This window comes from Paenalicyclobacillus ferrooxydans, assembly GCF_001399675.1.
Classification (GTDB): domain Bacteria; phylum Bacillota; class Bacilli; order Alicyclobacillales; family Alicyclobacillaceae; genus Alicyclobacillus_B; species Alicyclobacillus_B ferrooxydans.
Genome location: NZ_LJCO01000054.1, coordinates 57,672 through 101,304, shown reverse-complemented (window position 1 = coordinate 101,304; position 43,633 = coordinate 57,672). Strand labels below are relative to the sequence as shown.

Genomic DNA, 43,633 nt, shown 5'->3' with positions numbered 1-43,633 from the left:
ACCGAGGACTGGTTAGCTTAGTCGAACGATATGACGGAATTCGTTCCACAACGTGAACCGCCGTATACCGAACGGTACGTACGGTGGTGTGGGAAGACGGGGGTTAGTCACCCCCTCTTACCCGATTACTTTAGAGGTTTACTGCGGTAGCCGGGTCAGACGTCCGCCCCCGTGGGTCCACGAACCCGTGCGCTAAACTGTCCGCCCCTACTTGCACAAGCATGATTGAGGCTGGTTGGGACATCGATCTCGTATCACAAGCGAAGCTATGGTACTGCAAGATGGATAGGGGTTTTCCGGCAAGTACATGTGAAGGGAGTAAATCAATGAATCCTGTAGTTGGTCTGGATGTTGCCAAGGGAGAAACAGAAGGTCAGGTATTCCTGGATAAAGGTAAACCGCATCGCAGGCACTTCAGCATCGTCCATACGACCGACGGTTTTGAGAAGTTCCGTGAAGTGTTGGAGGGCGTTGAAGCCCTGACAGGTGCGAAACCAACCGTGATCTTGGAATCAACCGGACACTATCATGTCCCGGTGGTACGGTTCCTTGAAGAACACAGCTACGTGTACATTGTGGTGAATCCGCTCATCTCACAGCAGGCGAAGAAGTCCAGTCTTCGAAAGGTGCGAATTGTATCTGATCAATCCGCTTTCTGTCGGCTACATCACGTCCACCAATTCCAAATGCGGTGATAATATGGTCGCCCTCTTGAGGACTTACATCCAGAACATTCTCGACAGAGTCCAAATTAACCCATGTATGTGCCGAGCCTGTGTCAATAATCACGGACTCAAGCGTTATGCTTTTCCCGTTGTGCGAAATCGTTAATGGAGATAACAGAATGCCATTGACGATGCTTAACTTCATGAGTGAATTCCCCGAACCATCGGTTTCATGACGACGTCCATTATGATCTTCTCGTTTGACGTATGGTAAATAAAGTTATTCTGTCTTGCAGCTTTAAGGGCTTGACGAGCTTCTTGCGAACTCTTGAGGGGACGGATAATAGCAACCTCGTCAACACACAGCTTTCCGTCCTCCATGTGAGACTGTAAATCGTTCCAGATATACAAACTGGTTTGGGTACAATTCACGAACTTCCGACCACAGCATACTCATCACCGTCCGCTCGTTTTGATTAGTTTGATTGTACCATCATGGATGATTTTCTGGGCTCGCATTTACGTCGCATAACTGCCCTTGAGTGACACAGGCTACAGGACGGGAAGACCGAATATTCATGCATCCCAACCGAAAAAGGCTACGCAAGCCTTGCACCCCAGATGTTTAAGACCAGTACCGACTTACAAGTCGATCCAAAATCGTAGTAGCACATTTCCGCTTTCTTCAATGTAGCTTGTATCCTGAATCCCACCATTGTTTCGTATTGTCTTTTCAGATCCTGCGTTATCCTTATTGCAAATGACTAGGACTTTTTCTATGCCCAACTCCCTTGCCTTTAGTAATGACAGGGCTAAAAGCTTTGTAGCGTACCCTTTCCGTCTCTCAGAAGGTCGAATGCCATACCCAATGTGACCGAAAGGTGTAAGACGATGACGGATATTTACTGACCCAACAACCTTTCCAGAGTCAGTTACCAACCAGTATGTTGAAGAAGGTACCGTCCCGTCGGGCAAATACTCTATCTGCTCGTTGTTTAACAAAGATTCGATCATTCTTTGGAAATCTGCAGGGTCTCTGGAAATCACCCATGGTGCCATACCTTCCAACTCTTCCCCACTATTTTCCCACTCCTCGTAAAAGGAGATATACTCATTTTGTAACTCAATAGACGGTTTGCATAGATGTACATTCTCTCCCATTGTTCAACCCCCAGGAAGTTTTTCCATAGCGAGTCAATACCCGAAAAATCATCACTATCTATAGAATACCAATATAAGTGGTTGAATCGTTATTGGAGATCAATGCCCTTTAGCGACAGTTCGGAGTCACCATCAGGAACGAATATTCATCCAACAGCAGGGGACGTAATTTATTCAGTTCTCACGCCACGAATGTCTAATAAAACGTTCTCCTTGACAGGTATATTCTGAATAAATGCGTGTACTTACTGATACAAGTATGTAAGCACACCATCAATTGATTTCAAATTTTCTGGGATTAAGTTGTTGAGTTCATTATATACGGTAGCTATCTTGTCGCTAGGTATATCACCGTTGACCTGGTTTTTGATTATAATTTGATAAATTTTTCGAACCAGATTCTCCGCTTGCTTTGGAGTAATTGTAACAACCGCTTTGTGCTTTGGACCTACTAAATACTTCATATTCTTACCGACTAGCGCCATAGCGACATATGACACAAATGATGCATCTTCCTGAATCTGTTGAGTTCCTCTTTCGTGATTGACTATGTTCGCCTGGAGATATAGATCCTGCAAAACACCAGCTGCATACGTCATATTTACGGAGGACTTCTGATATCCAGGGAAAGTGACCCCACCTCCGTCTGCAACATCTACATCTTGTATTAAACGATTGTATAGCATTTGAGTGTATTGATGCTCTCGATTTATTTCCTTGAAATAAGTCCCTTTAACCACCAACGAAATAACCAATCCAATACACACGACTGTAAAAACAACATTAAACAAACGTTTTCGAAGGATTGTGGTTCACTTCCTCTCCTACAAAACAGCTAAAGTTATAAACTTTACTCAATTCCTCAGTTCTTCTGCCCCAAAGCTCAACAAGCAGTGTTTGAACCGAAGTGTACAATCATACATCCCCTGGTATTCGCCTTGTTCGACAACTGTTACTTTGTCATCGAAATCAAACTTACAGGACAAAAATTCCATCTCCCTTTTGTAGACCCCTATGCATTGGAGCCTTCCTCCCGTATTCATCTGGAATAGGCTGAGTGTCATCAAAATCGATGAAATAAGAGACCGTGAGACAACGTCCAGCTCTTGATTTCGTCGAATTCACTATTACCACAGTTCTTCTCTGACAACTCTAAGAGCTGAATCCGTGGAACGAATCCCTGCTTGAGAGTAAGAATGACCCATCGTCTCTCAGGTCTACATTCAATGCCAGACAGTTTGCTGACTGACGTCTCCCATGCTCCGAACCTGACGATGTCCTGGCGAAAGGTCAAAGGTCTTATCCACCTGCGAGCCAAAATGAAGAACAGAATTACTATCATGAATGCTAGTAGCGACGACAGAGCAAAGAGGAGTGACAGGAATGCTGACGTCCCCTGAGCGACTACACTCAATGGACCTAGAATAATGCCAAGAATCGCAAACAGCACGATTTCTCGGCGGTAAAGACGTTTGGCGCTAAATGTCAGTTCCTCCACATAACCGTCCCCCGTTCCGTATGACATACTACTCGGTTCTAACGTCAGCCCGATTAAGTCAAACATCACTGACAATACCTTCGCATATACAGATGGAGTAGTGGTTACTTGCCAAACAAGATCCGGTCCAAGGTTTCCATAATTGTTACTACAATGATGGTCCACCCAATTGCCTTCTGCGTTCTGGTGTGCCATCCGAAAAAGTTCCGCCTGGACAGCAGAAAAATAAGACCAACAATAATTGCTAGTCCACTCAATATAAACGTAGAGTAAGACAGTTTACTCACCCTTATGCAGAGAGATAACTCATGACTCATACCATCATTATACATTTATTTCCGAAGACGTCATATTCCGCTAAACTGCCCGAGTGTGACATAACCCAAAAAATTCCTCAGCGCATATTTATGTATTGGTGGATACAAATCCCTCTTCGGGATAAGTCCTCGCTACCTGAAGAACTACAGGTATCTCAAGGTAGGAATCGTTCGTAAATCAGCCATGATAGGAGCCTTAGTAAAGGGGCAAGCAATCCCGCAACAACGAACACCCACGATTTTATGATAACAAGCAAAACGGTACATACTATGAGACCTATAATCATTATTGCAATCGTTGCTTGACTATTGATAGGGGTTGCACCTGCATTCCATCCTTTCTGGTTTTGAGCATGACAGTCAAGATGGTATGGCATGATGCCCTGTAACAGCGACAAAGTCGTCACCAACTCAGATTTACTTTCAATGACATCACCGCATCGTTGACATACGATTCTCCTCAATGCACCCTGCCTCCCGCTCGTCGCCGACCTAATGCCTGTTGGACATTGCTGCCCGATCAGTAAGACCGTCGCCGTCAAAAATGCATTTTCATACATAACCCGGTGTCTTCCATCACAGAAGTGGCAACGACAATCATGACCTTATTTCGTTACGTGTAACTGTAGCATCATAGATTTCCCATCTGCCGCAACCGGCACATTCCACGTTCCTGGTGTAGTATTCAACGGGACTTTCCAGCTCCAACTTACATTCCCGTTTTTATCGGCAATCTTTGGGCGAAGACTGCTATCGTGGCTCGGTCCTGAAGAGTAATCGACCTCGATGCTTGCTTTGGCACCAGGCTTTACCTGAATGGTCAACGAGGCTTCTTGCACAGGTGAAACATCAAGATGTGATGACACAACTGCCAACCCACGTATGGCTGGTTGCGTCGTAAATCTCCCTGTAGCGTATTCAATAGTGGGATTATTGGTGGGGGGAGAATCGGGACTGTTGCGGTCTGGCGTGTTAGATGCAGTTTTATTCGTTCCCTGAGCGCATCCTGTGAGCACCAACGTAAACAACAGCAACCCAGTTAGAAGTTTCTTCGCAAATTGCTTCCTCCCACATGAACAAATTGTGTGCCTCACGCATAGTCTTATCACCTAAATTATACCAGAACAAAGTAGTGGTATCGCTCTGGAGCTGCCCGAATGTTCAATAACGTCACAGTGCGAATTTGGATGTACATGCACAACGGTATATGGTTATTTGCCATCCATCATTGGTGATCCTACAACTCAATTGTCCCTAGTCGGACTATTATTACACGGCCTCAAGGTTCCCATCGGATAGAAATCTGTCCCCTCATATCGGCCAGTGGTAATGATTGCACTTCAACCTCGACTGCATTTCGTTCTGAATGCGACAATTCACGCCACAATTGCACTGTCAGGGCCTGACCTGACCGTCGCCACACTCCGACAATCTCTCCGTCTACTAGCAACCCGCCGGGCCAGACTCGCGGTGTCCAAAGCAGACGCTGATACTCAATATTGGGAACTAAGAGTTCGCGATCACGCCCCTGAAGCAACAAATATGAGTCACCGCTTGGCAGCAAGCGCGCGGGTGCAGTGGCACCCTCCGGTAAACGGAAGAATGTCTCATCACTAGTTAGTATCCACGCGTCTCCGATAGGTGACCGTACCGGTGTTAGGGCGGAGCGCAGAGTATCGAATGTAGCCACACTGCTTCGTAGACTTATCCCCGCCCATTGACTAAATGATTCAGCCGTAGTGGGACCATAGACGTGCAGATAGCGACGGGCGAGCTCAAGGCGAGCATCGTTCGCATTTATCTCGGGGGCCGGTACTGTCCATATGGTAGGTTGTTTTGCACCGTCCCAACCGATCAAGATCGTACCAGCAGTGGCAGCGTAACGGAGACTGTTAGGGTGCACACCAAGTGCTCTTCCTGCATCTCCGTACTTCATCCGCCCGCCAGCCAAGATACCTTTCAGACGACGCGCGAGATCCTCGGCCCTGTGTAGACCCTTATGATCCTCAGGTAGCCTCCCCAGCGAAAATACAGCCCGATCGCACTCAGCAACGACAAAGACACTGAACCTCGGTCCCCAGAGTTGCACAAGTGAAGGGTCTGATAACGTGGACGGTTCAGTTCCTTCGACACGGGCATGGATGGACAGGAGAGCTGCACGCGGCATGCTATCTTGGAGTCCCGCCCAGGCCGCATGCCGAAGCGAGTCCGGCCCCATCGAAAGTCGATCTTCAAGTGCGCTTGCGCGCCGCCTGAATGCTAGGATTTGCGATCGCGTTAACTCCAACCGCGTTTCGGCCATGTCATATCACCTCGCCTGAGTTTTTTCACCTGCATACAACTAAGAATAATAGAGTTCATATGGCATTTATCTGCCCCTATGTGACACAAGCATCAGTCGACTAGAACTGTATAATCATGCGAAGGTCGCAGCCACATTGTTATTTCTACTCAAGCCCACTATCGCTGAATAAGCACAAGCTTATGAATGCCAACGTTCTCGTGTAATACTGTACAGGTTATGGTCTTCCCATAGGCCATTGATTTTTAGATAAAACTCTGAAAACCCATCGTACCGAAATCCCACTTTATCAAGAACCCTAATTGAGCTTACATTTCGGGGCATTACCGCCGCTTGAACCCTATGTAATTCCGCAGTTCTGAACGCAAAACCAATTGCTAAGCGAACAGCCTCTGTGGTGAAACCTTGACCATTGGAGTGTTCATCCAAGAAATACCCCATTGTACAACTTTCCCAAGCTCCACGGACCACATTGCTCAGACTGACTCGTCCAATAAGTCGGTCTTCTTTATTCAGAAAAATCCCGAATACGTATCCAGAACCAGTTTCCCAATTGTGTTGCACTTTCTGCAAAATTCCTTGCTGTCCTTCTAACGTGTAATGTGAGTCTAAAGTAACGGGTTCAAAGGGCTTCAAGAAATGGCGATTTCGCACGCGTAAATCAAGCAGTGCCTCAAGATCATCCATTCCCAGCCTACGAATGTAAATCCGTTCCGAATCTTGTCTTATGATGCCCACCTCGCAAAATGCATCTGTAGAATAAGCCCGAGCCGACCCGCGCCCCCGTAGGGGGCAGTTTGACGCTCGGACTCTTCCCCGAACCGGACTTGCAACTTTCACCGCATCCGGCTCTCCATTCAAAGTAGTTGTATTTGTACGTATTAGGACGCCCCGTTTGGTTAGTTACGTTTGCGCTGCTGTCGCATTTGCCTGTAGCATGAAATGCACGAGGCGACAAGATTGTCTGGTATCAATTCCCCTTGAGATGAGCGTTCTCCTGCTGTTTTTGGAAGGTAATGGACATGAACATTTCCGCGTACCAGCTTGCATCCACACGTGCTACATCGGCTGCTTTGCCGTTGTACAACGTGTTGTCTGAAGTGCCCCCAGTTCTTGGACAGTCCATATAGCCTCTGAATAAATCTGGTCTGTTGTACCTTCATCGTTTCACGGAGCTTTCGGTTTCCATCTAGCCATTCTCGGTCCTCGACTACATAAGGATTCTTTTGTGAGCACTTGTCTGGATACTCTATTTTGTAGAGTCCAAACTTATCGAGCATATGCACATTGCCGTCGTCATCTCTAAACCCAAAGTTCTTCGCTGTGGACTTCCTGTGGTGCGGTAGATTCGCAGCTTCGTTGTATCGGTACTGGTATCGCCGAGCCACAACACCTGGTGGTTCTCGTGTTCTCCGTTTAAGCCTGTGAAACACAAGCCACCAGAGGTAGTAGTCGAGGGCAAGGAAGGTGTCCTTTGCGTTCCCTCGTCGGAAGTATTCGGCGAATCCTCGAATCTTTTTGTTTAGTAGTGCAATGGCGGCTGTGCCAGGTGCTATCTGTAGTGCCTTCGAATCCTTAGCTAATGTGTCTCTGAACCGTTGAATCGCTTTTCGACTTGGCTTGGCAAGAACTCGTGTCTTTCCTTGCCGCGTCCATCGTCGAATATTGAACCCAAGGAAGTCGAACCCCTCGTCCGCATGTGTGACGAGTGTCTTCTCTGCGGATAACTGGAGCTTGAGTTTCTCCTGCAGGAATTGTGCAACTTGAGCCTTCAGCAGCTCTGCATGCTCCTTACTTTTACAAAAAATCACCGCGTCGTCTGCATACCGGACAATGTAGCAGGGGATTTCCGACTTGCTCCGCTCGTATGGTGAAAGAAACTCGTACTTGCTCCCAATGAATTCATCCAGTTCATTCAGATAGATGTTTCCAAGGATTGGACTGACCACTCCGCCTTGCGGGGTGCCCAGTTCGATTTCCTCAAATTCTCCTTCGTAAATGAGTCCAGCCTTCAACATGTTGCGGATGACCCGTATGAGTCTGCGATCATAAATCGTCCGTCGCAGAATGCTGAGCAGGATTTCCTGGTCTACGTTGTCGAAGAATCCCTTAATGTCGAGTTCGACTATCCATTCATAGCGGTGTCTACCAATGAGAAAGCGGACTCTCTCAATGGCGTGGTGCGTACCGCGAAATGGGCGGAAACCGTAGCTGTGCGGGTGTTGCTTTCCTTCGTAGATTGGTTCCAAGATGCTGCGGACAACATCTTGGGCAACGCGGTCGACAATAGTGGGAATACCGAGCGCGCGCTTTTCCGTGGGCTTGTTGTACTTCGGGATAAATACTCTTCGTACCGGACTGGATATGTATGAGTGGAGTGCATGTTTGACTTCTTCCCGAAGTTGCTGCCTAGCTTCCTGCGTGGTGTAATCCTTCTTCGTCATGTTATCTACTCCGGGTGTGTGGGCACCTGAGTTACTGAGGACGTTCTCAATCGAATTGTTAATTCAGACATTCCATCTCAGCAGATAATGCAGTCTTGAAAAAGGTCGTTGCTCCAAAGACTTTCGTGCAAGGCGCGTTTGTGTTTCGAATCTCTTTCTCTCCTGAATAGAGGATTGAGTGATGGCAGTGGAAATCGCAATCACTCCCGTTATAGGGAGTCCTACTTTACTTGCGCGCACCCTACTTCAAACTGGAACCCTTCGCCATGTAACGGGCTTTCCCCATCGCCGACTACTACGGTTCCTCCGTCCCGACACATTCACGTCAACGTAGCTGTCCATCCCTGTTTGGACGAATGAGTCGGTTCCCATGTTCACTATGCACTGTCTCGCTGCCTTAGGTCGCCACTATACGCGGGGAAGATTCAGGGTGTTGCAACTCTATACATCCCTGACCACCGGCATGCCGGGTCGTGTCTCCAAACGCAAGGGAGTCACGCTCATTCCACCCACTCGTATCATCCGACGATTTCGAGTGTTGCAGTTGACCACGCTTCAGACATGGCTTTGCTTTCGCTGACCATAGCAGGTCGTTGTGGCTAGCCCCGCATCTTGGGAGGTCGGTCTCCCTCACGGGTACATTGTTGGATGGGCTTCAAACCCTGGGTCTGCTCAGACCTAACGCATGCCAGCCTAGCCTTGGCGAGATGAGGTACTCGCCAACCACCTGAGTTGGTGGCTTCAGTACATAGCGCCTCATGGCGCACTGAGTTATACTGCCCTTAAGCGATATTCCTTCGCCGTCTGCACAAATGAATATTCATACACGTTCCACCCACACCATGTACCATCGTTTTTGGTCTGTCTGGTTGTATTCGTTGTGAGCAAACACGTAGAATGTCGGTCCATGAAACGTGTTTAGTCGTGTCAGTTCATAAACCAAGGAACAAGCAATTTTCTCGTCTTCTGTACGATATCCCTCGTAAATATTGCCAATTTCGTTGTACACAACCGAGGACGCCCACTCCCACGACTCACGATGAGTCTCGAACTTCATGCCATCCTCGTGCCACCTGATATCCTTGGGATACCGTGGGCTCTGTCGCCTTGCCCAGTCTCTTGCACCTTTGAGTATTCGTGCACGGTCATCCGAGGTTACAGCATTCGACGGCTCAATAAGATCTGCTTTAATTATCTCTACTACATCATCTGCCAAATTAACATGAGCAGTTAATGTGCCAACACCTTTAAGCGTCTCGGTTACATGAATGACTTTATTCTGCTCATCACCCCAATGATACTTAACGATACTCCACCCCATCGAAGGCACCTAGTTCACCTCTTATTTCGCTATTCCTGTGATATAACGGTAGTGTCTGTTGGACTACATTGAACATGCACCCATTCCCTATCCGCCTTTACTTAAAAAAAGAGCCATGCCATTCGTTCAGCATCAGCTCCCTTGGTCACTCCGACTTTTTGTAGTTGTCTAACAGGAGTTTGTAAATGGCATCCAGTTTGGCGGATGTATTTTGCATCGAGTTACGCATTTGGAAAACCGCAACCATAAGTGCAATCCAACAGATAACTGTCAAAATTGGAACAAGAATGCCTAATGCCATGAACCCCGCATTCGCAACCTGCATGTCAAATGCCCCCATTCAAGCGTTGTTCATATTCCCAACAAGATCATTCACATCCTAATATTAGAACACCCCACTATGTCGCACTTCTGCCCATCAACTTCACAACCAACAAAGTGTATAAATGAATATTTATGTAATTTGACAAACAGCTTTCTTAGAGAAGTTTACGTTCCCAATATCTCATCAATAAAGCTAATACAACGTCCCATGTACTCAGCAGTACGTTTCACAAAAGCCTCTTCATGCCCTACTCCGGTGACTTCCCAATATTGGACCGTAGGAATGTTCTTTAGGCTTCTCCCATTCATCACATGAATCGACGAATCCACGTCGCCATGTATTACGAACAACGGTTTCTTGATTGGTCGTTTAAGTCGACCCGGAAGACAACCTGTGAACATTTTGAAAAAGAGTGGCAAAAACAAAAGAATAGGACTCGGTATACGATACAAATGCCGATACATGCTCTTAAAAGATTGGCTCGCATTAACAAATGCGCTATCCGTAATGGCGCATCTGATATTCTCGTCGTTTTTCGATAGAGCCAACAACGTGGCGTGTCCGCCTGCTGAAAAGCCCCACACGATAACAGGTACTCCAGTACGTTTTACAGACCAATCCGCAACATCGATCAAATCCTCGGATTCTCGTTGTCCTCCGCTATACGTTTTAGTTCCATTCACATACCTAGCGTCATATAGGACCACGTTCATTTGGTGATTGTGAAGGTCACGGGCTATCTCTAAGAATGGAACCCATCTTTCCTCCCTACATGACGTCCAGCCATGTACAAGAATCACGGTTGCATGGGCAGTATTCGCAGGTATAAACCATCCAAATAATCCACTCCCAACAACGACATCTTCGTATTCAAGCCCATATGCCGAAGGAGTCGTCGTAAGCGTCATATTGTCAGGGTGTAGTTTTTTTGGGTGAGCAGGATACCAAGCAAGTACGGCATTTAATACGACCCAGACTGCCAAAACAACCCCAAAAATTACGACGAAGAACAAATAGTATTCCTCTCCTTCCATGACCACGAATTTACGTGCAAGTGATAGATAACAGTCGGTCGGTATCGTGTGGATGCTGCCCAAACGCCCAATAACGGTTGCACGTTAAAAGTGAATATTCATACGACTATTGGCGAACTATCACCACGTGTCACCGAAAGAAGGTGCCCAGGCACCCAGGATCTGTCGTAGGAATACGATTTGTCCCGAATGATAACTATTGTGTCCTACTAACATACCAATCACTTCTGCACGAGACCGCCCCTGCCGTGCAGCCACAGTTGTATCCAAATCATCTATAAAACCCTCGACTGCATGTAAGCCTTTAAGGAACCTATTTACAGCGTTGAGCCACTCTCTTTCGCTCGTTGGGCTCACGTTATCCGTCCATGCATCCGCTGCGTGTTCTGGAGTTCTCGGAGTGTCATTTCTAAGCAACGCTAAAGAGAATTCTTGCCAATAAAATCATATGATTTACAATTTGCCAAATGGAATGCTGAATACCATTTGGGAGTTCCGCGACCAATCTCCAATTCAAATCTCCACAGACATTGGCAGGATTGACATGTGATCCTCGTCCATGCAATCCATTCAGCAGAGTTTGCCGAACATATTGCTCCGTTTCCAATAAGCGCCACTCCATTCACTTTATCTTTACTATACTATGGTATCTCTAAGACACACTACTGAACACTCCTGCCCCATAACTGAAGAGCGTTTCACAGGCACGGACGCATGTTTATGCAAGTGTCTGTCCGCACTGTGCTTGCAGGCTTGCACCCGTTAATTCAACGCGTTGGGCTGAAACTCCCTGTTCGCTTGCTCCGTCTAATGGTAAAAGGGAGTTGACGAGGAACGTAGCAATGCTGAATGAAGTGGCTAGGAAATTGGAGCAGAATCACTCTATCACAGCCACTGTCATCCCAGCGGGTTTGACTGAGCCGACAGCTCCCACAAGGATATTCGAACGCACTCGAGATCTCGGCATTCTTCGAGTCGCCCAACGACTGGTTGCTATCTCCCGTTGATACGAATCCAACACACGTTCCAGACTTTTTCGAAATGTATACGGAGCCACCGGTGCAGTAGGCAGTCTGATGCAACAGCCTCGTTCGAGCTCATGCGCCTGCGTGCATTGCATGTAGGGGCATGACCGTGACACTGTGTCACACCTATGATCTCTTCTATTTTGCCTTCGTGACATGCAGCTCCACAGCGGTTGCCAGGACACTTCCTTATAATGAGGGGCTGGCGAGGCGAGCAGACATTGGTAGACCTCACAAAGACGCCTTCCAATTCATCGTCAGACATACAAGGTGCATTCAAGGCACTTACTCCACTTCACGGGCGAACTCACTATCCTCAATCATCCAAATCGTCATCTTACCAACCGGTTCCGTTCTCGTGGGAAAGCAATCTACCTGCTTGTTGAGCCAACGACTACACTCTAACCTGCCCGCCAAATGGCCCTGCTGGACGTCATATTGGAAGAGGAACAATGTGGACGGCACAGTTCATCATCGCTACCCACTCACGTATCCTCCTGGGCTACCTAAATGTCGAGATCTTCAACTTTGACACGTCCCCCATATCTCACAGCAAGTATGAGGACACCGAACACTACATCATTACGAAACAATTCTTAGGCAACCGGGAGCGGATACTGAAGGAACTATTTCATGACCAAAGTCAGCAATATCAGCAATTGCAGCCAGTTTCCGACCGTTCGTAACGCAGTTCGGAATCGTTTAAATTCGTTATCTTTCAACTTCATGAGGGGGGCGTAGGTAACCCTACTGGGGTAATAGATACAGGAGTACACAGAAAAAGTGACACGTACTTCCTGCTATCACAAATAGATGCCACACAAAATGATGGTACTTAAACGCCCTCCACACATAGAATACTGCCCCCACCGTATAACAAATCCCCCCGGCTACCAGCAATACGATACCATGCATATGGAGATTTTGAGCGATCTGATGCCACCCCATGACGATCATCCAGCCCATTACGACGTAGAGAATAGTGGAGGTAAAGAGATACCGCTTCACGTAAAAGGCTTTGAATACTGTCCCAGCGATTGCCAGGCCCCATACAATTCCGAAAATGGTCCACCCCAACGCACCTCGAATCACGAAAAAAGTAAATGGGGTGTAAGAACCTGCTATGAAAAAATAGATCGACGTGTGATCAAAAATTTCGAAAAGGTCCTTCCCCCTTCCCTTTGGCAGGGCGTGAACCAATGCGGAAGACGTGTAAAGGATCACCATTGTTGAGCCAAAAACCGTGAAGCTGACCACATACCATGCAGTACCATGGCGTGTTGAAAAGACAATTAACAGGACCAGTGCCGCAATACTGAGTAGGGCCCCAATGCCATGTGTCACTGCATTTGCGATTTCTTCGCCTTTTGAAAACGTATGTGTCTGTGCCAAGAGAAGCCTCAGTCCCCATCTGAACAGCATTTTGTGTGCTATGTACTCAGAATAGACGATAGGCCGTCTACAACACAATGTCAGACATGCGGAAGATGGGCATCCGTTATCTGGACACCTCGGGATCCCTGTACACCTATGGAAAAACAGCGTCTTGTACAGGATGGCCGGGACCACTTGGATCTTGGGACTCACTTTTAGTGCAGCAGAAAGAGGCATAGTGACCGGCAGCTACGCCTGTTTCTGTTGCACACATTTACAAAACACTCCATCAGAGTTACCTCAGTACCGATCTCTGACGGCTTCACACGCGTCATGAGGGCTGCGTCGTGGGGCGAATCAGGATTTCGTTGACCGATGCCCTTTCTGGTTGATTAATTGCGTAGAAGATCGCCTCTGCGATGTCTTGCGATTGAAGTGCCTGTGCTGTTGCCCGAGATTTCAATGCATTCAAGGCATCCTCATCCGTTATCGTGGTAAGCAGTTCTGTCTCAACCATACCAGGAGAGATAATCGTCGCCCGAATATTGGAAGTCGGGGACAATTCCATACGGAGCCCCTCTGTAATGGCTCGAACGGCGAACTTTGTTCCGCTGTAAACTGCCCCAGCCATGCCGACACGATGTCCTGCCACAGAAGAGACGTTAATGATATGTCCGCCCTTTTTTTGTTCCATGATGGCTACGGCCGCGGCAATACCGTAAAGAACGCCTTTGATATTCACATCGATCATGCGATCCCACTCGTCCACCTTACGTTTGTTTAGGAAAGACAGGGGCATCAGTCCAGCATTATTGACCCAGACATCAATTGTGCCGTATGTTCGGACTGCAAAGTCCGCTAAGGCTTGGACATCCTCCATTGATGTAACGTCTGTACTACAATAGCTTGCCAATCCACCCATTGCCGTGATTTGTTCGACAGTTTCTTTCAATCGTTCCTCTCGGCGTGCTGACAACACAACCTTCGCTCCTGCTTGTGCCAGACGATTCGCTGTAGCTTGTCCGATACCACTGCTGGCCCCTGTGATGACAACGACCTTGTTTTCGACCAATTTTAGTAGCTCCTTTATACAAGTCAGTGCAGAAGTATGCCCGATCAAGAATTTTCCCGTAACAAAATTCCCGGCCTACATAAGGCTGGTCAAAACCTTTCCTCCGCTTTGTGGCTCATTCAAAAAACTGAATGAGCAGTTCACTGATATTCGGACGAAAATACTCTTTGGAAAACCGGACGTGGTTCTCATGTACCATGTACTCGTCGTGAGCTTGCATCGAATCAAAATCTACAGTAATTAAATATCGATATTTGAGGTCACCTTGCCCCACAGCCCGTCGAAACGTAACATTGGCCGCTCCTGGCACACTGGTCAACAATTCCGTGGTCTTCCCACGCATCAAACTTTCCTTAGACGGGTCACTCAAATTGAACAGCAATACCTTATAAATCAAGACGTCGCCTCCTGTCGTCAGTGCCACATAGATAACCGACTCTCGTTACCGGTTCTGTAGTGCTTTGACAAGTTCTTCCGCCATAAGTTCCGATGAAAAGGGATCACGGCTCGTGACGATCTGTGAATTCCCCCAAATGGCAAAAGCCTTCTGTTCAAGTTCGGGAATATAATCTGCAATTTTCCGCATTTCTTGTTCAAGACTGTATGGCAAATATGGAAGCACATCTTCTGGTTCCCAAACGTCTGGGTAACCCGTCACTTTCAGCCCTTCAACAATGCTCTTTCCATTCGGTCGTTTTGTGTAAACCAGCACGGAAGGACCGTGACATTCAGCAGCGATAATGCCTCCATGGTCGTACACCGTGTTGATGATACGGTGCAAATCATCACTCTGGGCCAAGTCAAACATTGCACCGTGGCCGCCGACAATTAGAATAACATCGTAGTCTTCTGGATTTACCTCACGTAGCTTCTTCGTATTATCGGCCCGACCAGACTCATATAATGCCTTATACGTCCCTTGTGGATCGTATTCAGGAAGAATGCTTCGCTCATCCAATTCTGGTTTTCCACCCAAGGGCGAGGCTAAATCAACAATGTGACCTGCTTCCTCAAGTGCGTTGAGTGGAGCAAATAGTTCCTCTCCCCACCACCCAGTGTGATAGTCCTTATCCTTATATCCGCTTGATACAACAGCTAATACTTTTGCCACAAATATTCCTCCTTGTAGGTTCGAAGGCGTTTGATTTGAATCTCACTAGGTGTTCCGTCTATACCCTCACGCCTATTGTGCTGCTTTTTTGAGAGCCACATCCCAAAGTGGGTTGTTCCACCATCCACAAACAGTATTGCTTTCATCATGTTCTGTTCCCAATCCCACGGATCCATGCACTGGCTTATTACAAAATCACATCACGTAATTGTGTAACAAGAAGATCTCCTTTCAGACCGAACGCTTTTGTCTCAGGGATTTTCTGGCTTTGGATGAATCGGGTAAATGTTTTATCAGTCACTTTTTGAGTTGCCATTAAAACTTCCGCTCTCTTCGTGTGACTTATCAAGCAAACTGTATTTGCACTGTGGTGCAGATCGGCCAATTCACTTAGTTTACCGTCCACCTTAGCTTCCTTGCTTTGAAGTCATTAAGAAACGAACACACAGAATTTTTCCACTCGTCAAATGTTGTTTGAGTGAAAGGTTGGACAAAGGGACTGCGACACAATATGGTCGCAGTCCCTTTTTACATACTCTCAACACTGGACAAATCCAACGACTAGGAATAGGATGACGGCAAATCTACAGAAAGGAGTCTGTTGGAATCGCACAAAAGAGTTTATTGGAATTCCAATTCTCTCTGCATCCCATTTGAGGCGAAAGTTACCCGAAGGAAACCCCGAAATCCCTTGCCCCACAAGGCCTTATCCGACCTTGTGTTCCATCCTCAGCTTATCTGCAATCATCGCAATGAACTCGCTGTTTGTCGGTTTCGTCTTGGATGCACTCACGGTATATCCAAAGACATTCCGAATCGCGTCCATGTTTCCGCGTCCCCATGCGACTTCAATGGAATGACGGATGGCGCGCTCGACGCGGGACGGCGTCGTTTTGAAACGCTCTGCAATACGAGGATACAAGGTTTTGGTAATTGAACCAAGTATTTCAACATCGTTAAACACGATGCCAATCGCTTCGCGGAGATAATGATACCCTTTGATGTGGGCAGGAACTCCAATTTCATGAATTACTTGTGTGATAGCAGCGTCAACGTCATGTTTGGAAAGCTTTTTATACGTGGAGTTCGTGGTTGAGATGGGACCCTGTGCATAAGCGAGTGCAGCGGCCACTGGCGCTACAACGGGTTCATCGTTCATCACTTGTCGAACTCTCTCGACAAGAACCGGAAGATCAAACGGCTTCAAAATGAAGTATGATACCCCAAGTTCCATTGCGCGGCGGGTGACGATCTCCTGACCAAACGCGGTGAGCATGATAACCTTTGGCATGGGCTCAGGAATTTCCGTCATGCGCTCGAGTGCGCCTAAGCCATCTAAAACAGGCATAATGATATCCAGGATGACTACATCAGGCCGTTTTGATTTTACAAGTTCCACCGCATCATTCCCGTTATATGCCACTCCGCATACTTCCATGTCGGGCTGACTGGAGAGAAACTCATATAGTACATCCGCAAACTCGCGGTTATCATCCGCGATAAGCACTTTTAGTTGTTGCACAGCAGAATTCCCCCTCAACTGATGTCACGTGAACAATTTCGACGATTTGGGGGGATGTCCTGCCAAATGTTATGTAATACTTTTCGCCTATTTTGTTGATTGGTCGACAAAATTCGACATATACATGAGTCGACCACACCGATTTCGTCCACATTCGCACATGTGCTCTTGTCAATACAGCGAGTGGTGACCCAAAAGGGCCAACAATCGGTCGAAAATTGTCGAAAAGCATTTTGTGATTTTTGTTCTTTGCGCTGTAAATCACACGCTGCCAGCATGTGCAGCATTGAGATACCTTGGGAACAGGGCTGGAACGTCTTCTTGAACCATGGTGTCCTCTGCTTCAGGATGAACACAAGCGTTCACCATCCACAAAGCGTAAACCCCGTATCCTCTGGTCGGATCCGACACAAAAACATGTGTTACTGCTCCAACAAGCCGACCATCTTGCACAATTGGGCTTCCACTCATGCCCTGAACGATACCTCCTGCTTCACGCAACAGCCTCGGATCAGTCACGTGAACCACCATGCTTTTGATTGCTGGCTCGTCCTGATGGACTAGACTTTCAATCTCAACTTTGTAGGATTTGACCGTTTGTCCCTGAAGCACGGTGAATATTTCGGCAGGACCTTTGTGTACCTGTTCAGGAAGTGCCACTGGCAGAGGCTTCCCGACGAGACCTGCGTTCGGCGCATTGGCCATGCTGCCGAAAACTCCAAAGGGTGTGTTCTCCTCAATGTTTCCAATTTGACCGAGTGACCGAACAAAGCGGCCTCGTTTCTCTCCAGGCTTTCCAGGAGCGCCTTTGACCAGTCCGGTTACTTCAGACGGATATACTGGGCCGGTCCCTTCAATAGCTTGACCTGTGTCAGCATCTGAAATCAGATGGCCGAGTGCACCAAACCTGTGGTGCTCAGGGTCGTAAAACGTCAGGGTCCCAACTCCGGTCGTTCGCTCACGCACAAACATCCCAAGATGCTTTAATCCTTGCGTATCCGTGATGGGATCGATGGTGACTTCTCGGTGCTCTTTGCCTCTTCGGATAGTAAGCTGAACGGTGCCGGAACTGTGGCTGACCGCTCGTCTGAGATCCAGCACACTCTGAACTGGATGCCCTTCCGCTGCTTCCACCACATCACCAACCTGAATGTGAGCATCCGCCGCAGGCGACCCATCTGACGGTCCAATCCTCTGGAATCCGATGACAATTAAGCCCTTGGAGTGAAGAACGACCCCAATCGACTGTCCGCCTACGATGACATCTTCTCTTGGCACCACATTAACGTGAACAGCTTTCCATGGGAGGAATCCAAAAATCCTTGTGGATACAACTGCGTCTCCGACGTCGTGCGATAATACGGACACATGAGTCAGGCCTTTGTTTCCAACCGGCAGTGTTTGCGCTTCGACAACTCGAGCATTTGAGGAATTCACTTGCAGATGACCCGGTACCTGCAAATCTAGTGTAAGTCGCTGACCAAGTGGAAGTCGGATTTCGTCGGGCGTACTGACAAGCTGTGTTACAGGACCGCTTGAACAAAGCCACGTCAAGCCGGCTGCAACCCCTAGACGGGCGCACATCCCGTACCACCCTTTATTCATGTCGATCCCCCCCCTGTACGGCACCCCCAGACGCGCTCCACCGCGCGTCCTCTCGTGCTACATAACGTGCCCGTTCAGAAGGGGATTATGATGCTCAAAAGCTGCCACGGTTCCAGTACCAGTGACGTCCCTACCCTGCCAGATGCTTTCGTGAATAAAGGAGTGCTTTCGCATGTTCCGTGGCCGTTCCATCCGCTGCATCCGAACCCAAGAGGCGTGCGATCTCACCCACTCTCCCCGTTTCGTCGAGCGCTTTGACGTCGGTCTCCGTCGCATCAGGCGTCTCTTTCTTTAGGATCTGCCAGTGTGAGGCTGCACTCGCAGCAATTTGAGCCGAATGCGTTACGCACAGAACTTGACCGCGGTCACCTAGAGCGGATAAGTGCCTGGCCAATTGGACAGCCGCAGAGCCGCTGACGCCGCTGTCGATTTCGTCGAAAACCAGCGTGGCAACGTCGTCCACTTCAGAAAGCACCGATTTGATGGCAAGGAGTGTCCTTGAAAGCTCTCCCCCCGATGCCACCTTGCTGAGGAGTTTTGGTTCTTCGCCGCGATTTGCCGAAAAAAAGTATGCCACCTCGTCGCTCCCAGATGCGGAAAAGACAGGCGCACCTTCATCATCAGTCCTCGATGCAACCGTGATGGTAAAAACTGCACGTGGAATGTCTAATTCGCGTAGAATGGTCTCTACGCGTCGGCTCATTTCCTTTGCTGCGGCCTCTCTCCGCTGATGCAAGCGACTCGATGCGTTACCCAGCTTGACCGAGATTTGATTCAGTCTGTGCACAGCCGCGTCGATTCGCTCCTCATGATGCAACAGAGCGTCTCGGGAGGCCTTTGCTTCATCCAGATAATTGAGAACGTCCTCAATAGTGGCCCCGTACTTTCGCTCCAAGCCTTTGATCTCGGCAAAACGGTCCTCAATCGCTTCGATCCGGTTTGGGTCTTGATCCACCCCTGACATATATCGCGTTAAAACCCGCAGTGCCTCTTCTGCATGGACTTGAGCTGTTTCCAACATGGTTAGACTTTCCCTGAGCGCCTCGTCGTATCCCGCTGCAGCAGCTATCTCGTGTACAGCATCGGCCAGCAAACTGTTCGCACCCGGTTTGCCGCTTTCCCCATCAACGGCCGTGAGTGCAGTTTGCAGCGACGAGAGGATCCGGTCGAGATGCTGCAGGCGCTGGCGTTCTTCACGAAGCGGCTCTTCCTCTCCCACCGACAGACGGGCCTTTTCAATTTCTTCGATTTGAAAAGTAAGCATATCAAGACGCCTCGTGCGCTCCTGTTCATCAATACGCAGCGTCTCCAGTTCTTCATTGGCCGAACGCCAATCGTCGTACAAACGCCGCACCTCGGCCAGAGTATCGCTGTATCCGCCAAATAGGTCTAGCATTCGGAGTTGCTCATCTGCCCGGAGCAGCCCTTGTTGGTCATGTTGCCCGTGTTGTTGAACCAAATGACGGCCTAACTGCCGAAGCATCTGAACGGTCACTAAGCGGCCATTGACACGGCACACGGTCCGCCCATTTTGTTGGATCTCCCGCGTGACAATCAGGTCGTCATCGTCTTCAAACGGAATGGCCCATTCAGCAAGAATGGGTGCAATTACGTCGCGCTGCCGCTCGACCGAAAACAATCCCTCAACCATCGCCGTGTCTGAGCCATGTCGGATGAGATCACTAGTCGCTCGCTGGCCAAGCAACAGTCCGAGTGCATCCAGAATAATGGACTTTCCTGCACCCGTCTCTCCTGTCAGCACTACGAGTCCCCGATCAAACTGCAGATGAACTTCGCGAATCAACGCCACGTTGCGGATGGAAAGTTCGGCCAGCATACAATCCCCTCACTCTACACGGACTGGTCTCCGTACCGGAGTTTTTTGCGGAGCACCGAAAAGAATTCCCTGTCTCGCCACTTGACCAGCGTCACGTCGACTGGTGAGCGTTCGACGGTGACTTCGTCTCCTGCAACGAGCGGGAAACCAACCTGTCCGTCTACGGTCAGGCCAACGTCATCTTGCGGACCGCGCACCACGAGGCGAATGGTTTGACTGCTGTCAATGACACAAGGTCTCGAAACAAGCGTATGAGGGCAAATCGGGGTGATCAAAATTGCCTTTGCATATGGGACAACAATGGGTCCACCGCATGACAGTGAGTATGCGGTCGATCCGGTGGGTGTGGATACAAGCACCCCGTCACCCCGATAGGAATCGAGCAGCACATCGTCGACATAGACCTCGACGGTCACCATCCGTGCGAACGAGCCTTTGCCAATAGCAACATCGTTGATGCCTATAAAATGCGGTTTGCTGTCGCCGTTTTCCCGAATCACATGGGTACAAAGAGCCAGCCTTTGCTCGAGGTCGTACTCTCTCTCAACAACACGGCGCACTGTTTCCTGCAAGTTGCCAGGGTCAGCTTCGCTGAGGAAACCTAAATGTCCGAGGTTGATACCGAGCAAAGGGACTTTGAAGTCCACAAGCTTTCTCGCTGCCCCGAGCAAAGTTCCATCCCCGCCAAGGACAAAGATCAGTTCTGCTCCCTGAAAAGCCTTCCCTGTCACAGTGTCTGCTGCGAGTTCGTCTGTGGTCGCTGTAACCTGGGCGAACCCGTGTTGACTCAAAAGCTGACAAAGCCGTTGCTTTGTATCATCAGCACCCGGCTTATCCTGGTTGACCAAAACACCGACAGTTCTCATTTGCTTCCCCCTAACGCCCATGAAGCCACATGACTGCTGTAAACGCACCAGCACAGAACCACAACGTTCGGTTCAGGACCTTGCGCCATTTCACATACGAAGGTGATTTCATCATAAAGTCAATAGAGTGAATCTGCTCATTCTCCACATCGATCTGCAACGCTCCGTGAACGTGGAAAGCCTCCACGAGAGGATGCCATTCCCCGCGTAGTTTTACACCATTTACGCCTTTGTCCCTACTATTTGTTACTTTTACCACATATGTACGCGCACCCTTACGGACGATGAAGTCCGCAATCAACTGCCTTTCGAATTGCCGGCTGTCGTAATACCCCGTCCAAGTGGCCCGTTGACGCACGCGGATAATCTGGTATCCGTTTTCCTCTAGCCAGTCCATAGCTGCGCGAAACTTTCCTCGAAGCGGGGTCTGCTTTTCCTTCCCCCACTGACGGAACATGGATTTGATGACCAGCCACACAAACGCAACTGCGATCAACAGAGCAAAGACATCCCGTAACTGCATCTGGTGTCTCCCCCCACCGATGTCCGAATCTTGTCCTTACATTAGGATTCGGGTTCAGAGTGCCCTTTTCCTTGTTCGCTGAGGGAATTCCATGCGTCGTGTACCACCTGTGCAACCTCAGCCGCGGAGATTATCGGTATGCCGGCAGCCTTGGCGGGAAGATCGTCTGGTTCCTCCGCAGACTGTGCCTTGTCATTGGATTGCAGGTTTCCTTTACTTTCCCACCAACTTAAGTACTCAATATTGCCGTCGCCTCCGGTTACCGGCGAATACGTCAACCCTCGAAGGACTAATCCGAGTTTTTCTCCCATGTCGGCGTGTTCACGAAGTACGCGTTCGTGAACCAGTCTGTCGCGAACGATTCCGCCCTTTCCAACGTCTTCACGGCCCGCCTCAAACTGCGGCTTGACTAAAGATACAATTGTAAACGGCACTCTCAGCACCTCGACCAATTTCGGGAACAAGAGTCCAGCAGAAATGAACGAAACATCCATCACCGCGAACGAAGGCTTTGGGTCGAAGACGAACGGATCGACATGGCGGAAGTTCGTCCGCTCCATCACAGTGACCCGTTCGTCCGCACGCAGTTTCCATGCCAACTGTCCATAGCCCACGTCTACCGAGTACACATGAGCTGCACCGTGTTGCAGAGCACAGTCTGTAAAACCACCAGTGGATGCACCGACATCAATCACAACAGCACCGCCAATGTCGAGGGCAAACGCAGCCAACGCCTTTTCAAGTTTCAACCCGCCCCGCCCGACGTAGGGATGCAATGGCTTGTCCACTGCGATTTGCAGGTCTTCCTTAACCTGCAGTCCCGGTTTATCCAGGACCTCCTCACCATGCTTCACAAGGCCGGCCATGACAGCACGGCGGGCTGCCTCCCGACTAGGGAACAGCCCGCGTTGATGCAACAAAACATCCAGTCGAATCTTGCCTGCCATCTCTAACTCCAAGCCCGGACAGACGGGGATTGCCGAGCGTCCTTGTGTCCGCACAGTTTCGTCGCTGCGTCCACAACGTGATCGACATCGAGGCCGATTTCTGACAACACCTCTGCCCGCGTTCCGTGCTCGATAAAGTGGTCTGGGAAGCCTTTTCGGGCAAGCTCCGTTTGAATGCCTTCATCCATTAACAGTTCTGCCACGGCTGAACCAAACCCGCCGGCAAGTGCCCCTTCTTCGATGGTCATGAGAGGCATCACTTTTGCGTACCGAATGATGGTTTCCTTGTCAAGCGGCTTGATGTAACGCGCGTTGATGATGGACGCAGACAAGCCTTGCTGTGCGAGGCGTTCTGCAGCCTGCAGAGCAACGCCTACCATTGGTCCAACGGCCATGATGCAAAGGTCGTCCCCTTCTCGGAGAAGCTCAGACTTGCCGATGGGAATTTCATGAAGCGGTTCCTCGACATTTGCACCCGCTCCGTCAGCGCGCGGATAGCGCACAGCTACAGGTCCTTGTTGTTGCAGAGCCGTAAACATCATATGACGCAGTTCGCCTTCATCTTTCGGCATCATCAGGGTCAAGTTCGGAATTGTCCTGAGGTAGGCCATGTCGAACGCCCCTTGATGCGTCTCTCCATCAGGCCCGACAATCCCAGCCCGGTCAATCGCAATTACCACTGGAAGCTGTTGGATGCAGATGTCGTGGATGACTTGGTCATACGCACGTTGCAGAAACGTAGAATAGATGGCAAGCACAGGCTTTCGTCCTGCTGCGGCGAGTCCTGCACAAAATGTCGCTGCGTGCTGCTCCGCTATCCCGACATCGTAGATCCGGTTTGGAAAGCGCTCGCGAAACTTGGTGAGCCCAGACCCGGGAACCATGGCTGGGGTCACTGCCACAACACGAGGGTCAGCCTCTGCAAGTTCCATCATAGTGTCCCCAAACACCTTGCTATAAGATGGCGGGCTGTTCTTCTTGGCACTTGATGGCCATGCATGCCACTTATCCGGCGCCTCTTCAGCAGATGCGTAGCCTTTGCCCTTTTGCGTCACCATGTGCAACAGGACGGGGCCGCGAAGGTTCTTCGCATCTTCAAGCATTTTCAACAGTGACGGGAGGTCATGCCCGTCAACCGGCCCAAGGTATTTGAATCCAAACCCCTCAAACAAGAGACCTGGGACAAACATGTGACGCATCGAGTCTTTCAGCCGCTCCAAGGTTCGAGTTAAAGTCCTTCCGATACCAGGAACCCTGCGCATGGCATTTTCAATCTCGGCCTTCGCGCGGGAGTACGTCGGATCACTGCGTAAACGCGTGAGGTATTGAGATAACGCCCCGACGTTCTCGGCAATAGACATTTCGTTGTCGTTCAGAATGACGAGAAAGTCCGTACCGACTTCCCCTGCATGGTTTAAAGCTTCCATGGCCATCCCGCCCGTCAGGGCTCCGTCTCCGATGACGCTGACCACTTTATAATGTTGTCCGGCGAGATCGCGCGCAACAGCCATGCCGAGTCCAGCCGAAATAGATGTACTCGCATGACCAACCCCAAAAGCATCATGTGGACTTTCGTTGCGTTTTGGAAATCCTGCAAGGCCCTTAAACTTCCTGAGCGTCGAAAACTTGTCCATACGGCCGGTAAGCATCTTATGGACATAAGCCTGATGTCCTACGTCCCAAACAATTTTGTCTCGCGGACTGTCAAACACCTTATGCAAAGCAAGCGTCAACTCGACGACCCCAAGGTTCGCACCAAAGTGCCCGCCCGTTTTCGAGACTGATTCGACAAGAAACTCTCGTACCTCGGCGGCGAGATCGACCAATTGAGATTCGTTGAGACGTTTTAAATCCTTTGGACTCCTTATATGTTCAAGCAACGTAAAGCAACACCCCTCGAATGAGCCATCTGCCCATGACAATTCCATGCGCCTATTATAACGCAAGTTGCGACAAACGATGGCCCATTGTGCTAATGCGAGTAATCAGGTTTGCAACTTGATGGTGTCTATGTATGAATCCACACTTATCTCTGACACGAAGCGACCTTGTCAGTTCTTCGTTTTGCGACGTCGAGCAGCCACAGCTTCGACCGGCTTTCGCCAAAGAAACAGCGTGTCGAAAGCCTTAGCGGCGAACAACACAATCGGTGTCGGAGACTGAATGGCAACCGTCTTTCCAATCGCCTTGGCCCCAACGGTAAGTGCCGTGATAAATGCTGTCAGTAAAATGACAATCAGTTCAGCAGTCCATCCTTTACTGTGGAGCGCCTTTTGCAACTGCACGGAGACGGCCAAGGCGCCAGCACCGCTGAGCACACCGGCGATGTCACCTACGACATCACTTGCCAGGCTGGAGACTTTCTCTGCGTTTCGCACAATAAAAATAGCTCGTCTCGCCCCGAACACCCGTTTTGACGCCATGGCGTGGAAGGGCGTTTCCCGCGCTGCCGCTGCAGCAACGCCCAACATGTCGAACAGTGCACCGATGAAAACAATGATTAATACCACCAAGGTCCCAACGTACCAGGGAATTTGATCTAAAAAAATAGTGGCTGTGTCAAACACACCACTGAGTGGAAAGGATAATGCCGCAACCGACAGAATGAACGGCAGCGCAGTTTTTACGGTTGTCTTCTTCATATGTAATTCGTCGCTCCCAACGTACGCGAAGAAAACACTGATGGGTGGCAGCTCTTTGGGTAAACGCTGTGGCTTAGGTCCAGTAGGTTTTCCCAAGGATGCACCCATGTGTCGCCACATAGGCGGTTTCCCTTTACGCATCCCTTGACCGTGTCGCCAGCGGTCAGACTGGATTACCACTTAGTCCACACTATAATCCCCAAAGAGCCACGCTACGGCGAACAGTCTAGGCGTTTTCCGCGACAGCCGTTACCAACTCATAGCCTCTTTTGCGTTGAGTCATTTCATGCAGCACCAGCAGCGCATCCCTGGCCAGGGAGCAATTGCCTGTTTCCCGCAATCCTTGACTCCCGCTCAAGGCAGGCTACACTGCACACAGATTGGCTCCGCATGCAGGTTCATACCCCAAGCCATCGCCTCGTATCTTAGCAGGCCACGCACTTGGGCCTCCGCGAAAGATGGGTCAGGTCGCGCATGCCATTGCACGTTGCCCACCTTTCTTAACTCCCAGTAACAACCCAGGGCTGGGCTCCCCAAGCCACCACCAGGAACTTCATCGATGTGCCCTTTGGCGGATTTTTAGCCCCGCCTTCAGAGTTGGACGACTGACTAGAATACTGCGCCACCCGCGAATGCACCTATTATACCATATGTGCAGTGCGTCCGTTCAGACGAAAGAATTCCACCACATGCAGCGTTATACGGCATTACCTCTAGTCTTCTCCGTTGGAAACTTCCATGGGAAATCTCTGTTGCAAGCGTTCACCTGAAATGCTAGAACGCGCGCGCCACAATAAACTTTGCAATCTCAGTCAGTTGAACAGACTCAATCTTTGCACCCTCGAGCGCTGACAGCGCTGAATTCACAGATTCAATTGCACGCATTTTCGTCTTTTCGAGACCCATCAATCTTGGATACGTAAACTTTTCCAAGCGCAAGTCACTGCCCTGCGTCTTACCGAGCTTTTCCGTATCGCCAGCTACATCGAGCCAATCATCCATCATCTGAAAAGCAAGTCCAATATTCGCACCGTAACTCTCGAGGGCCTGCCGTTGCAATGCTGTCAGGTCAGCGAAAAGTCCGCCAATGACGACTGCAGCCTGTATCAACGCACCTGTTTTGCGTGAATGAATAAACTCGAGTTCCGCAAGTGTGCCTTCTTTGTGCTCTGCGAGCAAGTCGGCTTGTTGACCGCCGACCATTCCATATGGTCCTGCGGCGTGCGACAATCGTTGAATCATCGCCAGTTGTCTTTCAGTGTCAACTCCAAGCGGACTGGAAAGCAGATAAAAGGCATGCGTAAGCAGCCCATCTCCCGCCAGCAACGCAGTCGCCTCACCGTAGACCTTGTGATTGGTTGGTTTGCCGCGTCTTAGGTCGTCATCGTCCATAGCTGGCATGTCATCGTGGATGAGGGAATAGCAGTGAATGAGTTCTAGTGCGAGTGCAGCAGGCAGGGCCTTGCCGACGGGGATGCCAAACGTCTCTGCAGTCGCAAGGCAAAGCATCGGACGAAGTCGTTTACCGCCGCTTAACAGACTATACCGCATGGAATCAAACAAAACCTCTGGGACATCTTCACCCGGGAATACTGGACGCAGATTCGCCTCAATCAGGTTTTTTCGCTCTTCCATATATGCGCCAAGGTCAAAAGCCTCTGTCATTCAGCAACCTCCGAAGTTTGAACTGCTGTTACGCTCCCGTCCTGTTCGATGAGTTGCACAATCTCCAGTTCCGCCTTATCAAGTTGCTGGCGGCAGAACTGCACGAGACTCATGGCCTGCTTGTACTGGTCGATAGACTCGCCGAGCGGCAAGTCTCCCGATTCAAGCTTGCGAACCGTTTCTTCCAACTGCTTCATGGCCTGCTCAAATGTCAAGTCGGGATTGAACTGCTCGCCCATGATCTTCCTCCCATTCATCAACAATCCGTGCTCCAACCGTTCCATCTTGGAAACGCAGATGTACCGCATCCCCCTGCTTCAACTGTGAAACTGATGTGACAACAGTGGTCTTGTCCGCACCGTAAATAACCCCGTACCCTCGACTCAAAACGGCAAGTGGATTCAGTGCAGTGAGTGTTGCAACAAGTTTCTCAAAATGACTGTTCCGAGAGGCCATCTGAGCCTCTATTTTTCCGCGAGATCGGTTTTCCAATCCGGAGAGCACAGTTCGTTGCCTTTCAATTTGATGACGAATGTCGTGCCGCACCACTCGGTCTCGCAAGTATTGAAACTTCCGATCCGCTTTCCGAATTGGCCGTTCTGCGTATTGTCTTAATTGACTCTCCAGGTAATCTACGGACTGTCGGTGAACTGCAATGATTCGCCTCGGGTCTTGCAGAGCCCGTGACCGTTCAGAGAGCTCTAAGCGTTGCCGCGCTCCTTCAAGACGACGGGCCAGCGCTGTCTCCGCCCGATTTTTAATCTGAGAGAGTAGTATCAAAAGTTCTTGTGCCGTTGGCGCCGCTTGCTCTGCAGCGGCAGTCGGTGTTGCGGCTCGAACATCGGCCACAAAGTCTGATATCGTGAAATCCGTCTCGTGTCCCACAGCGGAAATCACCGGAATCGGACAGGCGGCGATAGCCCTCGCCAAGACCTCTTCATTAAAAGGCCACAACTCCTCGAGCGAGCCCCCTCCACGTGCAATAATCAGAACATCGATGGGCTCGACGGTTTGCGAATACAGGAGCAACCGTTCAATCCCCCGAACCAATGTCCCGGCCGCGGTGGGACCCTGCACCTGGGCGGGAGATAAAACAACCTTCGTGTTTGGGTAACGACGACGAAGCGTGGAGCAGATGTCTCGAATGACTGCCCCCGTCGGAGACGTGACCACACCGATCCGCTGCGGATAGCGCGGCAGGGGCCGTTTGCGGCTCTCCGCAAACAACCCCTCGCTGTTCAGACGTTCTTTCAGTTGCACAAACGCGACATAAAGCGCCCCAACGCCGTCTGGTTGCATTTCCTCGACATACATCTGGTAGGAGCCATCCCGATCGAAGACACTCAGCGATCCTGCCACGATAACGCGCATCCCGTCCTGTGGCCGAAACGTAACAGAACGATTCTTCCCTGCGAACATCACAGCCCGTAACCGACTGTGCTCATCCTTTAGGGTAAAGTACATGTGACCGCTGCTATGGTGTTTGAAGTTGGATATTTCACCCGCCACGTAACACCGGGTAAACTTGGGCTCCGCTTCGAACATGCGGCGAACCACTGCGTTCAGTTCACTCACGGTATAAATCTGCTGCGCAGGGACTACACTCACATCTACCGTTCCCTTCAAAAGATGTATCTGTGTCGGAGTACTCTTGTAAAATAGCTGATCTCTCGTTGCCGAACAGCGAACGGACATAGACAGCTGCAAAGGCTGCAACTATTCCGAACGGCTGCTGCTGTGTCCCGGACTCAGCTTAGCTTTCGGGTCAATAAACGTCTTAGCGTTGTTGACAGCTGTCGGAGCTTCTCCGAACCCTGTCGCAATCAACTTGACTTTCCCGGGATAAGTGACGACATCTCCGGCAGCGTACACACCCGGAATGCTGGTTTCCATTTTCGTATTGACGATGATTTCGTTATTCTCAATCTCGAGTCCCCACTCGTTGATAGGTCCAAGGGATGCGGAAAACCCGAGACCGCTCACAATGGCATCCACTTCAAGTTCGGTGACTTCTTTGGTCTTGTTGTGAATTAAGTCAACCCGCTCGACCTTGCCATCTCCGTGCACAGCCTTCAGTTCGACGAACGTCCGAACATCGACACTCGAGTTTTGAAGTTTGTTGACGGTTTCTTCGTGGGCACGGAACTGGTCACGGCGATGAATCAGTGTCACCTTGGAGGCAACTCCTTCGAGCATCAACGCAAAATCAAGCGCTGTGTCACCGCCGCCAACCACGAGAACGCTGTGACCACGGAAGTTGTCCAAATTGTCGAGGTAATAGTAGAGTCCCTTACCCTCGTATTGGTCTGCACCTTCTGCCGGAAGGAGACGAGGCGTAAACATTCCAATCCCACCACAAATCAAGATTGCTCGGGAATAGTGAACGCCTTTGTCTGTCTTGAGCTCGAAGACGCCATCCTCGCGGCGGTGGAGTTCCTGGGCACGCTCGTTCAGGTGCACAGTTGGGTTGTATTGGAATGCCTGTTCTTTTAACTGGCTGACCAGATCACGGGCACGGATCTTTGGGAACCCGCCAACGTCGAAAATATACTTCTCCGGGTACAACTCAGCAAGTTGGCCGCCAAGTTCAGGCAGACTGTCAATGATTTTACAGGTTGCATTACGCATGCCACAGTAAAAAGCAGCAAACAGTCCTGTAGGACCGCCTCCGATAATCGTGATGTCAAACACGTCATTCTGGTTGGGACTCATCACTTTCCCTCCTCAAGGTGTGGACCGAAAGCCCGACTGATAATACGAACAATGAAATCTAGCCATTCGAATTATAGCGCATCCTGTCATATCCTACTACCTAACAAAATGAGAATGAGCCAGATGGACTATGTATGACTACAGAGGTATCTTCTTGCAATGGAAGCAACCCCTAGCGCATTGTCAGACGAAAATGTTGGTTCAGCAAACAGGACTCGAAGATGCGGAACCTCGATGGACAGCCGTTTTTTCACACGTTCGCGGATCCACTCATTGGCCATCACCCCTCCCGCGAGGATGCAAGTGGCAGCTTGGGGTCGCTGCATAGCAGCATTTCGAATCGCTTTGACCAGGCTGTTCGCAATGGATGAAAACACTGCCCTAGCGATGATGGGTGCGGATATGCCAGCACCAACCGCACGCAATGCTGCGCTGCATGGCCCAGAGAAGCTCATGTCACATCCCTTGACACTCGCTGACAACCGGAAACCTGAATCTCCTTCCGACTCCGCGCCGGCCTCGCTCATCAGTCGTTCCAAATGCGCTCCGGACGGAAATGGCAGACCGAGTGCAACACCGACTCGATCCACGAATTGACCAGCATTTAAATCTGAGCTGCTGCCAAGCGATTCTATGTCATATCCGAAACGGGTTCGTCTCGCTAACAGGACATCGGAAGTCCCGCCAGATAGGTGAATCGCGAGAAAAGGCGCATCCTCGTTGGCACACAGACTGTAATCTGCCGCAGCAAGATGTCCTTCCTGGTGGGATGTTCTGACAAGCGGTATTCCGCATAATCCTGCAAACGTCTCTGCATACCGTGTTCCGGCAAGAAATACCGGCATGTAAGAAGATGCGAGAGGACGCGGCCGTACGGAGACACCAACGCCCCGCCATGCGACACCCTTTGCACTGATGGACCTCATGAGCAGGGACGTGACCTCAGGTAACTGCTGTACATGAAAAAAGAGTGCATCGGATTGCCGAAGCCCTCTCTCACCGCTTGCTACAGGTAACAACTTGCGCGCCTCTGCGACCATTCGTCCATCGGACCATGAGACAGCACACAGAGATGTCGTGTAATTACTCGTATCGATGCCCAAGACCAGTTCCAGCGGTCTCACCTCCTGAAAAGGTCACTCTTCCTCTGCCCGGCGCACTTCAACCGCTGGCAGCAACTTCGCAAGGGCACCGTTAATGAACCGTCCAGACTCTTCCGTGCTGTACTCTTTTGCTAGTTCCACAGCCTCATCCATGATGGTTGCAACGTCGGTTTCTGGTTCAAACATCAACTCATACAGGGCGAGCCGGAGAACCGCAAGATCCACCTTTGCGATTCTATCCAACCGCCAACCAGTTACGTTTTTGGCAATCATGTCATCAAGCATCTCCGTGTTCACAGCAACTCCCTCGACAAGGCCCTTGACAAAATCACGTTGACCGTCGCCCAGTTCAGCGTCCGCGCCATCCAGCACGTGATTCACGGCATCTGATGCGAGTACTTGTCCAACATCCATTTGATAAACGGCCTGCACGGCCCGTGCTCGAAGTTCTCGTCGTTTCATATGATTCTTGGCTGTCCACCTTTACAGCAACTGCCTTTTTCTGCAGTTGTCTTTAATGCGCTATTGGTCGTTAAAACGGTCTGCAAGCAGTTTGTCAAGCACTTGCTTCCAGTCATGCTTCTCTTCCATCACGCGTCCCAAAAAGAATCCCGCCACCATCAACACCAATAACAGCAGTGTCGACCAAAATCCAAAAATCATCCATGCCAGCCACAGAACGACACCCGCAATCATTCCTTGCCAACGCCGCTTGAGGTTGAGAAGCCCAACGGATATAGTGCGAACGAACGTCCACATTTAATCCACCCACGCTTTACTCACTTTGGCTGCAGAGCTCGCAAGCTCTGCGACGTGAACGGTTACTCGTTCGACGGTGACACCAGTCGTGTTCTCCACGTATTCCTTTACTGCACTCTGAATCTCACGACTCATTGCATTCAAATCAAGATCCGGCAGGACGCGAACGCGAATCGCAAGCCAGATGCCTTGTTGTCCATTCCGTACCCGAGTGTCAAATTCCTGTACGCCTTTGACGGATTTCCCCGTCCGGTTGGACAATTGACGAATCGTCTCAAACGAGATACGGATATTCCCGAACTCACCGGGCAGCACAACGAAATCTACGTCGTGCGAGCTGATGCGATAAAACAAGAACCGAAGTCCAAGGATAAACCAGACAATCGAAACGACGATCGCATATATGTACCAAGGGTACTGCGTGATTTGAGTCAGGTTTCCAAAGCCCATTACACTCAGCAAGAACAGCCCCACAGCTCCGGCAAGGCTGATGATGGTAAACAACACGAGCAAAATGCGATCCAAATAACTCACATCGAACGCCTCCCGGGCGAATCAGTAAGAGCTTGTGAGCCCGGCTTGGTAACCTGCTGGCATCCCTGATGCACCATACGCCTGTTTCGTGAGAAGGACAGACTGCGGACCACCGAAATGCTTCACTGGTGCCGTCAGTTCCCGACACCCGCAGATGCCAAGGAACCGAAGCCGGACTCATGGAACGATAATTAGGAGTGAATGCGCTTATCCGTGTTTTCTGGAAGTTCTTTGACTTCACCGTGTACGCGCACGGCTGTCACATGAACGTTGACATGCGTCACGCTGAGCCCTGTCATCCCTTCTACGGCGCTCTTTACGTGTTCTTGGACTTGCATGCATGTCGTCGGAATATTGATCCCAAAGTCAAGGACGAGGGAAAGCCCAATATTGCAGGACTTTTCTTCATCGTGAAATTCGACTCGCACGCCTTTGGCCAGATTCTTCCGTCCGAGTAAAGACTCAGTCAGACCTCCGGCAAAACTTCCGGTTAAATCGACAACGCCCTCAATCTCGCTGGCGGCAAGTCCCGCAATAATCTGGATCACTTCATCTGCAATCTGGATTTTACCGAGATCGTTCGTCTGAAACTCCATGTCCTGCATAACACACCTGCCTCCGTTCGTCTAAAAATGAGTCTGTACAACCACACTGTTCTCTAGAACTCGAGGGTGTGTTCCTCGAGGAACCTAGTCGTCACATTTCCTTGGCGGAAATCCTCGTTTTGCAACAAGGCAATGTGAAATGGAATGGTCGTCTTAACGCCTTCAATACGAAATTCCTGCAATGCGCGACTCATGCGATTCATCGCCAGTTCTCTGGTCGGTGCCCAAACCACAAGTTTGGCTATCATTGAATCGTAGAACGGCGGGACAGAGTATCCAGGGAATGCAGCACTATCCACGCGCACACCAGGTCCACCGGGTGCGAGATACTCTGTGATGCGTCCCGGCGTCGGCATAAAGCCTCGTGCCGGATCTTCAGCATTAATCCGACACTCCATTGCGTGGCCGCGCATGACAACTTCATCTTGAGTAAAGCTCAGAGGTTCGCCAGCGGCAACCAATATCTGTTCACGGACCAGATCAAAACCGGTCACCCATTCCGTCACAGGGTGTTCAACCTGAATACGTGTATTCATTTCCATAAAGTAAAACTCACCATTGTCGGCATAAATGAATTCAATGGTTCCAGCACCGACATAATCAACGGCCTTTGCGGCTGCAACAGCAGCTGCACCCATGCGTTGCCGGGTCTCCTCTGAGAGAACTGGGCAAGGAGACTCTTCTACAAGCTTTTGCAGTCTTCTTTGCACAGAGCAATCCCGTTCGCCAAGATGGACAGCGTTTCCATGCCGGTCCGCCATCACTTGAATTTCGACGTGGCGCATGCGCTCAATATACTTCTCGAGGTATACTCCAGCATTCCCGAAAGCAGTCTCTGCTTCACGCTGCGCGGTCACGACGGCCTGGCGAAGCGCGTCCGCATCACGTACAATTCGAATCCCTTTTCCACCACCGCCAGCCGTGGCTTTGATGATAACTGGATACCCGATGAGTTCTGCAACTTCGATCGCCTCTTCGGGTGTCTGCAACAATCCGTCGCTGCCTGGGACTGTAGGAACGCCTGCGGCTTTCATGGTGTCCCTTGCCATCGACTTATCGCCCATGGTTTCAATCGCATATGGGCTCGGTCCGATAAAGGTAATCCCGCACTGCTCACAGACTTCAGAGAAATCACTGTTTTCAGCCAAGAATCCATATCCAGGATGTATGGCATCCACGCCAGTCAGTGTTGCCACTGACATGATGCTCGGGATATGTAGATAGCTCTGTTTGCTTGGTGTCGGACCAATGCAGTATGCTTCATCAGCGAGCTGCACGTGGAGTGCATCTGCATCTGCTTGTGAATACACTGCTACGGTCTCTATCCCGAGCTCCCGGCAGGCCCGAATCACGCGGACTGCGATCTCACCTCGATTTGCAACCAATACTCGCTTGAACATGGTCGTTCTCCTTATATACGTATCTTTTAGGAACGTTTAATCTTGAACAACGGCTGACCATACTCCACCAGCTGTCCATTTTCAGCCATTACCTCTGTAACGACACCGCTGACTTCTGCTTCGATCTCGTTCATTAGCTTCATGGCCTCGACAATGCAAACGATGGTCTTTGTTGTTACTCGACTGCCCACTTCAACGTAAGCTGGTGCATCTGGTGACGGCGACCGATAGAATGTACCGACCATCGGAGACGTAATCACTGTCGTCGCTTCATCATTCTCCTGGGCAGGAGTTGCGCCTTGTACCAGCGGCGCTTGCGGCTCTGCGACAGGAGCAGCAGCCGACACTGCACGGATCGTCGCCTGCACGGGCATACTCGGTGCAACTTGGACCTGCGGAATCACTCCGCTCACGTCCGGCTTTTTAATACAAAGCTTGTCATCACCAGAAACTATCGTTAATTCGCTCACACTCGTTTCATCCAACAACCGAATTAGTTCTCGGATCTCACCAATCTTAAACAACAAACTGTCACCCCTTGGCAGATGGCGTCTCAATTACTCGTCCTAGTATAACATAGAGACAAAACGTGTTCTATGTTACCCAATAAGCCTTGCCAAGACAAACGCCCCGCACAGAGCGGGGCGTTTTGATGACGTTGTCAGATTAGGCTTTGATTTGGATCACGACGTTGGATGCTGACATGTTTAGCTCCTGGCTGACAATGTTCATTAATGCAACCGCGCTGCTGTTACTGATTTTGCTGGCCTTTACGTAGACAATCACTTTGCCCCCATCAGAGCTTGGAACAATCACGCAGTCTTTATATCCTTGGGCAAGAATCATTTCTTTGGCATTCGCCAGTTCACCTTGCAACGTTTGCAGCTGACGGAGCTTGTCTTCAGCCTGGCTGAGCTGCGTCGCGGAAGCATTGTTGTTGGAGATAATCTGTGTCTCGGTATCAATCTGCTGAGTCATCTGAGTATCAAGCTGCGTCTGCATGTTGACGAACCAGTCTGTGGTGGTCGTAGGAGTGCCGGTGCTGCTGCCTGTACTCTGACTTTGAGCACTGTTTCCTGTCGTGCCCGCCTGGTTGCCGGTTGCTTGTCCCGTAGATGATGAGTTTCCGGGCTGGCCGCTCGTCGTTGCAATGCTCGTTGAATTTGTCTGAGACGATGTAGTCAGGCTAGATTCGTTATTCATGGTGTAATACCCAATCAACATCAGGGACAACACCATCATCGTCGATAACCAGACCGTTTGCCGTTTCACCATTTGCACATTCCTCCCAATCTTCTAAGGATTACTCCTTTTTGGCTCTACGCTAATTTTATATGCAGGCACGTCCAACACATGACCAATTGCGTCAATGATTTCTGCTTTTGCTACGAAGAAATCTTTTGCATTCACCAAAACGACTACCCCGCGAACCTTCGGGGACTGCTGTGATGTAACGAAAGGAATCGTACTTCCATCTGCAGTGTGCTGCGTAAAAACAGAGTTGTCCTCTGTCGTAGACTGCGAGGAAGACTGTCCTGCAGTTCCTTTTTGGGTCTGCGTTGTTTGTCGCTCATTACTCGCGACAGAAAGTTGGTTGGTAGAGTCGAGCGTCACCATGACAACCGCGCTGTTGACACCTTGCAGTTGGTCGATAATCTGTGTTAACTGGTTGTCGTAGTTCGTCTCCATCTGCAAGATGGGGTCTGAGCTGCTTGAAGGCCCGCCTGAACCGTTGGTTGAGCTGATGCTGGCCGCCGTCGAAGTCGAAGCCGAAGTCGAACTAGGTCCCGAGCCTATGGTCGATACAGCGGCAGCGCCGCTTTTCCAAAACGAACCGACGAGAATAAACAGCACACCCAAGGCACCGAGCAACAACAACCACTTGTTCTGTAAAATGGTCTTGAAATCCAGAAGAACTCCCCCCCTTCTCAGTCAATTGACCACTTTTATCTGGTCCTTCGAGAGCGCTAACTGGACTGTAAGATACTGGATAATGACATCTCGAGTTTGAGATTGGTTTGCGTTCGGGGTTTCCACTGTAACCGAGCGAACCATTCCTGTATTGTCTGTGGCAACCTGCACAGCGGTTACAGTGCAGTTGCATGCGTCTGCAACCGCAACCTTGAGCCTTTGCTCAAGCAGTGCGACCTCTTCATTCGATTGCTCAGTCTGAAACTGCTGTTTGAGGTTCGAAACATCGTAGCTTTGTCTCGTATGGGTTGAGGAGGGACTACTCAGGATTTCGCTCGTGGCCTTCTCGGCCAATTGGTTCGCCCATCCCCCCTGGAACAGCGGCATAACCGGTTGCAGCATTGCTGCGATGACAGCCAACCCCATGACCATCCGTACGTACTTTTGCATCGATTTCGTTGGCAACAGGAAGTCTGCCAGGATTGCGAGAAAAATGATGAGTATGATTTGCCTTAACCACCCCCCGATAACCGTCATGACATCACCACCGCAATATTTGCTGACAAGAGTAAGATGCAAATGGCCATAAAGAACATGAGAGCCACTGCTGCTACGCAAGCAAACACCAACACGAGAGTCTTGCTTAGAGACCCTAGGGTCTTCACCATCGGTCCATCACCAAGAGGTTGCATCAGTGCCGCACTGCCGTTGTAAATCATCGACAAAGCGAGGATCTTTAAAGCAGGGAATAAAGCCAGACACAGCACAATCAACAAACCTGCTACCCCGACAGCGTTTTTCACCAACATCGAGGCGCTGACAACTGTCTCGGCGGCGTCAGACATGGCCTTCCCAACTATCGGAACGAATGTGTTGACTGAGAACTTGGCCAACCGCAGTGTTACGCCATCAGCAACGCCCTTGCCAAGCCCCTGGACACTTGCAACCCCAAGGAATGCACTTAGACATAAACCTAGTGTGGCGACGCCCGCAGTTCGAAAAAATCCAGCCAACCTTGTCACTTGATACCGGGGTGACAAACTGCTGACCAAGTCGAGGATGGCAGCGAAAAAGATCATTGGAAATACAAACAAGAAAATCACGTTGCTGATAAGATGCACAGCGAACACAAGCATGGGTTGAAAGAAGGCAGCGGACGTTACGGCTCCCGAAGCAGCCATCAACGTGACAACAAGAGGGACCGTAGCAAGCATGAAGTCTGTCATCGATTGAATGGCGTGCTTGGCGTACCCCACCGCTTCCGTAAACGACCCGATGGCCAGTCCAATCAATACAAAGAAAATCACAGCATAGGCAATCTGACTAACCGTCTGCTGTTCAAACGCTGACTGCAGGGACTGTAAAATCACGGCAAGGACGCTCAGGAGCAGGATGGCTCCAAGCAGTCGAATGTTGTCAAAGACTTCTGAGAAGAAGTAGCGTAAGATGCCATGTATCAGTCCATGGAGATTCCAGCCACCGTTTTCGAGAATTGACCGGATGATATTGCCGCTCTGGGCGTCCGGGAGGTATCCACCATACTGCTGCTGCAGAGAGTTCCAGTATTGTTCGATCACGCCGGTTGGCAGGCTGTCGAGCTGCGACTGGGCTACTTGGTTCAACGACTCCGTGCCAGGGGACTGCCCACTCTGAACAGAGTTGTTCGAACTTTGAGCAGTCAGGGTTCCACTCTGTGTGGCTGACGACGGCGGAGGCTGACCGGTCGTTCCTGACTGACCCACGTCCGCGAAGGCCGGCTGGATAAACAGGATGCATGCGAACAGCGTGAGAAGGAATGAAACAAGGAACCGTCGCAATGTCTTCAACCTCCGTCCCGGGCCTCTACGGCAACATACGTACCAATGAATCGATGACACCGGTGATAATCGGCAGAGCTAAAATCACAATCCCGACTTTCCCAGCCAACTCAATTTTTCCGGCTAATGCACCTTCCTTAGCGTCACGGGCCACTTGGGCTGCAAATTCGACGATGTACGCGATCCCGATGATTCTGAGCACGGTGGCCATAAATCCCTGATTCACGTTTGCAGCAGCAGAAAGGTCTGTCAGAGTCTTGATGACAGAGTGCATATTCTGCACCACTGCTACCAGAAGCACGATACCCGCTAGCAATCCAACCATCATCGCAAACTGGGGCGCATGCGGTCGCAAGACGGAAACCAATACTGTTGCCGTAAGGCCGATGCCGACGAGCTGCAGAATATGCAAAGACATCACCTACATTTGGAGGAAGACTCGCTGGATCTCACTGTACAAGTGGTCCACGTATCCAATTACGATGACAAACACTGCTACAAATCCGACAAATGTTGTCCAGTTTGCAAACTCTTCTTTACCACTCTGCTTGAGAATGGTATGTAAGATGGCCACTAAAAACCCAATCCCTGCGATTTGGAAGATTGCTCGAATTTCCGGAGTCACCCATAGTCCCTCCATCCCTAGTCGATAGACTTTTAATACAGCAGGATGACAATGAACAGTCCTGCCAACACGCCGATATATTGCCACATGCGTTCGTACCGACGTCGGTCCTCAGCGGCACCTTTTTGGGCAGACTCTAACTGTGCGAGTGTGGCCTCAAACTGTTGACTCTGGTGTAGAAGGTCAGATGTACCAAGGGTTCGGCCAAACACGGCAAGGGCAGTGAAGTCCGCATCTGTCAAATGAGCCTTCTGTCGACATGCACGCACCCCCGCCGCCAGTGCTTCCCCGACGGTAACATCTGCTCCGGACAATTCGTCCGCCGTTGTGTTAAAAACAATGTTTACCGGGCTGTGCATCCGTGCACCCACATTTTTGAGAGCCTGCGGCAATGGAGTTGCGGTGTATTCAATTTCAGCGCGCAACAACCTCAAAGCCTCAATCAGCAGGAGTAATTCCCTCGGACGCTCACGATACACCCTTGCCACTCGAAACCCAATGGCACTCGTTGCAACGACAATCAGTGCGCAGCCAATTAACTTGATCAACGTAGGTCCACCCTTTTACTAGAGGAGGCTCGTCTGTACAGCACATGTTGGTCTGCATCCTCAATCCGGAGAATCGTTCCAGGACCGTCCTGTCTGCCAATCAAGACGTACCTGTCAAAAGCCCGGGACTGAAACAATCCTTCCATCGCAGGTCGTTGTCTCCACTGCTCCACCGACCCTGCGTGCACTGAAGTAACGACTGCGACCCCCGCATGTGTGGCATCCATGATTGCTCTCGCGTCTTCTTCATGACCGATCTCATCGGTTACGAGGACCGCTGGTGACAAGCTGCGGATGGCAATGCGCATGCCCTCTGCTTTTGGACAGGCGTCAAGAAGGTCGGTTCGCGGACCGATGTCGAACTGCGGCCGTCCGTCTACACTGCCAGCCAGCTCAGAACGCTCATCCACAATGGACACCTTGGCCCCCGGAATACCTGGCGCGATAATGCCCCAACTCCACAGTCTCGCCAAATCGCGCAGCAGAGTTGTCTTGCCGCATTGGGGCGGAGAAATTAGAAGTACGCTCAGCGGCCTTCCGTTCTCTTTGTCAACGGTGTATTTTGCAAGTTGAGAGGCAACTCCGTGCCGCTCTCTTGCCACTCGGATGTTTACGGAGAAAATAGACCGAACCGCCTTTATCTCTCCTCGGTTGCCGAGTACGGCTCTGCCCGCAATACCGACACGGTGGCCGCCTTGCATCGTCACAAAGCCTTTTTTCAAATCATCTTCCACCGCATACAAGGACGCCTGGGTCACACCCTGAATCACGCGAGCCAGGTGATCTTCCGTCACCAAGAAGCCACTCCTCGGGTCCGTTGTCACGTCTCCGGCTTCTCCGAGGAACCTGTCAAAACCCCAGCCTGCCAACTGAACGGGCTGACCAAGCCGCAGCCGAACTTCTTCGATGCGGCGCAGGTATGCTGGGTCAAGACTCTCGAGCCGTCCCCGAATGTCTGGTGGACAGACGTGAAAGACCTGCTCCCAAGTGCGCCGGGCAGAGGTCTCATCGACCTGATCAATCACTCTTTGTCCACCTCCCAGTTAGTCCATGTATATGGACGGGCACCGGGGAGTATGCCTACCTGCAGGATAGGCGCCGTAACAGCGGGCGAGTTTGATTCATTTGATGACCATAGGGAGATACAGGAGGGTTCTCTGGTGCTGCTTTTTGTGGAGTCCATCACGGACAAAAGGAGGTCTACCGTTGGATATTGCAGTGATGATCCGATGGATTGTTGTTTTTCTTGTCATCTTCGTGTTGTTGATGTTCCTGGTATTTAGTTTTTTCAGCAAAAACAAATCTCGGGCCTAAAAGGTGAGGTGCCTCTTTTGGGGGTTGGCATGAAAAAAGGCGTGCCAGTAGTAGGCACGCCAATTGTTCTGTCTGATATTACGCACGGGATACGTAGGCACCCGAGCGAGTGTCGATGATGAGCCGGTCGCCTTCATTAATGAAGAACGGAACCTGTAGTGTATACCCAGTCTCTACAGTCGCAGGCTTGCTGCCGCCTGTAGCAGTGTCTCCCTTGATGCCAGGTTCTGTGCTTACGACTTCAAGTTCGACCGTGTTTGGCAAGTCGATACCGATACTCGCTCCATCATGCATAACAACATAACAATTCATGTTTTCTTTCAGGAAGTTCAGTTCATACTCAAGTGAACCCTTTTGAATTGTCAACTGTTCATAGGTTTCAGTATCCATAAAGGTGTACAGTTCACCGTCGTTGTACAGGTACTGCATTTCCCGCGTCTCAATCCTGGCGCGAGGAACCTTCTCACCTGCTCGGAACGTCTGCTCGCGAACTGCCCCCGTTTTTACATTCTTCAACTTGGTTCGAACGAACGCTGCGCCTTTGCCCGGCTTAACGTGCATAAACTCAATGACTCGAAAAATATTGCCATCTACTTCAATGGTTGTGCCTGTACGAAAATCGTTGCTTGAAATCACTTTGTTCCCTCCTGCGAAAGTTCGGATATCGATGTTTGCTGTGACTCTGAAGGGCCTGGCTGCTCTGCACCCCGATGCACGATTCGTGTCAACAGGAATTGTAGAGCAAGGTCGTACCCTCTTGTGCCTAGTCCGACAATTTGACCCGTCACCACAGCGGCCAGTACAGACTCATGGCGAAACGCTTCCCGTTGATGGACATTGGATATGTGCACCTCCACAATTGGGCAGTGCGCCCCCACGTCCGCCAGACAGTCTCGCAAAGCGTAGCTGTAATGTGCAAATGCCCCAGGGTTGATAATGACGCCATCCGCACAAGGAGCATTCTCCTGCAAGAAGTCAATCATTACACCTTCTGAATTCGTTTGCTTATCAACCACGCTTATACCTTGTGCCATTGCCAACTGCCTGACTCGGTTGACCACCTGCGGCAAGGTTTCGCTGCCATATATGCCGGGTTCACGGGCACCAAGACGGTTCAGGTTCGGTCCGTTCACCAACAGAATCGTGGGCTGTCCGTTCAAGCAGATTCGTCCTTTCCAGAGGCGTTCTGGGCTTTGACGCAAATCGATGACATTGTAACACACACGCAGATATACTGGAAATAACCATCTCGTCGAATAAAGGAGGAAAAGATGTGCTGGAATTGTGGGTAGTTCGGCATGGCCAAACGAATTGGAACCTGGAGCACCGCGTTCAAGGGTGGACAGACATCCCTTTAAACGCTGCAGGCATCGAAGAAGCACATGCCCTTGGTCGATACCTGCATGGAATCCCTTTTCTTGCGCTCTACACGAGCGACCTGCAACGTGCTCATACTACAGCCTCCATTTTACAAGGGTACACAGGCATTCCTATCCGTGTGGACGAGCGCTTGCGTGAAAAACGGTTTGGCGCGCTCGAAGGACAAATCCGGCATCAAGTGCAGAAACAAAAGGTCGTCCGACCTCACGGTGTGTCTCCACATGTGAGGTCGGACGACCCAGAGGCAGAATCAAACGACGACTTATCCAAGCGAATTCTCGCGTTTTTGAACGACTTGGGCAACCGGCATCAGACTGGCCGTGTGCTGATTGTAACGCACGGAGCCTTAATCCGGGCCCTGCTCGACTTGTCGTCCTACAGAGAGGCCGTATCTCTAAGAAACACCAGTGTCTCCCGGATTCGGCAGCACCAATCGAATCTGCACGCCGTCCACGTCAACTGGGCCGATCACCTCAAACAGCTCGGACAAAATCACCCGTTTCAACATGGAACTTACTGTGCAAAGTTGTAACGCAAAACCGGATTACGTGCCGCGGTGACTTCATCCAGCCTGCCAACAACGGTACTGTGTGGAGCACTGCGGACGAAATCGGGACTTTCTTCAGCTTCTTTCGCGATGGTCAGCATGATGTCTGCAAATGCATCGAGCGTCTCGAGGCTCTCCGTTTCGGTTGGCTCAATCATCAAGCACTCTTCGACAATGAGCGGAAAGTAGATTGTCGGCGGATGCACGCCAAAGTCAAGCAGTCGCTTCGCGATGTCGAGCGTCTTGACACCCAGTTTCTTCTGCCGGCGCCCGGACAGGACAAACTCGTGCTTACAAACAGCGTCAAACGGAAGGTCATATGCACCTTCAAGCCGACGCATTAAATAGTTTGCGGACAAGACAGCGTGTTCTGAAACACGTTTTAATCCGTCGGGTCCCATGGTGCGAATGTACGCATAGGCTCGTACGAGTACGCCAAAGTTTCCATAGAAACCTTTAACCTTACCGATGGAATCAGGACGGTTATGGTCAAGGAACAACGTGCCGTCTTCCCGGCGTCCGACAACCGGTTTTGGCAGATACTTTTCAAGGATCGATTTCACCCCGACAGGCCCGGCACCCGGTCCGCCGCCACCGTGAGGGGTGGAAAACGTCTTGTGCAAGTTGAGATGCACGACGTCAAAACCCATGTCACCGGGTCTTGCGTATCCCAAAATCGCGTTCGCGTTGGCTCCATCGTAGTACAAAAGGCCGCCGGCCTCATGAACAATTTCTGCAATCTCAAGAATGTGGGACTCAAACAACCCCAGCGTTGACGGGTTCGTCAACATGAGTGCAGCCGTGTCAGGACCGACTGCGGCACGAAGAGCATCCAAGTTCACGCTGCCGTCGGCGTTTGACGGAATCGTGACGGCTTTGAGCCCCGCCATGGTTACACTGGCCGGATTTGTACCATGCGCTGAGTCAGGCACAATCACCTTATCGCGATCTTCACCACGTTCCTTATGGTACGCAGAAATCATCGTGAGACCTGTCCATTCACCCTGAGCGCCAGCAGCTGGCTGTAAGCTGACAGCATCCATGCCTGTGATCTCGGCCAAGTCCAATTGGAGGTCGTACAGGAGTTGCAATGCACCCTGAACCGTCGATTCCGGTTGATAC

General features: G+C 50.4%; 47 protein-coding genes (1 of these 47 running past the window's edge). 2 read left to right on the top strand and 45 right to left on the bottom strand.

The annotated features are described in order from the left end of the window. Positions 1-326: 326 nt before the first annotated feature. Positions 327-695 (top strand): IS110 family transposase, encoded by a 369-nt coding sequence (locus AN477_RS13695; RefSeq protein ID WP_054969718.1) that lies wholly within the window; start codon positions 327-329, stop codon positions 693-695. Between the two features lie 612 nt (positions 696-1,307). Here the strand turns inward: AN477_RS13695 and AN477_RS13685 are convergent. The 44 genes from AN477_RS13685 to aroQ all read right to left on the bottom strand — a co-directional run bounded on the left by AN477_RS13685 (position 1,308) and on the right by aroQ (position 41,744). Next, entirely contained in the window at positions 1,308-1,826 is a 519-nt protein-coding gene (locus AN477_RS13685; RefSeq protein ID WP_054969717.1) for a GNAT family N-acetyltransferase, read from the bottom strand. Positions 1,827-2,071: 245 nt separating this feature from the next. Continuing rightward, on the bottom strand, positions 2,072-2,566 hold the full coding sequence (locus tag AN477_RS13680) for a hypothetical protein (protein WP_157061964.1): 495 nt from the start codon (positions 2,564-2,566) through the stop codon (positions 2,072-2,074). A gap of 323 nt (positions 2,567-2,889) precedes the next feature. Continuing rightward, on the bottom strand, positions 2,890-3,519 hold the full coding sequence (locus AN477_RS13675) for a hypothetical protein (protein ID WP_054969715.1): 630 nt from the start codon (positions 3,517-3,519) through the stop codon (positions 2,890-2,892). Between the two features lie 727 nt (positions 3,520-4,246). Further along, positions 4,247-4,507 carry a hypothetical protein gene (locus tag AN477_RS13665; RefSeq protein ID WP_157061963.1) on the bottom strand — a complete coding sequence of 87 codons (261 nt, stop codon included), beginning with the start codon at positions 4,505-4,507 and terminating at the stop codon, positions 4,247-4,249. Between the two features lie 413 nt (positions 4,508-4,920). After that, positions 4,921-5,943: a DNA glycosylase AlkZ-like family protein gene (locus AN477_RS13660; protein ID WP_054969712.1), complete on the bottom strand. Its 1,023-nt coding sequence runs from the start codon at positions 5,941-5,943 to the stop codon at positions 4,921-4,923. A 180-nt stretch (positions 5,944-6,123) separates the two neighbouring features. Further along, positions 6,124-6,681, bottom strand: a complete 558-nt coding sequence (locus tag AN477_RS13655) for a GNAT family N-acetyltransferase (RefSeq protein WP_342668560.1) — start codon at positions 6,679-6,681, stop codon at positions 6,124-6,126. A gap of 161 nt (positions 6,682-6,842) precedes the next feature. Next, positions 6,843-8,438, bottom strand: coding sequence for a group II intron reverse transcriptase/maturase (ltrA, locus tag AN477_RS13650; protein ID WP_281176345.1), 1,596 nt, complete (start codon positions 8,436-8,438; stop codon positions 6,843-6,845). Between the two features lie 769 nt (positions 8,439-9,207). Continuing rightward, positions 9,208-9,717, bottom strand: coding sequence for a hypothetical protein (locus AN477_RS24540; RefSeq protein ID WP_157061962.1), 510 nt, complete (start codon positions 9,715-9,717; stop codon positions 9,208-9,210). 136 nt (positions 9,718-9,853) lie between these two features. Further along, entirely contained in the window at positions 9,854-10,033 is a 180-nt protein-coding gene (locus AN477_RS13640) for a hypothetical protein (protein WP_054969710.1), read from the bottom strand. 164 nt (positions 10,034-10,197) lie between these two features. Next, positions 10,198-11,046, bottom strand: a complete 849-nt coding sequence (locus tag AN477_RS13635) for an alpha/beta hydrolase (protein WP_054969709.1) — start codon at positions 11,044-11,046, stop codon at positions 10,198-10,200. Between the two features lie 1,793 nt (positions 11,047-12,839). Continuing rightward, on the bottom strand, positions 12,840-13,484 hold the full coding sequence (gene trhA / locus AN477_RS13620; RefSeq protein ID WP_054969706.1) for a PAQR family membrane homeostasis protein TrhA: 645 nt from the start codon (positions 13,482-13,484) through the stop codon (positions 12,840-12,842). Between the two features lie 313 nt (positions 13,485-13,797). Continuing rightward, complete coding sequence (locus tag AN477_RS13615; protein WP_054969705.1) at positions 13,798-14,538, bottom strand: SDR family oxidoreductase; 741 nt, start codon at positions 14,536-14,538, stop codon at positions 13,798-13,800. Positions 14,539-14,653: 115 nt separating this feature from the next. After that, positions 14,654-14,935 carry a Dabb family protein gene (locus tag AN477_RS13610; RefSeq protein WP_054969704.1) on the bottom strand — a complete coding sequence of 94 codons (282 nt, stop codon included), beginning with the start codon at positions 14,933-14,935 and terminating at the stop codon, positions 14,654-14,656. 45 nt (positions 14,936-14,980) lie between these two features. Further along, complete coding sequence (locus tag AN477_RS13605) at positions 14,981-15,649, bottom strand: type 1 glutamine amidotransferase domain-containing protein (protein WP_054969703.1); 669 nt, start codon at positions 15,647-15,649, stop codon at positions 14,981-14,983. A 187-nt stretch (positions 15,650-15,836) separates the two neighbouring features. Next, positions 15,837-16,055, bottom strand: a complete 219-nt coding sequence (locus AN477_RS13600; protein WP_054969702.1) for a hypothetical protein — start codon at positions 16,053-16,055, stop codon at positions 15,837-15,839. 300 nt (positions 16,056-16,355) lie between these two features. Then, positions 16,356-17,171: a sporulation transcription factor Spo0A gene (gene spo0A / locus AN477_RS13595; RefSeq protein WP_054969701.1), complete on the bottom strand. Its 816-nt coding sequence runs from the start codon at positions 17,169-17,171 to the stop codon at positions 16,356-16,358. A 261-nt stretch (positions 17,172-17,432) separates the two neighbouring features. Next, positions 17,433-18,776 carry a SpoIVB peptidase gene (gene spoIVB / locus AN477_RS13590; RefSeq protein WP_054969700.1) on the bottom strand — a complete coding sequence of 448 codons (1,344 nt, stop codon included), beginning with the start codon at positions 18,774-18,776 and terminating at the stop codon, positions 17,433-17,435. A 130-nt stretch (positions 18,777-18,906) separates the two neighbouring features. After that, entirely contained in the window at positions 18,907-20,613 is a 1,707-nt protein-coding gene (gene recN / locus AN477_RS13585; RefSeq protein ID WP_054969699.1) for a DNA repair protein RecN, read from the bottom strand. A gap of 14 nt (positions 20,614-20,627) precedes the next feature. Beyond that, positions 20,628-21,479, bottom strand: coding sequence for an NAD(+)/NADH kinase (locus AN477_RS13580; RefSeq protein ID WP_054969698.1), 852 nt, complete (start codon positions 21,477-21,479; stop codon positions 20,628-20,630). 10 nt (positions 21,480-21,489) lie between these two features. Further along, entirely contained in the window at positions 21,490-22,002 is a 513-nt protein-coding gene (locus AN477_RS13575; protein WP_054969697.1) for a hypothetical protein, read from the bottom strand. A 41-nt stretch (positions 22,003-22,043) separates the two neighbouring features. Further along, positions 22,044-22,949, bottom strand: coding sequence for a TlyA family RNA methyltransferase (locus AN477_RS13570; protein WP_054969696.1), 906 nt, complete (start codon positions 22,947-22,949; stop codon positions 22,044-22,046). Between the two features lie 2 nt (positions 22,950-22,951). Further along, positions 22,952-24,877: a 1-deoxy-D-xylulose-5-phosphate synthase gene (gene dxs / locus AN477_RS13565; RefSeq protein ID WP_054969695.1), complete on the bottom strand. Its 1,926-nt coding sequence runs from the start codon at positions 24,875-24,877 to the stop codon at positions 22,952-22,954. 123 nt (positions 24,878-25,000) lie between these two features. Beyond that, positions 25,001-25,591 (bottom strand): CNNM metal transporter family protein, encoded by a 591-nt coding sequence (locus AN477_RS13560; RefSeq protein ID WP_054969730.1) that lies wholly within the window; start codon positions 25,589-25,591, stop codon positions 25,001-25,003. A 774-nt stretch (positions 25,592-26,365) separates the two neighbouring features. Continuing rightward, positions 26,366-27,256, bottom strand: a complete 891-nt coding sequence (locus tag AN477_RS13555; protein WP_054969694.1) for a polyprenyl synthetase family protein — start codon at positions 27,254-27,256, stop codon at positions 26,366-26,368. Beyond that, positions 27,253-27,495, bottom strand: coding sequence for an exodeoxyribonuclease VII small subunit (xseB, locus tag AN477_RS13550; protein ID WP_157061961.1), 243 nt, complete (start codon positions 27,493-27,495; stop codon positions 27,253-27,255). Before xseB ends, AN477_RS13555 begins: the two co-directional genes overlap by 4 nt. After that, positions 27,461-28,864 (bottom strand): exodeoxyribonuclease VII large subunit, encoded by a 1,404-nt coding sequence (gene xseA, locus AN477_RS13545; RefSeq protein ID WP_054969692.1) that lies wholly within the window; start codon positions 28,862-28,864, stop codon positions 27,461-27,463. Before xseA ends, xseB begins: the two co-directional genes overlap by 35 nt. Before the next feature lie 108 nt (positions 28,865-28,972). Beyond that, on the bottom strand, positions 28,973-29,968 hold the full coding sequence (locus tag AN477_RS13540; protein ID WP_054969691.1) for an NAD(P)/FAD-dependent oxidoreductase: 996 nt from the start codon (positions 29,966-29,968) through the stop codon (positions 28,973-28,975). Positions 29,969-30,096: 128 nt separating this feature from the next. After that, a complete protein-coding gene (locus AN477_RS13535; RefSeq protein WP_054969690.1) occupies positions 30,097-31,092 on the bottom strand; it encodes a tRNA (adenosine(37)-N6)-threonylcarbamoyltransferase complex transferase subunit TsaD in 996 nt (331 codons plus the stop codon). A 12-nt stretch (positions 31,093-31,104) separates the two neighbouring features. Continuing rightward, positions 31,105-31,533, bottom strand: a complete 429-nt coding sequence (gene nusB, locus AN477_RS13530) for a transcription antitermination factor NusB (protein WP_054969689.1) — start codon at positions 31,531-31,533, stop codon at positions 31,105-31,107. 60 nt (positions 31,534-31,593) lie between these two features. Then, positions 31,594-31,830 (bottom strand): DUF2273 domain-containing protein, encoded by a 237-nt coding sequence (locus AN477_RS13525; protein ID WP_054969688.1) that lies wholly within the window; start codon positions 31,828-31,830, stop codon positions 31,594-31,596. Then, a complete protein-coding gene (amaP, locus tag AN477_RS13520) occupies positions 31,831-32,364 on the bottom strand; it encodes an alkaline shock response membrane anchor protein AmaP (protein ID WP_054969687.1) in 534 nt (177 codons plus the stop codon). It abuts the gene before it with no gap. A gap of 191 nt (positions 32,365-32,555) precedes the next feature. After that, positions 32,556-32,969 carry an Asp23/Gls24 family envelope stress response protein gene (locus AN477_RS13515; RefSeq protein WP_054969686.1) on the bottom strand — a complete coding sequence of 138 codons (414 nt, stop codon included), beginning with the start codon at positions 32,967-32,969 and terminating at the stop codon, positions 32,556-32,558. 53 nt (positions 32,970-33,022) lie between these two features. Further along, entirely contained in the window at positions 33,023-34,369 is a 1,347-nt protein-coding gene (gene accC, locus AN477_RS13510; RefSeq protein WP_054969685.1) for an acetyl-CoA carboxylase biotin carboxylase subunit, read from the bottom strand. Between the two features lie 26 nt (positions 34,370-34,395). Beyond that, complete coding sequence (accB, locus tag AN477_RS13505; protein ID WP_054969729.1) at positions 34,396-34,893, bottom strand: acetyl-CoA carboxylase biotin carboxyl carrier protein; 498 nt, start codon at positions 34,891-34,893, stop codon at positions 34,396-34,398. A gap of 142 nt (positions 34,894-35,035) precedes the next feature. Next, on the bottom strand, positions 35,036-35,644 hold the full coding sequence (locus AN477_RS13500; protein WP_054969684.1) for a SpoIIIAH-like family protein: 609 nt from the start codon (positions 35,642-35,644) through the stop codon (positions 35,036-35,038). 21 nt (positions 35,645-35,665) lie between these two features. After that, on the bottom strand, positions 35,666-36,241 hold the full coding sequence (locus AN477_RS13495) for a hypothetical protein (protein ID WP_054969683.1): 576 nt from the start codon (positions 36,239-36,241) through the stop codon (positions 35,666-35,668). Between the two features lie 60 nt (positions 36,242-36,301). Then, on the bottom strand, positions 36,302-36,817 hold the full coding sequence (gene spoIIIAF, locus AN477_RS13490) for a stage III sporulation protein AF (protein WP_054969682.1): 516 nt from the start codon (positions 36,815-36,817) through the stop codon (positions 36,302-36,304). Continuing rightward, on the bottom strand, positions 36,814-38,097 hold the full coding sequence (spoIIIAE, locus tag AN477_RS13485) for a stage III sporulation protein AE (protein ID WP_169787898.1): 1,284 nt from the start codon (positions 38,095-38,097) through the stop codon (positions 36,814-36,816). Before spoIIIAE ends, spoIIIAF begins: the two co-directional genes overlap by 4 nt. A 25-nt stretch (positions 38,098-38,122) precedes the next feature. Next, on the bottom strand, positions 38,123-38,515 hold the full coding sequence (spoIIIAD, locus tag AN477_RS13480; protein ID WP_342668559.1) for a stage III sporulation protein AD: 393 nt from the start codon (positions 38,513-38,515) through the stop codon (positions 38,123-38,125). A gap of 3 nt (positions 38,516-38,518) precedes the next feature. Then, a complete protein-coding gene (gene spoIIIAC, locus AN477_RS13475; protein ID WP_157061959.1) occupies positions 38,519-38,722 on the bottom strand; it encodes a stage III sporulation protein AC in 204 nt (67 codons plus the stop codon). A 32-nt stretch (positions 38,723-38,754) separates the two neighbouring features. Further along, a complete protein-coding gene (gene spoIIIAB, locus AN477_RS13470) occupies positions 38,755-39,270 on the bottom strand; it encodes a stage III sporulation protein SpoIIIAB (RefSeq protein WP_054969679.1) in 516 nt (171 codons plus the stop codon). After that, a complete protein-coding gene (gene spoIIIAA, locus AN477_RS13465; RefSeq protein WP_169787897.1) occupies positions 39,267-40,295 on the bottom strand; it encodes a stage III sporulation protein AA in 1,029 nt (342 codons plus the stop codon). Before spoIIIAA ends, spoIIIAB begins: the two co-directional genes overlap by 4 nt. Positions 40,296-40,662: 367 nt before the next feature. Next, entirely contained in the window at positions 40,663-41,220 is a 558-nt protein-coding gene (efp, locus tag AN477_RS13460; RefSeq protein ID WP_054969678.1) for an elongation factor P, read from the bottom strand. After that, positions 41,217-41,744: a type II 3-dehydroquinate dehydratase gene (aroQ, locus tag AN477_RS13455; RefSeq protein WP_211266012.1), complete on the bottom strand. Its 528-nt coding sequence runs from the start codon at positions 41,742-41,744 to the stop codon at positions 41,217-41,219. The genes efp and aroQ overlap by 4 nt, the downstream gene beginning before the upstream one ends. A 113-nt stretch (positions 41,745-41,857) precedes the next feature. Here aroQ and AN477_RS13450 point away from each other — a divergent pair, with 113 nt between their 5' ends. Next, a complete protein-coding gene (locus AN477_RS13450; protein ID WP_054969677.1) occupies positions 41,858-42,496 on the top strand; it encodes a histidine phosphatase family protein in 639 nt (212 codons plus the stop codon). Here AN477_RS13450 and gcvPB read toward each other — a convergent pair. Beyond that, on the bottom strand, positions 42,478-43,633 hold the 3' portion of the coding sequence (gene gcvPB, locus AN477_RS13445; protein ID WP_054969726.1) for an aminomethyl-transferring glycine dehydrogenase subunit GcvPB. 305 nt of this gene lie beyond the right edge of the window; only the last 1,156 of its 1,461 coding nucleotides appear in the window; its start codon lies off the right edge, out of view; its stop codon occupies positions 42,478-42,480. The two genes, AN477_RS13450 and gcvPB, sit on opposite strands and share 19 nt — an antisense overlap.

Excerpts from the sequence above, each read along its gene's own strand:
- AN477_RS13560 (WP_054969730.1), bottom strand. The coding sequence starts at position 25,591 with ATGAAGAAGACAACCGTAAAAACTGCGCTGCCGTTCATTCTGTCGGTT.
- AN477_RS13500 (WP_054969684.1), bottom strand. The coding sequence starts at position 35,644 with ATGGTGAAACGGCAAACGGTCTGGTTATCGACGATGATGGTGTTGTCC.
- AN477_RS13685 (WP_054969717.1), bottom strand. The coding sequence starts at position 1,826 with ATGGGAGAGAATGTACATCTATGCAAACCGTCTATTGAGTTACAAAAT.
- AN477_RS13640 (WP_054969710.1), bottom strand. The coding sequence starts at position 10,033 with ATGCAGGTTGCGAATGCGGGGTTCATGGCATTAGGCATTCTTGTTCCA.
- AN477_RS13555 (WP_054969694.1), bottom strand. The coding sequence starts at position 27,256 with ATGACAGAGGCTTTTGACCTTGGCGCATATATGGAAGAGCGAAAAAAC.
- xseB (WP_157061961.1), bottom strand. The coding sequence starts at position 27,495 with ATGGGCGAGCAGTTCAATCCCGACTTGACATTTGAGCAGGCCATGAAG.
- AN477_RS13695 (WP_054969718.1), top strand. The coding sequence starts at position 327 with ATGAATCCTGTAGTTGGTCTGGATGTTGCCAAGGGAGAAACAGAAGGT.
- AN477_RS13540 (WP_054969691.1), bottom strand. The coding sequence starts at position 29,968 with ATGAGTCCCAACCAGAATGACGTGTTTGACATCACGATTATCGGAGGC.
- recN (WP_054969699.1), bottom strand. The coding sequence starts at position 20,613 with ATGCTGGCCGAACTTTCCATCCGCAACGTGGCGTTGATTCGCGAAGTT.
- accC (WP_054969685.1), bottom strand. The coding sequence starts at position 34,369 with ATGTTCAAGCGAGTATTGGTTGCAAATCGAGGTGAGATCGCAGTCCGC.
- spoIVB (WP_054969700.1), bottom strand. The coding sequence starts at position 18,776 with ATGAATAAAGGGTGGTACGGGATGTGCGCCCGTCTAGGGGTTGCAGCC.
- spoIIIAF (WP_054969682.1), bottom strand. The coding sequence starts at position 36,817 with ATGACGGTTATCGGGGGGTGGTTAAGGCAAATCATACTCATCATTTTT.
- AN477_RS13525 (WP_054969688.1), bottom strand. The coding sequence starts at position 31,830 with ATGTGGACGTTCGTTCGCACTATATCCGTTGGGCTTCTCAACCTCAAG.
- AN477_RS13580 (WP_054969698.1), bottom strand. The coding sequence starts at position 21,479 with ATGAGAACTGTCGGTGTTTTGGTCAACCAGGATAAGCCGGGTGCTGAT.
- AN477_RS13570 (WP_054969696.1), bottom strand. The coding sequence starts at position 22,949 with ATGGCAGGCAAGATTCGACTGGATGTTTTGTTGCATCAACGCGGGCTG.
- nusB (WP_054969689.1), bottom strand. The coding sequence starts at position 31,533 with ATGAAACGACGAGAACTTCGAGCACGGGCCGTGCAGGCCGTTTATCAA.
- dxs (WP_054969695.1), bottom strand. The coding sequence starts at position 24,877 with ATGGAATTGTCATGGGCAGATGGCTCATTCGAGGGGTGTTGCTTTACG.
- AN477_RS13660 (WP_054969712.1), bottom strand. The coding sequence starts at position 5,943 with ATGGCCGAAACGCGGTTGGAGTTAACGCGATCGCAAATCCTAGCATTC.
- spoIIIAD (WP_342668559.1), bottom strand. The coding sequence starts at position 38,515 with ATGTCTTTGCATATTCTGCAGCTCGTCGGCATCGGCCTTACGGCAACA.
- AN477_RS13675 (WP_054969715.1), bottom strand. The coding sequence starts at position 3,519 with ATGGCACACCAGAACGCAGAAGGCAATTGGGTGGACCATCATTGTAGT.
- AN477_RS13515 (WP_054969686.1), bottom strand. The coding sequence starts at position 32,969 with ATGCAGGACATGGAGTTTCAGACGAACGATCTCGGTAAAATCCAGATT.
- AN477_RS13575 (WP_054969697.1), bottom strand. The coding sequence starts at position 22,002 with ATGCAGTTACGGGATGTCTTTGCTCTGTTGATCGCAGTTGCGTTTGTG.